Raw genomic sequence first — 55,872 nt, forward strand, 5'->3', positions numbered from 1 at the left:
AGCCGGCAGATCTTTCACAAGACAACCCCAACCAGGGCGTCAGTGGCTTTCCGAGCCAGACCCCGCCAGAACTCCATCCACACACATCATCATCACTGTGGCTTTCGCAACGCGCCAATGCGGGGGTGAGGTGCCCGCACGGCCGGCATTCAGAGGACTAAATGCGGGGTGGGGTGGGGTCAGCCGCGCAGGGTGCCCGGAAGGAGTTCGGCGTCCGGCGGGATCGTCGTCCCGTGGAACCACGCGTCGAAGAACGGCCGCAGGTCCTGCTCCGAAAGCTTGATCGTGAACGCCTCGAAATCCGCCCAGGTCGCGTTGGCGTTCCGGTGCGCCGCCGGCCATTCCTTCAGCAGCCGCGCGAAAGCGCCTTCGCCGATCTTCCGCCGCAGCGCGTGGACGGCCAGGATCCCTTTGTCGTAGACGCCGTGGAATTCCTGCCCCGCCCCCATGCCGACCAGCTTCGGCTTCCAGAAATCGGTACTGCCCCGCATGATCTCCAGTGCGGCGCGATAACGGTCGTCCAGGTTCTCGTTGTCCCGCGACTCCTGCCACAGCCATTGCGCGTACGACGCGAGACATTCGTTGAGGCAGATGTCCGACCACGAATTCAGCGTCACCGAATCGCCGAACCACTGGTGTGCGGTCTCATGCACCACGGTGATCAGGTCGGCCCATTTCGCGTAGGTCGGCCTGGTCTGGGTCTCCAGCGAGAAGTGGATGTCCTCGTCGAGATAGATACCGCCCGCGGCGTCCACCGGGTACGGCCCGAACTTCGAGCTCAGGAAGCCGATGATCTCCGGCAGCCGCCTGCCCGTGTCGCGCCGGTCCTCGGCGCCCGGCGCGTACGCGTTGACCACCGGCGTCCCGTCCGGGAGCGCCATCCGGTCGACGGTGAACTTGTCGATCGCCACCGTGGTCAGGTACGCCGCCACGGGGGTGCGTTCCTGCCAGGACGTCGTCGTCCAGCCGTTCGCCGCGGTCTTCTGGATCTCGCGCCCGTTCGAGATGACGGTCCAGCCGTCCGGCACGCGGGCGTTGAGGGTGAACATCGCCTTGTCGCGCGGGGTTTCGTTGACGGGATACCAGAACGACGCCGAATGCGGCTCGCCGACGATGAACGCGCCGCCGTCCTTCGACTTCTGCCAGCCGTTCTCGCTGCCACCCGCCTTGGGCGTCGCCGACGGGTCGCCGCCGTAGAGGACCTTCGTGCGGAAGGAGGTCCCGTTCCGGATCGGCTCGGCGGGTGTCACCACCAGTTCGAATTCGCCCTCGCGCGCGAACTTCGCCGGTTTCCCGTCCACTTCAACGGATTGGACCGTCAGGCCGCGTAAGTCCAAGTTGTACCGATTGAGGTCTTGGGTCGCTTTCGCGATCACCGTGGTGTCGCCGTCGAGCCGCCCTTTCGCGGGGTCGTAAGTGATCCCGACCTGGTATTCGGTCGCGTCGTAGCCGCCGTTTCCGTCCATCGGGTAGTACGGGTCGCCCGCGCCCGAAACACCCGGCGCCGGGTTCATCGGCGGAGGGGGCGTGGCCGGAGGAGGATCGGCGGTGCAGCCGATAATCAGGGCGCAGACGACCCCCAGGACCAGACCGGCGGCGGGGACACGGCTGCGCATGGAGGGGAGCTTAGTGGTGATTCAGCGCGACGGGTTGGTCACCTTCGGCGGTGACGGGCCGCCGATCGTCCTGCTGCACGGGCTGATGGGCAGGGCGACGACGTGGTGGCGGGTCGCGCGAAGGCTCGAACCGTACGGGCGTGTCCACGGCCTCGACGCGCGCGGGCACGGACGCGGGCCGCGCGGCGGGCCCTGGCGCACCGAACGGTTCACCGACGACGTCGCCGAGGTGCTGCGGACCTTCGACGAACCGGCGATCCTGATCGGACACTCGATGGGCGGCCTGCACGCGTGGGTCACCGCGGCCAGGCATCCCGAACTCGTCCGCGCCGTGGTCTGCGAGGACTTCGCGCCGGATCAGCGCGGCCGGACGGTGGACACCTGGCGCGGGTATTTCGAGTCGTGGCCGGTCCCGTTCCGGTCGCTGGCCCACGTGCGCGAGTTCTTCGGCGACACCGGCGACTACTTCATCGAATGCGTCGAGGAACGCGAAGACGGCTATCACCTGATCGCGTCGCTCACGGACCTGTACGAGATCGCGGCCGAGTGGGGACGGCGTGATTTCTGGGAGTTCGTCGAACGCGTCAAGTGTCCGCTGCTCGCGATCGAGGGCGAACGCACCGCGATGCCGCACGGCCAGCAGGCCGAACTGGCCGCCCGCGTGCCCGGCGGCCTCGGACGGCACATCGTCGTCCAAGGCGCCGGGCACGTGGTGCACGACGAAGCGCCGGAGACCTACCTCGGTGCCGTCGAAGCGTTTCTCTCCGACGTCATCGGTCAGCCCTTCGCGAGCTGAGCGTCGATCCAGGCGCGCAATCGCGCTTCGCCCGGGTAACCGATGTTCCGCGACGACGGCAGTTCGGCGGCGTTGCGGACGCCGACCAGCGTCGGGAGATAGCGGATGTTGTACCGGGTGGACAGGTCACGGCTCCGGTCGACGTCGACCTCGCCCAGCAGGAACCGCCCGCCGTATTCACCGGCGAGCCGCTCGATCACCGGTTTCATCTGGCGGCACGGCGGGCACCAGGTCGCGCCGAAGTCCATGATGACCAGCTTCTGCTTCGAGATGTCCATGACCTCGGCGTAGTTGGCCGAAGTCACCGTCATCACGTTCTCGGCCTTCGGTGCGGCCGAAGCCACGCCGCCGCCGAATCCGGTGACGAGTGCCAGCGCACCGGCCAGCACGCAGACGAATCGTTTGACCTTGGACAAGACGATCTCCTTTCAGGACGAAGACCAGGTCGGAAGATCGTTCGCGACCCAGTCTTCGATGCCTTCGCGGTACTTGCGGACGTTCGTGTATCCGAGCTCCAGCAGCCGCCGTCCGACGAATTCACTGTTGCGGCACGGCGTGTTCGCGCAATAGACGACGATCGCGGCGGCCTTGTCCGGAAGCACCACGGGTGCCAGCCGGTCGGTGAATTCGGCGGCCCGTTCGTACGGGAAACCCGGAATGTTGCGCGCTTCCGGCAGATGTTCCTTGTCGAAATAGGCGACCGGCATCGTGTCGACCACGACCACCGAACCGGACTCCATCCGGGAAAGCAGTTCCGTACGGGTGATCAGCGGCAGCATGGTGCCCCTTCTTTCGGCGACCGTGATTGACGATGCACATCGTCGGACGCCTCGCGGGACACGCTCTAGTGCCGCCTCGGCATGCCGAGGGGTTATCCAGCGGCCACCCTTCCGTGGCGGTGCAACCAGGAGCGGTACGACGCCGTCCGTTCGGCGAGCCGCCAATAGCCCGCCCTCGCCTCGGTGGCGAGTTCCGGGACCCCGTGCGCGCACGGACCGTCTTCCCGCCACGCCAGCACATGCCGCACACACATCGGCGCGCCCGCCAGCGGCCGGATGGCCAGCCCGTCCGCCGGTGGCCGGGTCGGCTGGACCAGCCCGACGCCGTACCCGCCGCTGACCAGGTCTTCCCGTGCGGTGTCGATGTCGACGTCGTGGGTGATCCGCGGATCGAAACCGTGCGCGAGACACATTTCGCGGAACACCACCCGGCAGCCGTCGCCGCCGCTCGACACGATCCAGTCCTCCCCGGCGAGTTCGGCGAGCTCGATCTCTTCCTCGCCGGCGAGCGGATGTTCCGCGGGGATGGCGACGAAAGACGGCTCCTCGACCAGCGTCAGCGTCCGCACTTCCGGCGGCACGGGGAGACCGCGACGGCCGCAGATCATGATCAGCGCCAGGTCGATGCCCCGGTTCGCGACCTGCGCGAGCAGCCGCGTGCGCGAAGTGTCGGCGCGCGTGCGGAACGGCTCGCCCGGACGCAGATCGCGCAGGCCGCCGAGCAGTGAACCCGTGATGGCGCTGTCGTTCCAGCCGATCCGGATCGATTCGCCCGTCTCGGGCTCCTGACGGTGGAAGTCGTGCTCCAGTTCGTCGAAGGTGAGCACGATCGCCCGTGCCCGCCGCAGGATCAGGGCGCCGAGTTCGGTGGGCCGCACCCCGTGCTGGTCGCGGTGGAACAGCGGGCCGCCGACCATCCGCTCGATCCGGCGCAACTGGTGGCTGAGCGCGGGTTGCCCGAGTCCCAGCCCGGCCGCGGCACGATTGAGACTGCCGGCGGCGGCGATCTCACAGATCACGCGAAGATGCCGAACCTGAATCTCCATGACTTCGTATACCGCGACCGGTTCGCGCCCGGCACCCCCGAAAGTAGAGACAGCCGATTTCTCATAACCCGGTGACAACATTCGCCGGCAATACCCGCGCAGGAGTGCCGTGGCTACGTTCGGTCGACGCCCCGCAGATCACGCGAATCAGGAGCCGTCTTGCCGCGACCACTGCCACTCACGGAGCAATGCGCCGATCCGCTGGCGCGGGCCGAGCACGTTTGTCTCGGCGTCAGCCCGTTCAACAGCCATTTCACGGTGGACCGTATCGCCGATCTCGCCCGCTGGGCCATGTCGGCCTTTCGGGGATTCCATTTCTTCGTCCCGGACGGCCCGTCCGCGTTCACCCTCGAAGCGCTCGGTTACGACCCGGTCCGCGCCGCGCAAAAGGCGCAACGGCAGGGCAATTACACGCGCAACAAGATCGTCCGCGCGCTGCAGCAGGTCTGCCCTGCGGATCCGCACACCTTGATACTGGACGCCTCGGCGCTGGAGGCCGACAGCGCGTACCTCGGCCTGCTTTCCGAGGCACACCAACGGTTCGCCACCGATCCGGAGTTCGCCGAGCAATGCCTCGGCGCCACGGGCTGGGTGCTGGGCCGGCGCCTGCCCGAAGGCGAACACCCCACCCGTGACCAGTTGCGCAGCGCCGTCCGGTACTTCCTCGCCGAGTTGCCGATGTTCGTCGGCACCGTCGCCGTGGCCGGCGTCGAAAGCTCAGTGTTCGCCTATCACCAGCGGGTCGGCTTCCTCGAACGGCTCTACCGAGGCGAACTCTCGTGGCGGCCCTTGCCAGGCCAAGGTTTCGTCGTCCTCGAACAAGCCGTTCCGGAACGGGTGGTGTGAGCGTGGAACACGACGACTTCTCCCTGCGCCGGGTACCCGCCGACCGCCGCTACTCCTGGGTTTCCGTCGCGCTGCAACGGTTCGGGCAGGTTTCCTCGTTCCATCAGTTCCTGCTCGGCGCGGTGCTGGGGTTCGGGATGACGTTCTGGGACGCGGTCCTCGCCATCACGATCGGCTCCGTACTGCTGGAGATCATCACCATCCTGATGGGGGTCGCCGGCACCCGGGAAGGTCTTTCGACGTCGGTGCTCGCGCGCTGGGCCGGGTTCGGCACCGGCGGATCGTCGCTGGTCGGGCTCCTGATGACGGTGAGCCTGGCCGGCTGGTTCGGGGTGCAGAACGACGTCTTCGCCCACGGTCTGCACGCGTTGATGGGCGGCCCGCCGGTGTGGGTGTGGGCGCTCGCGGGCGGCGCGCTGGTCACCGCGATCGTCGTGTTCGGCTTCCACGCGATGGCCTGGACGGCGTATCTGACGGTGCCCGCTTTCCTGGCGCTGGCGGGGTTTTCGATCATCGCGGCGCTCGGCGACCATTCGCTGCCCGCGTTGATGGCCGAGCCGCCGCCGGGGCCGTCGATGTCGCTGGCGCAGGGCACCACGCTGGTGGCGGGCGCCTTCATCATGGGCGCGATCATGACGCCGGACATGACCCGGTTCAACCGGACCGCGTCCGACGTGGTGAAGCAGACCCTGGTCAGCGTCACCCTCGGCCAGTACCTGATCGGCCTGATCGGGGTGCTGCTCGCGCACGCGGCGAAAAGCGCCGACGTGGTCGGGATCATCACCTCGTCGTCCGGGGTGCTCGGCACGCTGATCCTGGTCACCGCGATCCTGAAGATCAACGACTGGAACCTTTACTCGTCCTCGCTCGGGCTGGTGAACGCCGCGCAGGTGCTGCTGTCCCGGCGGCTGGACCGCACCACTGCGACCCTGCTGCTCGGCGGCCTCGGCACGGTGCTCTCCGCGATCGGCATCCTCGATCACTTCACCACCTTCCTGACGTGGGTCGGCGTGCTCACGCCGCCGGTGGCGGGGGTGGTGATCGCCGAGTACTACGTGGTCCGGCGCTGGAAACCGGAGCTGGACGCCACCCGCGCGTCGGGGGAACTGCCGTCCACCTGCCCGTCCTGGGTTCCCGCCGCGCTGATCTGCTGGGCGGCCGGGGCGGCGGTGGGGGTCTGGCTGCCATGGGGAATCCCCACGGTGAACTCCGTTTTCGCGGCTTTTCTGCTGTATGTTCTTCTCGGCAGACGGACCACGGTCGCGGCGGTTCCCGCGGCCACGACTTCTTCCGGCGGGTCGAAAACCCGTTCGTGACAAAGGAGTTCGACGTCGTACAGCTGGATGTCCACCACCTGCGGGTGATCCGGGCGATCGCGGACACGGGCAGCCTTTCCCGTGCCGCGATCGCGCTGGGCGTCACCCAGCCCGCGGTTTCCGCGCAACTCAAACGGCTGGAGAACATGCTGGGCTACCAGCTGTTCGACCGGTGCGAAGGCGGCGTGACACCGACCCCGATGGGGGAGCTGCTGTTGCGCCGCACCGCCGCTTTGCTGCCACAGCTGGACAAACTGCTCGAAGACATCGAGCAGCGCGTCTGCCCCAGCGGTCCGCCCGCCGTGGTCCGGGTGGCCGCGGTGGCCAGTGCGCTGGTGTCATGTCTTCCGTCGCTGGTGACCCGGTTGTGGCCGGAGGTCTCCGAGGTGCAGGTCGTGCACGACGACCATCCCGAGCGGCTGTTGCCGCTGCTGGCCCAGCGGCGCGCGGAATTGGCGCTCGTCAAGGACTATCCGGGCTACGAACTCGAAATCCCCGCGAACGTGGACACCGCGGTGGTGGTGACCGAGCCGACCTTCGTCCTGCTGCCGGCGTTCCATCCGCTGGCGCGGGAGAAGGTCGTCGACCTGCGCGACCTGCGGGACGAATCGTGGGTGATGGTGTCCGATTCATCGGCGGCCACGTTCACAAAGTACTTCGCCGACACCTGCGCGCGGCACGGTTTCACGCCGTCGTTCACCCATCAGGTGACTTCGCAGCAGGTGGCGCTGCTGGTGGTCAAAGCGGGCGCGATCGGACTGTCCCAGCCGATCTGCGATCCGGGTGACCACGGCGTCGTGACGCGGCCACTGCGCGGGGATGTGTTGCCGCGCAGGCATGTTCTCGCCTGGAACAAGGAGACTTTCGTGGCCGGGCGGCGGGAAGAGCTGCTCTCCGCCGTGGTTGACGCGTACTGGGCCGAGGCGCGGACGGCGCCCGTCTACGCGGAGTACCTGGCCAGGCCTCGTGAGCGGTGAGGCAAAGGTGGCGTGTTGTGCGCGGCCCACCGTCCACAAGGGACATCAAGGGGGTCACCGCGCTCTTCCGCCTGTCGAACGCGTTGCGAAAGTGGGTTTCGCGACACGGGCGCTGGCGGCGGGGTGGTCGGCGCGGGTGGGTGACCCGGGGTGAAGGCTCCCTTCACCGGATTAGACGCGGCGAAGGGAGCCTTCGCCCCACCGCCGACCCCGCCCGCGAGCACGACCCCTCAAGAGAACCACCGGCGATGTGTCGCGAAAGCCACTTTCGGGACATCAGACGTCGCGAAAGTGGCTTTCGCGACATGATCGCCAGGACGGGGTACCGGGCCAGGTCACGGCCGATGTCGCGAAAGCCACTTTCGCAACGTTGAAGGTTGCGAAAGTGGCTTTCGCAACCCACCGTCTTACCACTCACGACGTCGTTCAGCTCCCGGGAAAGAGCAGCGAGTCCGGCGGCCGCACCGTGCCGTCCAGCCAAGCGTGATTGAACTCGCCGAGATCGCGTTGCGTCATCGCGGAGACGTAGAGCTCGAAGTCGTGCCAGTTCTGGTTTCCCTGCGGATTGATCACCGGGAAGCCCGCCAGGATCTGGAAGAACGCGTCGTCGCCGACGAGACGGCGCAGCGCGTGCACCATCAGCACCGCTTTGGCCGTCGGCGCGAATTCGGTGCCCTTGCCCGGATCGGTGAGCTTCGGCGCCCAGAAAGCCGCGTCGTCGCGCACCTTCGCCACCATCTCGCGGTAGCGACGATCCGGATCGACGCCGTTCTTCTCGTCCCACAGCCACACCGCGTACCGCGCGATGGACTCGGGCATCAGCGCGTCGCGCCACATCTTGCCGCTCACCCCGGCTCCCCACCATTGGTACGCGCTCGCGTACACCAGATCGGCGATCGTGGCGGCGCGGCCGTACACCGGCCTGGTCTGGGCGCCGTGCGTGTAGCCGAGGGAGCGGTCGAGGAACAGCCCGCCCGCCGCCGACTGCGGGTAGTCGCCGAACTTCCCGGTGAGGAATTCCAGGACCTCCGGCAGCCGCCCGCCGATCTTCCGCTTGTCCACGGCGCACGGGTGGTAGGCGTTGATCGCGGTCCGCCCACCGGGAAGGGTGATCCTCTCGACCTCCCAGCGGCCGATGCCGAGCATCGCCGTGCTCGGCGCGAGCGCGGTCTCCTCCGACCAGGTGACGGTGTGCCGCCCGACGCCGGCGGGCACGTCGGAGACCTGAAAACCGTTGCCCAGCACGGAGAATTCGTCCAGCACGGTGACGGAGACGCGCAGGGTCGCCTTGTCGACTTCGGTGCCGTTGACCGGGAACCAGGTCATCGCCGAACGCGGCTGCCCGGTGGCGACGGCGGAATCGCCGTACGTGGCCAGCCAGCCGACCCGTCCCCGCGCCGTGGCGATCGGTTCCGGACGCCCGTCGTACCCGACCACCACGGTGAACCGCGCACCGTTGGCCAACGGGGTCCGCGGCGTGATCACCAGCTCGTGTTCACCCTCCCGGCGGAACGTCGCGGCCACACCGTCGACGGTGACCGAACGGACGGTGAGACCCCGCAGGTCGAGGTCGAACCGGTCCAGCTCCTGGGTCGCGGTCGCGGTGATGGTCGCCTTGCCGCTCAAGAACATCGAGTACGGCGCGTAGTCCAACGCGAGTGAGTACTGGTCGACGTCGTAGCCGCCGTTGCCGTCCTTCGGGTAGTAAGGATCGGGTCCGAGGACGGTGCCGTCGGGTGAAACGTGCACGTACCCGTCGCTGCCGGGGGCCGGCTTGGCCACCGCCGAAGCCGGGCAGGCGCCGAGCATCGTGGTGGCGAGCAACGCGGTGCACAGTGGCTCCTGCCACCGGATCCGCACGGTCATGAACGAGCCTTCTCTCTGACGGGGAGGGTGCCCGGTCATCGTGCGTACGTCCGCGCGGCGCGCGGCACTGCCAGCCGGTCATGCCGCCGGGTTATCCCGGCCGATAACCGCGCGGCATACCCGCCAGGGACTATCCGCGTCACCCAGCGGAAGAGATCGTCGAGGCATGCTGCCCCTCCCGGCGCTGCTCGCGCTGACGACCACGGTGTTCCTCGGCTGCCTCACCGAAGTGCTCCCCGCCGGACTGCTGCTGGGCATGTCCGAGGACCTGGGCGTCTCGCCGTCGGCCACCGGGCAGCTGGTGACGGTCTACGCGATCACGACCGCGCTCACCGCCATCCCGCTCACGGGAGCGACCCTCCGGGTGCTGCGCAAACGCTTGCTCCTGGCGCTGATCTTCGGCTTCCTGGCGACGAATCTGGTGATCGCCGTGTCCTCGTCGTATCCGCTGATCCTGGCGACACGGGTGGTTTCCGGTGCGCTGACCGGGGTGATGTGGTCGCTCGTCGCGGGTTACGCGATGCGGCTCGCCCCGCCGGGACTCACCGGACGCGCGCTGGCCGTCGCGATGTCGGGCACGCCGATCGGCTTCGCGCTGGGCGTGCCCGCGGGTACCGCACTCGGCGAATTCGCCGACTGGCGCTGGGCCTTCGCCGCGATGGCGCTGATCTCCGTGCCGCTGCTGGCCTGGGTTTCCGCCGTGGTCCCCGCCGTGCCCCCGGAAGCGTCGCGGCCCACCCGGCCGCTGGCCGCGTCACGGCTGCCGGGGATGCGTCCCGTACTGGCGACGGTGGGGCTGTTCTCGTTAGGGCACAACGTGGCCTACACCTACATCGGTCCGGTGCTCGCCGGGCTCGACGTGGCACCGATGCTGGGCGCGGTGCTGCTGGTGTTCGGCTGCGCCACGGTGGGCGGGCTGGTCGTGGCCGGCTCCGCGCTCGACAGCCGTCCGCGCGCGGTGCTCGTGTCGTGCTCCGCCGTGACCGCCGCCGCCATCGTCCTGCTGGGGGTCAGCGACGGCGTCCACGGGCTCGTGCTGGCCGCCGCGGCCTTGTGGGGCCTGGGATTCGGCGGCGCGCCGACCGCGTTCCAGGCCGTCACCGCCTTGCTCGCGGGCCCCACGGCCGACGCCGCCCAGTCGCTCACGATCGCGGCCTGGAACGGCGCCGTCGCCGGGGGAGCCCTCGTCGGCGGGCTGCTGCTGCCGCTGGGAACGTCGTCGCTCCCGTGGTGCGCGGCCGTGGTGATCCTCGCGCCGCTGCTGTTCAGCCGGCGAGTCGTGCCTTCAGCGCCCGCGGATCGGTGCCGGAGCCGACGATGAGCGGCCAGACGTCGGAGCCGAGGAACCCGGTCTCGTCGGTCGCCGCCGTCGCACCGCAGGTATCGCGCTCCAGCCCGTTGCGGGCCGCCACCGCGGCGACCGCATCCTTTGTGGACTGTCCGAACAGGCCGTCGACCGGGACGGCGAAACCGCGTGCCCGCAGGAGTTCCTGTGCCGCCCGCACACGAGGTCCGGAGTCGCCGGGTTTGAGCAGCGGCCACTCCGGCGGGTCCACCTTGGGCGACGCGGTGCCCAGCAGCTTGCCGACCTCCGTGCGCAGCTCGGGAAGCCGGTTGTACAGCACGGTTCCCGGGCATTCGGTCGAGTTGAAGTCCCGGTGTCCCTTGATGAACTCCGGCGAGATCCCGTACTGCGACGCGATGTACGCGACCAGCTTCACCAGCGAGTCCCAGAGCGCGGGCGTGACGTCCTCCTTGCTGTAGAGGCCCTCGTTCTCGATGCCGATGCAGGTGCTGTTGTTGTTGCCCACGTTCGCGCCCAGCACGTGCCGGGTCCCGCCGCGCAGGATCTCCAGGCTGCGGTGCCGCCCTTCGGTGATGTGCCCGCCGCGGCTGTTCGTGAACTGCTGGCCGGTGTCGATCCAGCCACGGGTGTCCATGTGGAAATTCTGGATCGAACGCGACGCCCAGAAGGCGTGTTCGAGCGTGTAGTCGGTGACGTTCCCCGGATCGACCGTGTGGTGCACGACGATGTACGTCGGTTTGTGGTTCTGCACCTCGATCGCCCCGGCCGGCGGGCGGGCGTTCCAGGCCGTCGTGTCGTGAATCTTGGGTTCTGCCACCCCAGACGCCGCATCGGCGGCGGAAATCGTCGCTGTCCCCAGTAGCCCGACGGCGCTTACCGTCAGGCCGCCCTTGAGCGCGGTACGTCGGTCGAAGTCGGCCACGGGCGTAACTCCCATCATGCGCGTTGGCCGGAAAACTAACCCGCCATCGCGCCGATGACAACCATTGACCAACTTTTGTCGTAATGCGTTAGTGTTCGCCAGGGAGTGCGAACAGACCGTCCTGGGTCTGTTCGAGGAGGCCGTCGACGAGCAGGGAGTCGAGGCAACGGTCACGCTGCCCGGATTCGTCCCACACGAGATCGAGCCTCGCCTTCTCGACCGGGCCTTCGCTGCCGCGCAGGACGTCGAGCAGCAACCCGCGCACCTGGCGATCGGTACCGGCGAACTTCTGGACCTGTTTCGCGGGCCCGGCGTAGGCGGGTTTGCCCGCGTGCTGCCAAGCGCAGTCTTCGTAGATCGGGCAGTCCGCGCAGCGCGGCGAGCGCGCCGTGCAGACGAGCGCGCCGAGTTCCATCAGCGCCGCCGAGAGTTTCGCGGCGGGCGCGTCCTCCGGCGGGAGCAGCGCCTCGACGTCGGCCATGTCGCGGGTGTTCGACGGCGGCCCGGCGTCACCCGCGCCGTGCACCGCCCTGGCGACCACGCGCCGGACGTTCGTGTCCACCACCGGCGCGCGTTTGCCGTAGGCGAAGGCCGCGACCGCGCGGGCGGTGTACGCGCCGATACCCGGCAACGCGAGCAGAGTGTCCACATCGGACGGAACGACGTCGCCGTGTTCGGCGGCGATGACGGCCGCCGCGGCGTGCAGCCGCAGCGCGCGCCGCGGGTAGCCGAGTTTGCCCCAGGCACGCACGACCTCGCCCTGCGACGACGCCGCCAGCGCCGACGGCACCGGCCAGCGCGCCATCCATTCGAGCCAGATCGGCTGGACGCGCGCGACCGGGGTCTGCTGCAGCATGATCTCGCTGACGAGCACGCCCCAGGCGGAGCATTCCGGCTCACGCCAGGGCAGGTCGCGCCCCACTTCGTCGAACCAGTCGGTCAGCACATCCGCGTCGACGCCCACTGGGCCAGCTTAAAACCCTTACTCGACCTCGGTCAGGCGGCCTAGTTTTACGTCGTAGACGAAACCGCGCACGTTGTCGGTATGCGCCAGGAAGTCGCTGCGCCGCACGCGCTGCACCGACCGGCGCACGCTGTCCTCCACCACCCGGAACGCCTCGACCGACCACGTCGGGCGCAGCCCGCTGGCGGCTTCGAGTTCGTCCTTGAAGTCGTCCTCGGTGACCATGGACAGGCCGCAGTCGGTGTGCTGCACGATCAGCACCTCACGCGTGCCGAGCTTCCGCTGGCTGAGCGCGAGCGAGCGGATCATGTCGTCGGTGACGACGCCGCCCGCGTTGCGCAGGATGTGGGCTTCACCCTGGATCAGGCCGAAGATCTCGAACACCCGGATACGGGCGTCCATGCAGGTCAGGATCGTCACGTGGAGCGATGGCCTCGGAGACGAGCGGTCACCAGGAGTGACATCACCCAGCTCCTGGTTTCGCTTGAGCAGTACGTCGATTGAGGTCACGTGTTCATTGGAACCGACGCGCCGGGCGAGGGCAACGCGGGCGGACGCAGATCACGGCCCGAACCAGCGTTCTTCGGCCGTCCGCGGCGGCGCGGACGTACGCCCGACCCGGAGTTCCGTCTGGAGCGTGATCACCTTCGGCCCCACCCGGTCGGCGGAGCTGAGCAGGAGCTTGCCCGCCGCCTTGCCCTTTTCGAGCACCGGCTGGTGGACCGTGGTGAGCCCGGAACGCTCGGCCTCGGTGATGCCGTCGAACCCGGTGACCGTCAGATCCTGCGGCACGCGCAGCCCACGGCGCTCCGCCTCGGCCAGCGCGCCGAGAGCGAGAATGTCCGAAGTGCAGATCACGGCCGTGACCTGCGGATACGCGTCCAGCAGCTGGCGTGCGGCCGACGCGCCGTCGTCCACGGTGTGGTCGAAACGCTCGACCACCGGCACGGTCGCCCAGTCGACCCCGGCCGCCGAGAACGCGGCGGCCAGCGCCTCCAGCCGGATCCGCTGGACGTGGAAGTGGGCGGCGCTCTGCCGCTGGATGGAGACGAAATCGTCGTTGCGCTCGCGGGCCAGCCGCATGCACAGCACGCCGATCTGCCGGTGTCCCAGCGAGATGAGGTGTTCGGCCATGGCGGTGACCGCGGCCGCGTCGTCCGGGCCGACCCGGTCGACGCCGTCCACGCGTGGCTGGTCGACGATCACCGTCGGCACCGGGCGCTCCAGCACGGCGCCCAGATGCGGGTCGTCGTCGGGCACCGAGTAGACGACGAAGCCGTCGACGCCGGCGCGGTGCACGGCCGCGACATCTTCCCGGCCCGGGCTCGCCGGGACCAGGTGCAGGCCGACGCCCGCGTCTTCGCAGGCCAGCGCGAGCCCTTCGAGCACGCCGACGGCGGCGGGGTCGCGGAAGGCGTAGGAGAGGTTTTCGGTGAGCAAAAGACCGACAGCGCCGGCTTTGCGCGTCCGCAGTGAACGGGCCACCGGGTCCGGGCCCGGGTAGCCGAGGCGGCGCGCGGTCTCGAGGACACGGCGGCGCAGCTCAGGGGACAGCTGGTCGGGTCGGTTGTAGGCGTTGGAGACGGTGGTCCTCGACACACCGAGCTCTGCGGCCAACGACGCCAGTGTCGCCTGCCTCCTGGTGCGGATAGGACGGCCCATCCGCAAACCGTAACGGTTCAGAACGTTTTGCAGAAGCATCACCCGACGTGTGGCAGGTCTCGATTCAGAGTGACCCTGGGTACAGCTCATGCCTGGACGGGGAACATGGTCATCCGGATGGGGTACAGTTGAATCTGACAACGGTTTCCATTACCCGGCATTGGGGACACCTGGCCTGGGCATCCGCAGGAGTGCAGTAAATGAATTCCCGCCGTACTAAGAGTGTTTTCGCGGCCGTGTCGGCCCTGGCCGTCCTCGCGCTCGGCGCGACGGCTTGCGCGTCGAGCGACAAGGCGTCGACGGGCTCCGGTTCGCCGAACGCGTCCGCCGCGAACCCGGGTGGCGAGAAGATCAAGGTCGTCGCTTCGACCGACGTCTGGGGCAGCGTCGTGACCGCCGTCGGCGGCGACAAGGTCGAGGTCACCTCGATCATCCACGACCCCTCGGCCGACCCGCACTCCTACGAGACCACCGCGAGCGACGCCATCGCCGCGAAGAACGCGAAGCTGACGCTGTCCAACGGCGGCGGCTACGACGAGTTCTTCTCGAAGCTCGCCGACCAGGCCACCGGCGCGCAGAAGCTGGTCGCCGTCGACATCGCCGCGACCGGCAACGAGAACGAGCACGTCTGGTACAGCCTCCCCGGCGTCGAGAAGATCGCCGACCAGGTCGCCGCGAAGCTCGGCGAGATCCAGCCCGCCTCGAAGGACGCCTTCACCGCCAACGCGACCGCGTTCAAGGGCAAGACCCAGGAACTGCTGAAGAAGGTCTCGGGCCTGGGCGCCTCGAACGCCAAGGTCGTCGCGACCGAGCCCGTCGCGCACTACCTGCTCGACAGCGCGAAGGTCACCGACGCGACTCCGCCTGCCTTCGCCGAGGCCGTGGAAGCGGAGCAGGACGTGCCCGCCGCCGCGCTCAACGAGGTCAAGCAGCTGATCTCCGGCAAGCAGGTCAAGGCCCTGATCAACAACGCGCAGACCACCACCCCGGTCACCCAGCAGGTCGTCGGCGACGCCAAGAACGCCGGCATCGCGGTCGTCGACGTCACCGAAACGCTCCCGCAGGGTGTGACCGACTACATTGCATGGATGACCAAGGAAGTGGACGCGCTGGCCGGAGCACTGAAGTAGTGACCTCCGTACCCGCCGAAGCCCGCCCCGCGGTCCGTGTCCGTGGGGCGAGCCTCGCGTTCGGCACCAGGACCCTCTGGTCCGGGCTCGACCTCGACGTCGAACCCGGCGAGTTCCTCGCGATCCTCGGGCCCAACGGTTCCGGGAAGAGCAGCCTGCTCAAGGTGCTGCTCGGCCAGCAGGGGCTGCCCGAGGGCACGGTCGAGATCGCGGGGCGGCGCCCCGGCGGGACCAACCGGCGGATCGGCTACATCCCGCAGCAGCGCGCCCTCGACGAGGGCCTCACGATGCGCGGGGTGGACCTGGTCGGCCTCGGCCTGGACGGGCACCGGTGGGGCACCGGGCTCTTCGGGATCTCGAAGCGGCGTCAGCTGGTGGCGAAGGCGATCGAGTCCGTCGGCGCCCAGGCGTACGCGAAGCAGCCGGTCGGGCGGCTTTCCGGCGGCGAGCAGCAGCGGCTCCGCGTCGCGCAGTCGCTGGTCGGCGACCCCGAAGTCCTGCTTTGCGACGAGCCGCTGCTCTCCCTCGACCTCGCGCACCAGCGCGCGGTCAGCGAGCTGATCGACGAGCGTCGGCGTTCGGCGGACACCGCCGTCCTGTTCGTCACCCACGAGATCAACCCGATCCTGTCCTATGTGGACAGGGTGCTCTATCTGGTGAACGGCCAGTTCCGGGTCGGCAAGCCGGACGAGGTGATGAACTCGGAGACGCTGTCCGAGCTGTACGGGACGCGGATCGAGGTGCTCAAGGTCGGCGGGCAGATCCACGTCGCCGGGGCGCAGAGCGCGTTGTGCGAGGACGAACCCCACCACATCGACGAACAGGTTTCGTAGCGGAAGTGGTAGACGAAGTGAGGTCATTCGTGCGGCCTGGACCACACGCAGAACCCGCCCTGGCCGGAGGCCCCGCGATCGGGGCGGCAGGGCGTCTTGGTGAATCAACGCGCTCGATGACGCGAACTCGCGCCCTGGCGACGCGATCGCGGTCGCGGGTTCTCGGATAAACGCCGTGGACAAGATGTTCGACTTCGCCCTGACCGGCGAACTCCTCGGCCTCGACTTCGTGCGGACGGCGCTGCTCGCGGCCGCCGTCCTCGGCCTGGTGGCCGGCGTGCTCGGCCCGCTGGTGGTCATGCGGCGGATGTCGTTCGCCGTGCACGGCACCGCCGAACTCGCGTTCACCGGCGCCGCGGGCGCGCTGCTGCTGGGCGTCGGCGTCGAACTCGGCGGCCTCGCGGGCGCGGTCATCGCCGCCCTGCTGATCGGGATCCTCGGCGGCCGCGAGTCCGAACGCGACTCCGTTATCGGCGTGATCCTCGCCTTCGGCCTCGGCATGGGCGTCCTGCTGCTGTCGTTCTACGAAGGCCGCAGCGCCAACAAGTTCGGCATCCTCGTCGGGCAGATCATCACCATCGACTCGACCAATCTGAACCTGCTCGTCGGCGCGTCGGTCGTCGTACTGGTGGTGCTCGCGGTGATCTACCGGCCGCTGCTGTTCGCCACGGTCGACCCGGCGGTCGCGACGGCGCGCGGCGTGCCGGTGCGGCTGCTGTCGCTGATCTTCGCGGTGCTGGTCGGGATTTCGAGCGCGCTCGGCGTGCAGATCGTCGGCGCGCTGCTGGTGGTCTCGCTGATGGTGACCCCGGCCGCGGCGGCCGCGCGGGTCACGGCGAGCCCGTGGAAGGCGACCGTGCTGTCGATCGTGTTCGCGGAGATCGCCGCGCTCGGCGGGATCATCCTCTCGCTCGCGCCGGGGAAGCCGGTGAGCGCGTTCGTCACGACGATCTCGTTCGTGATCTACCTGGTCTGCCGTCTCGTCGCGTGGCTGCGCGGGCGTACGTCGCGGGTCCGCGTCGAGCCGACGGCGACCGCGCAGCCCGCCCTGCGCTAGCGGATCGGGTTCTCGGCGAGCGCCTTCTTCAGCGGTTCGAGGAAATTCGGGTCGATGAAGGCGAGCTGACCGCCGGCCACACTGCGCTCCACGGCCTCGACGACCACGACGTTCGCGTTCACGAACGCGTCGACGGCCTCGGCCTGCGACGTCTTCTGCGTGAAGTGCGCCAGCATCGTCAGGTTCGTGAACGCGCCCGAGAGATACCGCGAAGACGCCTTCGTGAACGAGTCGCCGTAGATCAGGACCTTGTCGTCCACGGTCCCGATCAAAGGGCTCGCCGTGCGGTAGATGGGCCGGTCGATGTCGCCGTTCGGCTCGCCCGCGCGTTCGGCGACGCCGTCCGGGCGGAGGCTGTACAGCGTGTTCGTCTTCGTGCCCTGCTTGTTGATCAGCGGCGGCAGATCGGCGACAGTGTCGTACTGGCCGACGGGAACGCTCACCCAGGTCTGCGTGACCCCCGGCTTGATCGCGTTCGCGATGGCGCGCGTCATGACCAGTGCGCCCTCATCGGCCCAGTGGGTGTCGTTCGGCGGGTAGATCGGATGCTGCACGCGGCCCTCGGACGCGCGGAGTTCGGGCCGCAGGTCGATCGCGCGCGCGTCCTTGAGCATCCGGTGCCAGGTGGACGCCTCGGCCGATCGCGAACAGTCCTTGCCGGGGTAGGTGTCCGGCAGGAACTGCGGCACCATCGTCGACTTGTCCGGCGCGATGACGAGCTCGAACCTGCGCCCGGACTGCTCGACCGCGCGCCGCAGCTCGTTGATCTTGGCGATGGTCTCGGGCAGCGGACGGGACGGATCGCATTTCGCGTCGGCGTCGTAGCCGTAGTACAGCCAGCCGTCGTGGCCCTGCACGACACGGCGGTAACCGGACGCGGCGTTCGGCGTCGGCCCCTGGGTGGGCGCGGTCTTGGACGGCGCCGGTGCCGGCGGCGCGGGGATCGGGCCCGCCTGCTGCCGCGGTGGCTGCTGGTCGAGCGGGGCGCTCTCGCCGAAGACGCCGCGGCTGATCGCGTCGGCGGCGGCGATCGCGCCCGGCCGGAACGACAGCTGGTCGATCGCCCAGGTCGGCATGTCGGTGAAGAAACCCCAGCCCCGGTCCAGCCCGGGGAAGCTCGCGAGCTTGTGGTTCTCGATCTCGCCCGGCCGGACGCCGAACACCCACAGCAGCGCGGGGGTGGTGAAGAACAGAAGCGCGCTGATCAGCGCGGTCAGCTGCCTGCCGCCGTGGCGGGGACGGTGCAACGCGTGCTCGCGCGGAAGCCACGCCTCGTGGACGGCTGGCAGCTGCTGGGGTTCGGACGCCACCCCTCCACCGTAATCACCCCGTGTCTCCCGCATGTGAGAACGCCTCACTTCCGCGCCCCGGATCGCGTTTAGCCCGCTAAACGCAGGTGCGCGGCCCCGGGCACCCAAAACGCGTTTAGCCCGCTAAACGCGATTCGCCCCGCTCCCCGGCGGCCCCACGCCCCCTCCCGCGCCTCCCGCCCCGGATCGCATTTCGCGGGCTAAACGCGATCCGGCTGGCTGGAGAACCCGGATCGCGTTTAGCCCGCTAAACGCAGGTCAGTGCAGCATCAGCAGGACCTGCAGCTCACCGACCAGGAAGCCGATGAGCCCACCCACCGCGATCAGCTTCCACTCGTCCTGCCGGAACGCGGGCCTCAGCAACCCTTCGAACTCCAGCGGCGTCAGCCCCAGCATCCGCCGTTCGACGATCTTCGCGACGTCCATCGCCTCGGTCAGGTAGCCCTCGGCGTACCGGATCGTCGGCGGCAGCCGCTCCAGCGCCTTCCGCGCGGCCGCCTGCTTGATCTCCTGCAGCCGTTGCCCGCCGACGGCCATCACGACCATCGGTTTCGCGACACTCGCCTGCTCGTCCACGGCGTGCGCCACCAGCCGTTCGACCAGCGCGTACAGCCGATCCGACCGCGGCCCGCGCAGGACGGCGTCGAGCAGGTTCGGCACGGTGAGGATCTCGTTCGCGATCATCTCGCCGTACTGACGCGCGACCTCGGCCCGCCGCCGCTGGAACTTGCCCTGCAGGATCACCCGCCCGACCCGCACCGGCTCGCGCGGCACGAAGATCAGCTTGATCGCCAGCCAGTCGGTGAACAACCCGATGCAGCCACCGAAGATCGGCAGCACCCACGGCTCCTTCGTCAGCGCCCAGACGAACGCCTGCACGATGCCCAGCCCGAAGCCGAAGTAGATCCCGGTGCGCGCGATGAACGCCATCTCCGGCCGCGACGTCTCGCGGATCAGCCGGACGAGCAGCTTCTTGTCCCTGGTGAGCCGCTGCACGGTCATGTGCTGGAAGTCGAGCACCTCGTCGAGGTTCTCGGTCATCTCCTCCATGAACTCGCGCACCAGCCGTGGCGTCGACGCCTGGACCTGCTTGATCAGCAGTTCCTGCGCCATCGTCGGCATGACCTCCCAGAGCCTGGGATGGTGCTTTTCGAGCACTTCGCGCGCGACCTCGTCCACGGCCCGCAGCAACGGCTGCTCGATCTCGCGCGTGATGATCGCCGGATCGATCCGGCGGAAGACCTCCTTGACGTCCAGCAGATTCGACGTCAGCAACTCGGTCGCGACGGCGGCCATCCGCCCGCCGTGTTTGGGCACCACGCCCTGCCAGCCGAGGAAGGGTTTGATCCCGACGAACTCGAGCGGTTTGAACATCATCTCGATGGCGACGCGTTTGGTGACGTAGCCGATCAGCGCGGCGACGAACGGGATCGCGGCGTACAGCCACCAGTGCCGGGCGAGGTCGTCCAGGACGGCGTCCACACGACCTCCTCGCTTCGCTCAGGGAAGGGGAAACCGTATCGGTTGGCCTTCAGTGAAGCAGTAGAAGCACCTGAAGTTCACCGACAAGGCCGCCGATCACCGCGCCGACGGCGATCAGTTTCCACTCGTCCTGCCGGAACGCCGGGCGCAGCAGCTGCTCGAATTCGAGCGGGTTCAGCCGCCGCATTCTGTCCACAATGGTGTTCCGGACGTCGAGCGCGTTGACCGCGTAGCTCTCGGCGTGGCGGATCGTCTCCGGGATCCGCGCCGCCGCCTTCGCGGCCGCCGTCTGCTTCATCTCCTGGAACCGCCTGCTCCCGACGGCCATCGCGACGAACGGCTTCACGACACTCGCCTGCGCGTCGATCGTCCGCTGCACCTCACGGGTGATCATCGCGAACAGCTTGTCCGATTTCGGGCCGCTCAGCACGGCTTCGAGCAGGTTCGGGATGGTGATGATCTCGCGCGCGATCATGTCGCCGTAGTCGGCGGAGACCTGGTCCTTGCGCTTCTGGAACACGCCTTGCCAGGTGTAGAAGCCGAAGAACCGTTTCGGCTCGCGCGGCAGGAAGATCATCTTCAGCGCGATCCAGTCGGTGAACCAGCCGATGCCGATACCGAACAGCGGCAGCACGATCGGCGACTTCGTCAGTGCCCACACCAGCAGCTGCACACAGCCGAGGGAGAACCCGAACACGATCCCCGACCGCGCGATGAACCGCATCTCCGGCCGCGAGATGTCGCGGATCAACCGGTTCAGCAAGGCCTTGTCACGCACCAGGTTCGTCACGACCATGTGCTTGAGGTCGAGGACGTCCTCGATGTTCTCCGAGATCTCGCCCATGATCTTCGTGATCGCGCGCGGCGCCTCGGCCTGCACGCGTTTGAGCAGTAGTTGCTGGGCGGTGTTCGGCAGTACTTCCCACAGTCTGGGCTGGTACTGCTCCATCACCTCGCGGGTGACGTCCTCGACGATCCGCAGCAGCGGTTGCTCGATCTCCTTCGCCACCTGGGCCGGGTCGAGCCTGGCGAAGATCTCCTTCGGGTCGACGAGGTTGTTCGTCAGCATCTCGGTGGCGGTGGCCGCCATCCGCTCCGCGTTCGCCGGCAGCACTCCCTGCCAGCCGAGGAACGGTTTGACACCGACGAATTCCACCGGTTTGAACATCATCTCGATGGCGACGCGTTTGGTGACGTAGCCGATCAGCGCGGCGACGAACGGCATGGTGACGTACACCGGCCAGTGCTCGCCGAGATCGGCGATGACGGCGTCCACTTCCGAGCCCCTCCCGCGTCTTGCTTGAAGGGCAACCTAGCCGCCGGTCCTCAATGGAGGAGTAACAGGACCTGAAGTTCACCCACGAGCCCGCCGATCACCGCGCCGACCGCGATCAGCTTCCATTCGTCCTGCTGGAAGGCGGGACGGAGGATCCCCTCGAACTCGAGCGGGGTCAGCTGCTGCATCTTCGTGACGATGGTGTTGCGGACGTCGAGCGCGTCAGTGGCGTAGCTCTCCACGTGTTTCACCGTTTCGGGGAGATACGCGATCGCCTTTTCCGCCGCGGCCTTCTTCATCTCCTGGTACTGGACCCCGCCGACGGTCAGCGCCACCAACGGTTTCGCGATGCTCGCCTGCGCGTCGATGGTCCGCTGCACCTCGCGGGTGATCATCGCGAACAGCTTGTCCGATTTGGGCCCGGTGAGCACGGCCTCCATCACGTTCCGCACGGTGAGGACCTCGTCGGCGATCAGCGCGCCGTAGTCCTTGGCCACCGCCTGGCGGCGTTTCTGGAACATGCCCTGCCAGCTGAAGAACAGGAACCGGCGCGGCTCACGCGGGTAGAAGATCATCTTCAGTGCCAGCCAGTCGGTGACGAACCCGGTGACGAAACCGAAGATCGGCATGATCAGCGGCTGTTTCGTCAACGCCCACGCGACGAACTGGATCAGGCCGATGACGAAGCCGAACCAGATGCCGGACCGGGCGATGAAGCGGAGCTCCGGGGTCGCGACCTCCTTGATCAGGCGGCAGGTCAGCGATTTGTCGCGGACCATCGAGTTGATCAGCATCTCGTTGACGTCGAGGACCTCGTCGATGTTCGTCGACACCTCGCGCATCAGCCGCGCTACGACCTTCGGCGCCTGCGAGCGGACCTGATCGACCAGCATGCGCTGCGCCCGTGTCGGCAGCAGCTCCCACAGTCTGGGCTGGTACTGCTCCATCACCTCGCGGGTGACGTCCTCGACGGCCTTGAGGAGCGGCTCTTCGAGTTCCTTGACCATTTCCTCGGGATCGAGCCGGGAGAAGATCTCCTGCGGATCGACGAGGTTCTTGGTCAGCAGGTCGACGGCGGTGGTCGCCATCCGGCGGGAGTTGGCCGGGATGACCCCCTGCCAGCCGAGGAACGGTTTGATCCCGACGAACTCCAGCGGCCGGAACATCATCTCGATGGCGACGCGTTTCGTGATGTACCCGATGAGCGCGGCGATGAAGGGCATCGTGGCGTAGACGTGCCAATGCTCGCGGATGTCTTCGAGGATCGCCGAGATGTCCAACCGGGCCTCCGCTGCTTACGACCTGTCAACAATGCAGGATGCCATGTGATCGGTCCACCGCACGCCGAGTGCAGCCGTTTGGCGGTACTGCCCGACGGGTGCCAGCTCATTAAGGTGGCCGCCATGGTCGCTCCTGAGAAGACGGCGCCTCAGGCGCCCTCAGCGAAATCGTCCCCGTTCGCGGGCTCTGTCCGCGGTTACGACAAGCGTCAGGTCGACGAGCACCTCGCCGAACTGGCGACCGAACTCAAGCAGACCTCACGCAGCCGCGACGAGGCCGTGGCGACCGCGGGTGAACTCACCAAGGCGCTCGGCCACGCCCAGAAGGAACTGGACGAGACCAAGGCCGCCCTCGTGCGGATGAGTTCGAGCCCGTCCGGCGCCGGCGCGATGGCCGAACGCGTCCGCATGATGATGCAGCTCGCCGAGGAGGAGATCGCCGACCTCAAGGCCGCCGCGGAAGCCGACGCCAAATCGACCCGGGCCGAAGCGGACAAGTACGCCCACGAGACGCAGCGCGCGAGCGAGAAGGCGGCCAAGGACGCGCAGGCCGAGCGGGAAAAGCTGCTCGCCGACGCCAAGGCGGAGATCGAGCGGCTGAACTCCGAGGCGGCGCAGAAGCGCAAGGAACTGGACATGGAGAGCGTCCGGGCCCGCGCCGCCGCGGACAAGAAGGCCGAGGAGGCTTCGGCGGCTCGCCGCGCGGAGGCCGAGAAGGCGTCCGCGGACAAGATCGCGGAAGCCGATCAGGTGTCGGCGGCCAAGCGTGCCGAGGCCGAGCGGATCTCCGCGGAGAAGATCGCCAAGGCGGAGAAGTCTTCGGCGGAGGACATCGCCGCGAAGCAGGAGCAGGTCGCGGAGGCCCTCACCGACGCGAAGACCCAGCAGGCCGAAGCCCAGCAGGCCCGGAAGCTCGCGCTGGAACTCCGGTCGAAGGTCTCCGATCGGCTCTCCGCCACGGACGCCGCCGTCCAGGAGGCCATCCGGCTGCTGGCTCCCGCCCCTGATGCCGCCGAGGCACCCAAGCCGGAGGCCGCGCCGAAGCCCGCTCCCACCAAATCCAACGGCCCACGCCCTTCCTGATCGCTTAACGCCGGACGACGGCGAACAGCTCGTCGTCGATCCAGCCCCTGGTGTGCAGCTCGGCGCAGAATCGCTGGTACGACTCGGCGAGCACGGCACTTTCGCGCTCGTCGGGCTCGACCAGCGTTCCCCCGCCGAGCCCTTCGGACGCCTCGGTGAGCCCGCCCGGCAGGACTCCCGCCGCGGCGAGCAGCGCGGCGCCGTAACCCGTTTCCGCCTGTGGCGACACCCGCAGGCCGAGGCCGGTGACGGTCGCCCTGATCCGTGTCCACAAAGGACTTCTGCTGCCGCCGCCCGCCGCCAGCAGCGGATCGGTGACCGTGACGCCGAGGCGGCGCAGGTGGTCCAACGCCAGCCGCTCGAGGAAGGCGACCCCCTCCAGCCTGGCCCGGTGCAGTTCCACCTCGTCCGCTTCACCCGACACGAAGCCCTCCGCGTCCGGGCTGGCGAACGGGAAGCGTTCGCCCTTGCGCCGCAACGGATACGCGACCACCTTCGCCGGACCCAGCTCGGCCGCCGCCGCGTCGAGTTCGGGAAGGCGATCCTGCCCGGCGACGGCCTCGCCGCCGGTGTTCGACGCGCCACCGGGCAGCCACCAGCCGTCCGGATGACGGTGGCTGTACATCGCCCCCGTCGGATCCGGCACCAGCCCCTCGGTGACTCCCTTGAGCACGTACGTCGTGCCGAGGATCCCGACGAAGCTCCCGGGAGCGACCGCGCCGGCCGCGAGCTGGCCGGCGCAACCGTCGGTCATCCCGGCCACGACCGGGCAGCCCGCCGGGAGTCCGGCGACCGGACGGGCCACCTCGCCCAGCACGGTGGCCGGCGCGACCACCGAGGGGAGCAGGCTCGCCGGCACGCCCAACGCCTCGAAGACCTCGGCGGGCCACTCGAGGGCGAGCGGGTCGTAACCGCTCTTCAAGGCATGCGACCAATCGGCCGCCACCGGCCCGCCGGTGAGCTCCGCGGCGATCAGATCGGGGGTGTGGCGGATCCCGGCGACGTCGGGGACGTGCCCGGCCAGCCAGGCGATCCGGCCGAGCGCGGCCGTGGCGGACACGCCGGAACCGAGCCGCCGCCAGCGATCCGCGCCGAGGGCGGTGGCCTCGCGGTTGAGTTCCGCACCCCGCCTGTCGTCGTACATCAGCGCGGGGGTGACCGGCTCACCGGACGCGTCGACCCCGACGATCGTCCCCGACGTCGCGGCGATGGCCACCGCGGCGACCTCGCCGCCCCTGCCCGGCAGCTCGCCGGTGACCTTCGCCAGCACTGTCTTCACCGCCGGCCACCAGGACCGGGCGTCCTGCTCGCTGTGTCCGCGGCCGTCGCGGACCGGCGCGGGCAGCGGCCCGGCGGCCGAAGCGAGGACGGTGCCGCCGCGCACCGCGAGGGCTCGGACCCCCGCGGTGGCGACGTCGATGCCGATCGTGACGGGTTGGCTCACGTGGTGACGACCTTCTCTCCGACTTCTTGCAGACTTTTGTCCTCTTCGATCGCCTTCGCCGTCTCATCGGGCAGCTTCAGGTAGCGCACCATGACCGCCGCGACCAGATACAGCGCGGCGAAGACGATCACCACGCCGGCCGCGCCCAGCGGGCCGAGGAACACGCTGACGATCGCCGGCCCGACGAACGCCGCCGCGCCCGCGCCCAGGTTCAGCAGGGCCATCGCGCCACCCTTGTTCTCCGGGGCGAGCGAGGGGAGCAGCGCCGAGATCGGCACGAACCCGGCGAGCGTGGCGCCGTACAGCGCGCCGACGAGCAGGGCGAGCCAGTAGTACTCGGCGCCCATGGCGATCGGGACGAAGTAGAGCAACAGGATCGAAATCGCGCAGCCGATCGCGCCGAACCAGAAGATCGTGGTGCGCCAGCCGATCCGGTCGCTCAGCACGCCGAAGATCAGGTTGAAGAAGATGTTCGTGCCGTAGATGACCGAGACCAGGAGGAGCCAGCGGCTCTCCCCGAACCCGATCTCCTCGATGAAGATCGTCGGGAAGAACACCAGCATCCCGAATTCGGGCGCGGTGTTGATGACGCGGACGAGCATCCCGACGCCGACGCGGGGCTTCTTCCACGCGATCGACACGCTGGAAACCAGGCTCTGCACCGGTTTCACGTCCGGCGGCGCGAGCCGGGTGTACCCGGTCCGTTGCCGGACACCGAAGATCGCGAGCAGCCCGCCGAGCGCGAGCAGCGCCACCGACACCCAAAGCGTCCCGTACTGGCCCAGCACCGGGTTCGTGAAGCTCGCGACCAACGCGCCCAGCGTCGGAAGCCCGCCGGTGAAGGCGAAGTAGAACCAGCCCACCGCCGCGCCGAGCCTGGCGACCGGCGCCACCGCGGTGATCCAGACCAGGAAACCGAACGCGAACATCGGATAGCCGAACCCGCGCAGACCGTAGAACACCAGCATCAACGGGTAGTTCTCACCCGATACCGCGACCGCGAGGAACAGCACGTCGAACACCAGCCAGATGGCCAGGCCGATCATCATCACGCGACGCGGGCCCCACAGATCCGACAGCGCGCCCGACAACCACGACGCCAGCATCACGGCGACGCCGTACACGGTGATCACGTACGAAGCCTTGATCTCGGTGCCCGCGCCGTTGTCCGCCATGAACGGCGCGATGAAGCCCGACTCGACCCCGTCGCCGATCATGAACAGCAGCAGCCCGGCGTAGCCGAGGAACAGCGGGGCGGGCAGGCCCCAACGGTTCAGTACGCGGGCGAACCCGCTCCCGGATCGCGATAACGGCGGTGTTACCTGGTTCATGCACGCCTCCATGACGTCGTGTTCAGCGTATCATGGATCGTGTTAACTTAACTTTCAAGATGTTACATCGGTGGATTTTCGTGTTAGCCTCGCGCGCCCGGGTCGGTCCTGCGGCGTGAGTGACCGGGTGAAGACGCGTTGCGAAAGCCACTTTCGCAACGTTGAAGGTTGCGAAAGTGGCTTTCGCAACGCGCCTTCGGTCCATGAGTGCCTGGGCCATCCGCCAGACCCTGAAGTACGTGAAGGCCCCCTTCACTGCGCTAGACGCAATGAAGGGGGCCTTCACGTACTTCAGGTCGCGGCAGGCGGCTCCTCAGAGTTCCGCGAGGTCCACTTCCACCTGGCTCCGCATCTCCTCGGCCAGGTGCTCTTCCACTCCGTCGTCGACGATCAGCACGTCGAAGTCGCTCAACGGCGCCAGCCGGTGCAGCGCCGCGCGTTCGGTCTTGCTGTGGTCCATCAGCAGCACCTTCGTCCGGGCGCTGGCCAGCATCGCGCGCTTCAGCATCACGATCTCCGGTTCCTGATGGAACGTCATCCGCGTGTTCATCGCCGAGGTCGAAACGAAGGTCGCGTCGACGTTGATCCGCTCGATCGCCTCCAGGCTCTGCATGCCGAGGAACGAGTCGTGGGTCGCGGAGTAGTCGCCGCCGATGCAGATGAGCCGCAGGTCGGGAACGCCTTTGAGCAGTTCGATGGCGCCGAGGTAGTTCGTCGCGACGGTCAGCGGGGTGACGCGGTGCAGCATCTTCGCCAGCGCGAGCGCGCTCGTGGAGTCGTCGAGCAGGATCGACATCCCCGGCTCGACGCGCGCGAGCGCGTGCGCGGCGATGGCCATCTTCTCTTCCGAATGCACGTTCATCCGGTAGTCGGCGTTGCTTTCGAACACCGTCGACGGCATGGCCGACACGCCGCCTCGGTACTTCCGGAGCAGGCCGCGCCGCGCCAGTTCGTCGACGTCGCGGTGCACCGTCATGGTGCTGACGCCGGTGAGTTCCACCAGTTCGGAGATGCTCGCGGAGCCGGTTGTGAAGACGTGTTCGGTGATCAGCTGCTGACGCGTGTTACGAGAGTGCGCGCTCGCACCGGCCGTCTTCTCATCGCTCATGTCGTCCAGTATCGCGTGCGGGCGGGCTGATTGAGGCGCAGCAGGCCGGTGCGCGTGCCGTCGATCTCTATCTCCGTGACGGCCGCGTTGTCCAGCCGCGGGAACACGGTGCGGTAGTTCTCGAGCGGAATGCCGAGCAGTGCGCACAACGTCAGCCTGATCAAGGTGTTGTGCGCGACGACCAGCACCGTCTCGCCCGGTGTCTCGGCGGCGATCCCGCGCAAGGCGCCGGCTCCGCGGGTGGCCGCGTCGGCGGGCGGCTCCGAACCGGGGAACGCGCCGCTCACGGGATCGGCGAGAAACCTTGCCACCGCAGCGGGATCCGTCTCCGCCAGCTCGGCCCTGGTGCGCCCTTCCATCAGTCCGAAGTGGACTTCACGCAGCTCGTCGACCACCCGTAAAGGCAGGTCCAAGGCCTTGGCGGACGGCTCCGCGGTGCGCCGTGCCCGGCTCTGCGGCGAGCAGAACACGGCGGACGGCTCGGCCGCCGCGGCGAATCCGGCGAGCTCGTCCGCCTGCCGCAGACCTTCCTCGGTCAGCGCGACGTCACTGCTGCCCGCGTACCGGTTCTCGGCATGCCATTCCGTTTGGCCGTGCCGTGCCAATAACAACCGTGCGACCACGCGATCCCTCCTCGGGGCTTGTCCAGATCACATCATCGATGTTAACTTAACAGCATCGATGTGAAAGGAGATGCCGGATGGCACTCGCCGCGGTGGTGTTCGACCTGGACGGTGTCCTCGTCGACAGTGAACACCTTTGGGAGGAGAACTGGGTGGCGTACGCCGCCCGGCACCGCACCGAATGGACCGCCGAGGACACCGCGTCCGTGCAGGGGATGAGCGCGCCCGAATGGGCCGCGTATCTCGCGAAGCGGTCCGGCACCCCGGAAAGCGCGGCCGAGGTCGAGCGTGCCGTGGTCGACGGCATGATCGCCGCGATCGAGGCGGGCGAGGCGCCCCTCCTGGCCGGCGCCGGGGAGATGGTCCGCGAGGTGAGCGCGAAGGTGCCGGTCGCGCTGGCGTCGTCGGCCGCCCGCCGGGTGATCGACGCGGTGCTCTCCAAGCACGGGCTCACCGGCGAGTTCGCCGCGACCGTCTCCAGCGCCGAGGTCGCCAGGGGCAAACCGAGCCCGGACGTCTATCTCGAAGCCGCGGCCAGGCTCGGCCGGTCCGGTGAGGAATGCCTCGGCGTCGAAGACTCCAGCAACGGCATCCGCGCCGCCGCCGCGGCCGGGCTCACCGTGATCGCGTTGCCGAATCCGGTGTACCCGCCGAAGCCGGACGCGCTGGAGCTGGCCGCCGAGGTCGCGGAGAACAACGACGACGTGCGCCGCAAGCTGCTCGCGTACCTGTCCGGTGAATTCGCGGAAGCGAGCGGGCGATGACGGTCCTGGGAGCCGCGGAGACGTTCAAACGCGACTGGCTGGACGGGTTCGTCACGGCCTACGGGCGTTCGGTGCGCAAGGTTCCCGGCGCCTATGGCGTGCTGCGCCGGGAAGAATCCGAACCCAAGGTCGCGGTGGTGATCGGCGGCGGCTGCGGGCACTATCCCGCGTTCGCCGGGCTGGTCGGTCCCGGTCTGGCCGACGGAGCCGTGGTGGGCGACGTGTTCACCAGCCCGAGCGCCGAGCAGGTCTATCGCACCGCGCGGGCCGCGGAGAGCGGAGCGGGCGTGCTCTTCGGCTACGGCAACTACCAGGGCGACGTGCTGCATTTCGGGCTCGCCGCGCGCAGGCTGGCCGCGGAGGGCATCGAGAGCAGGACGATCCTGGTCACCGACGACATCGCCAGCGGTCCCGCCGACGCGCCGGAAAGGCGTCGCGGTGTCGCGGGCGACTTCCTGGTCTTCAAGATCGCGGGCGCCGCAGCCGAACGCGGTGACGATCTGGCCGCCGTGCACGCGGTGGCGGAGAAGGCGAACGCGAACACCCGGACGTTCGGCGTGGCGTTCGGCGGGTGCACGCTGCCCGGCGCGTCCGCTCCGCTGTTCACCGTCGGCGAGAGCGAGATGGAGCTGGGGCTCGGCATCCACGGCGAGCCCGGCGTCCGCACGGTCGGCAGGCTGAGCGCACGGGAGCTGGCCGACGAGCTGGTCGACGGTCTCCTCCCGGAGCTGCCCGCCGGCGACGGACGCGTGGTGGTCCTGCTGAACGGGCTGGGCCGCACCAAATACGAGGAGATGTTCGCGACCTACACCCGGGTGCACGAGCGGCTCGCCGCGGCGGGGCTCAGCCCGTCGCACACCGAGGTCGGCGAGTTCGTCACTTCGCTCGACATGGCGGGTGTCTCGCTGTCGATCCTGGTGCTCGACGACGAACTCGCCGAGCTCTACGCGGCCCCCTGCGACACCCCCGGCTATCGGAGCACCGGTGCCGCGCTGGCACAGGTACCGCTGGAGTCCACAGTGGACGCTCTACTGGCGGAGGCCGAGCCGGGGCAGGGCATCGTGGATCGAGCGCTGACCGCGGCTCTGCGCGATATCGAGGCCAACGAAGCCGAACTCGGCCGGTTGGACGCGGTCGCGGCCGACGGCGATCACGGACTGGGGATGACCAGGGGCATGCGGGCCGCGGTCTCCGCCGCTCGGCGCGACGGAGACTCGCTGTCCACCGCGCTCCTGGCCGCCGGGACGGCGTTCGCCGACGCGGCGGGAGGTGCGTCCGGCGCGCTGTACGGCGTCCTGCTCGCCGAGACCGGTGCGGGACTGGGTGGCCTGGCGGCCGAAGAGGTCACCGCGGGAACACTCGCCGGCGCGGTGGACGGCGCGGTGAAGGCGTTCGTCGAACTGGGCAAGGCCGAGCCCGGCGAGAAGACCATGCTCGACGCCATCGAGCCGTTCCGGCTGGCGTTGCGCGAACAGGCCGAGGCGGGCGCCGACGTCCCGCAGGCCTGGCAGAAGGCGGCCCAGGTCGCGGTGAGCGCGGCCGAGGCCACGGCGGACCTGCTGCCCGTCAAAGGCCGGGCGGCGCGATTGGCGAGGCGCAGCGAAGGGCACCCCGATCCCGGGGCCACCTCGTTCGCGCTGCTCGTCACCGCGGTCGGCCAGGCTCTCGGAAAGGAAGACTGAATGCGGATCGTGGTGGCGGCGGACAACGCCGGGGTGGCACTCAAGGACCAGCTGCGTGACCTGCTCCTCGCCGACGACCGGGTGGACGAGGTCACCGACCTCGGCGTGGCCGACGGGTCCGACGACAAGGCGTACCCACTGCTCGGCTTGGCGGCGGCGGAGACCATCGCGCGGGGTGAGGCGGATCGCGGAGTCCTGGTCTGCGGGACCGGGATCGGCATGGCGATCTCGGCGAACAAGGTCCCCGGTGTCCGGGCCACGGTCGCGCACGACTCGTACTCCGCCGAGCGTTCGGTCAAATCGAACGACTGCCAGGTGATCACCTTCGGCGCCCGGGCGATCGGTCCGGAGCTGGCGAAGAAGATCGTCGCCGAATGGGTCGGCCATCGCTTCGACCCGGCATCGGCCAGCGCGAGCAAGGTCGCGCACATCACCGAATACGAGCAAGCTCACTGAACGCGGCCCGACACGGGCACGGAGAGAGGACGCAGAGTTGCGGATACTCGCTGCGGGAGACCATTTCGTCGGCACCGGCCTGCTGGCCGACGCCGTCCGTGCCGAGGTCGGCGCCGGGCACGAATTCTCGGAACTGACCCTGCCGTGGCCGGTGGAGCCGTTCGGCCCGGTCGCGAACGTCCACGAGGCCAGCGGCACCGAGGAGCAGGTGATCGAGGCCTTGGCCGGAGCCGAGGTCGCGGTGACCCAGATGGCGCCCTTCACCAAGCAGGTGTTCGCGGCCGCACCCGGGCTCAAGCTCGTGTCGGTGTGCCGGGGCGGCCCGGTCAACGTCGATCTCGCGGCGGCCACCGAAGCGGGTGTCGCGGTGACGTACGCGCCTGGCCGTAACGCCGGTGCCGCCGCCGAATTCGCGGTGGGGATGATCCTGGCCGCGATGCGCCGGATCTCGACGTCCTCGGCCGAACTGCTGGGCGGCACCTGGCGCGGCGACTACTACGCCTACGACCAGACCGGTCTCGAACTCGACGGGACCACCGTCGGCCTGGTGGGGTACGGCGCGATCGGTGCGCGGGTGGCCAAGGTGCTCGTCGCGTTCGGTGCGAAGGTGCTGGTCTCGGACCCGTTCGCCGACCCGGCCCGGATCAGCGCGGACGGGGCGGAGCTCGTCGAACTGGACGACCTGCTGCGCCGCAGTTTCGTGGTGAGCCTGCACGCCCGGCTCACCGAGGAGACCCGGCACCTGATCGACGCCGCCAAACTCGCGTTGCTGCCGGAAGGCGCCGTGCTGGTCAACACCGCGCGCGGCGGCCTGCTGGACTACTCTCCGCTGCCGGAAGCACTGCGCTCGGGACGGCTCGGCGCGCTCGCGCTCGACGTGTACGACGTCGAGCCCCCGCCCGCGGACTGGGCGTTGCGGGACGCGCCGAACGTGATCGCGACACCGCATCTCGCCGGGGCCAGCAGGCAGACGGCGGAGCGGGCGGCGAGCATCGTCGCCGCCGAAGTCGGCCGGTACGCGCGCGGGGAGGCACTCGCCAATCTGGCGAACCCCGAGGTCCTGCGGCCATGATCATCGGCGTCGACATCGGCACGTCACTGACCAAGGCGGTCGTCTTCGACAAGGCCGGGATGTCCGTGGCGAGCGCGTGCACCACGTCCGAGGTGCACCACCTGCCGGGAGGGTTGGTCGAACAGGATCTCGATCAGGTGCTGGGCACCGTGGCGACGGTGGTGCGCGAGGTCGCCGCCGGGCTCGACGGTCCGGTCACCGCATTGGCCCTCACCGGTCAGGGCGACGGGCTGTGGTTGCGCGACGAATCCGGCGAGGCCGTGCGCCCGGCGATCTCCTGGCTCGACGGCAGGGCGAACTCGTTGCTCGCCCAGTGGCAGGCAGGCGGAGTGGCCAGGGAGGTTTTCCGCCGTACCGCGTCGGGAATGTTCCCCGGTTGCGCCGCGGCCATCATGTCCTTTTTGGACACTCATGAACCGGAGTCGCTGGACAGGGCGGCGGTGGCGGGTTACTGCGTCGACGCGGTACTCCAGCGGCTGACCGGCGAGATCACGGTCGACGCGTCGGACGCTTCGTTGCCGTTCCTCGACCCGGCCACCCGGCGGTACGACGAAGACGCCATCGCGGCCGTCGGTCTCTCCCACCGCCGGAACCTGTTCGCGGAGCCGGCGGCGCCGAAGACCGTGTTCCGCTTGGACGAACGCGGCGCCGGACTGCTCGGGCTTCCGGTCGGGCTGCCCGTCACCGCGGGGCCGTTCGACCTGCCCGCGAGTGCCATCGGTGCCGGTGTACGACGGCCGGGCGACGGCATCCTCACCGCCGGCACCACCCTCGCCTGCCAGGTCCTGACGGACTCGGCGGAGTTCGATCCGGAAGGCGAGCCCGCCGGGATGTTCCTCTGCACGCCGGAAGAAGGCGAGTTCCTGCGGGCGATGCCGGCGATGGTCGGTACCGCCGGGATCGACTGGATGTGCCGCCTGTTCGGAATCGAGGTCGAGGAGATCGGCTCGCTGCTCGACACGAGCGGACCCGGCGCGGGCGGGGTCCGCGCGCTTCCGTTCCTCTCCGCGTCCGGTGAGCGGGCGCCGTTCGTCGACGCTTCGGCGAGGGCCCAGTTCTCCGGGCTGAGCCTGGAGAGCGAACGTGGGGACATCGTCCGGGCGCTGTGCGAGTCGATCGCTTACGCGGCGAGGCATTGCTTCGAGGCGGCCGGGCTCACCGGCACGTTGTACGCGTGCGGCGGCGGGGTCCGGTCGCTCGAATGGACCCGGATCTTCGCCGACGTTCTCGGACGGCCCATCGTGATCCCCGGCGATCCCGGGGTGGGCGCGCGAGGCGCGGTGATCGTCGCGGCGGACGCCCTCGGCGAGCCGGTCGACCGCGAACTCTGGGCGGAGAGTGCGCGCGTCGTCGAGGTCCGGCCCGAGAACGTAGGGTTCTACGAGCAGGGCTATGCCGACTATCAGGCCTCACTGGCCGCGGCCCGCGGACTTTGGAGGTTGTGACGGTGATCCTGGCCAAAGAACGCCTGGCGGTCTGCGAGTTCGCCCGCCGGATGACCGCGGACGGGCTCGTGGTCGGCACCTCCGGCAACGTCTCCGCGAGGCAGGGCGAGCTGGTCGCGGTGACCCCGACCGGGGTCGACTACGCCGGGCTGCGGTCGGAAGACATCCCGGTGGTCGGCCTGGACGGCGAAATCGTCGAAGGCACGCTCAAACCGACCAGCGAACTCCCGATGCACCTCACGGTGTACCGGCAGGCGGCGGATCCGGACGGCAAGCCGATCTCCGCGGTGGTGCACACGCATTCCGTGCACGCGACGGCGGTCTCCACCCTCGTCACCGAGGTGCCGCCGATCCACTACATGCTCGCCGCGATCGGTCCGACAGCCCGCGTGGCGCCCTACGCGACGTACGGCACCGAAGAACTCGCCAAAGCCATGCTGGAGGCGCTGGACGGCCGCCGGGGCTGTCTGCTGGCGAACCACGGCACCACCACCTTCGGCGACAGCCTCGGCTCGGCGTACAGCCGCGCGCAACAGCTCGAGTGGGTCTGCCAGGTGTGGCTGACGGCCCGCGCGGCCGGAACGCCGAACCTGCTCCCGCCCGACGAGATCGAGCACGTCGTGGAGAAGCTCCGCGGCTACGGCCAGCGCTAGGCCACGCCTTCCCCCAAGCGACGGACCGGGTTCAAACCGGCGAGGGACGCCAACGGGCAGCGGCGGCTGTGATCGTGGGAACCGATCAAGTGATCGGCATCCGATGGTCCGAGGAGCACGCATGACTGTCCACCACCCCACCGCGCCCGGGCGACTGCGCGCCGCCTGGCACAACGCGCACGCCCCGGTGCCGGGAGTCCCCCGGTGGGCCCGGATCGCCGCCTACGCCATTCCCTTCGTCGTGCTGCCCTCCGGTCTGTGGCGGATCATGACCGTCGTCTTCCACATCGGTGACGACGCCACGCACGGCGCGGGCCAGCTTCCGTCGTGGTTGCCGGGGCCGGTGTACATCGTCGGCCTGTCCGTCGTCTCGGAACTGCTGGCGTTCACCGCCATCGGACTGATCGCCGCCTGGGGCGAGGTCCTCCCACGCTGGATTCCGCTGCTGGGCGGCCGCCGAGTGCGGCCCTTCGCCGCCATCGTGCCCGCCGCCCTCGGCGCCGCGATCCTGACCGTTCTGTGGACCACCGCCTATGTCACCGAGATGTCCGGCCTCACCATCCAAGGCGACCCACTTCCGGCCGACTACCCCACCAAGGCGCTGCACGGCTGGCAACTCGCCTTCTTCGAAGTCACCTACGCCCCGCTCCTGCTGTGGGGACCGCTGCTGGCGGCAGTCTGCTTCGCGTACTGGCGGAGGCGCCGGCACGTTCGCTGACGGCCTAGGACGCCGCGGGCTCGGCCTCGAAGTCCGTGGCGTCCACGGCGTGCACCGCGTCGAGAAGCTCGACGACCGTCGGATCGTCGACGGCTTCCTTGATGCATTGCCACAACTGGAGATTCGCCAACGCCCAGCGGGAGTAGTTCTCCGCTGCTTTGGGGTTGTAGAAGTAATAGCCACTGTCGTGGACGTCGCGTTGTTCGCCGACGATCTTGTGCGCCAGTTCGCGGAGGCTCAACCCGTTCTCCCGCAGATAGCGGTGGGCGAGGACGACGGGCGTCACCGGCAGCGCCTTGAACAGCGTGTCGGCGTCGCTCAACGCCTGGGCTTCCAGCGAGATGTGGCGGCCTCTGGTGGCCATTTCGGCTTCGTCGATGATCTCGTCGATCCATCGGCCCACGTTCTCCTCGACCCCGCATTCCCGCAGGATGTCCATCCGGAGGTCTCGTCCGGCCGCCGCGGGGGAGTTCCGGAGCACGATGTAGTTCACATCGTGCACCAGCGCCGCCACTTCGACGACGGTGCGATCCGCGCCGTTGTGGTCGGCGAACCCCGCGGCCTTGGCCCGGACGAAACTCACGTGGTGCCAGCCGTGGAACTGCAGTTTGTCCGCATAACGCCAGCACAGTCTCCGGACGTGCTGTTCGACGGCGTCAATGGTGTGGGAAGGAATCGTGCTCTTTCGCGCGCGCATACACCTCTCCGATCCCGTTCAGGAGACGGGTGGAGTAATGGTATGCGCCTTCGACGGCGGTGTGTAGTTAGATGCGGCCGGCGAGATCCCCCAATCGGACCTCAACCGGAACGTGACGATGCCCTGTCCCGGTCTTCGGGTCAAAGGAAAGACTGAACTCGCTCACGGGGCGTGATTTCACCAAAAACGTCATAGTCCCTTCGGTGGCCTCGGGAATCCGATGGAACTCGTCCGCGTACATGACGCCTACCGACCCGGTCTGACACAGCGTGCTACGTCGTAACCGAACCGATGTGATCAATCCGGAAAGCTGGTCGCGCAGGGTCGAATAACGTTCGTGGACGTAGTTGCCACGGAGGATCGTGGTGCAGAAGTGGTATCTGTGATTGTGCACGGAATCGGCGTACCCCTCACGCCAGTCCTCCGGCGCCTTGTACTCGTGCAGCCAGACCGAAAAAGGATCTGTCGGACAATCGAGCAGGCACCAGGCGAAATGGGTGGTGGTCTCCCGGGACCGCTCGAGTACCGCGCTCGCCTCGTCCGGGCTCAGCGAATCCAAATGCCGTCGGAGATCGTCGCGCAACTCTGGTCTCGACGTCCAGTCGCGGAAGATCCCGTCGACGATCCGCCAGTGCTGCGCCAGCGGCAGGTCCGTGGTCCGGAGCAGCGCGGAGAGCTGGGTGAGGGGGGACAAGCGAGTGAGCAACTTCAGCTCCTCAAATCTAGTGCTCTGCGACGCCGAGAGGTCAGGGGTTCAACTCGGCGAGTGTGGTGAACTCCTTCCGGAAGGAATGGAATTTCCCTTCCAGTTCGAGGAAGTTCTCTTCGGTCAGGGGAGAGCCGGTGATCTTTTCGTACAGGGCGAGGAAATCCGCCCGCGTCGTCGTGGTGGAGATGCGGAAGTGCCGCCCCGACCGCGACTGGGACACGCGCAGGAACTCGGAGCGTTCCTTGTTGTACAGGAAGGATCCTTCGCTGAACCGCAGCGTTCGCGGATACAACGTGGTCGCGCCGCGGATGTCGCTGTACAAGGTCACCCAAACGCTCTCGTCGAACACTTCGAGCCGGTCCAAGGGTGGGTCGGCGACGACGGTGATGTCCACCAGCGAGCACCGGCTGCGGGCCAGGAACAGCCCGACCAGGCCGATGCTGATCTCGTCGTTGAGCCGCGACCGGATCGTCTCGTAGTCCATGCCCGCTTCTTCGCTGCGCAGGAGATAACGCGCCCTGCCACCGATCGCGCCCTCGTCGCGAGGATCGGCGATGACCACGCGGAGTTCCCTTTCGGTGCGGGACAACAGCAATCGGGCCGCGGCGTGCCTGCCGGAGAACCCGCGGAAGAAGTAGTGCCTGGCCACGTCGAGGTCTTCGGTCATGACCCGGTTGAACAACGGATCCGGATCGGTGGTCGCTTCGAAGACGTGGGTGGGGAAGAATTCCTTGTTGAGCGAACGGTATTCGGCGCTGAGCGCTTCCAGCGCTCGTCGGCTTTCCTCGATCACCGGGGTCACCATCGCGCGTTGTGACGCGGTGGCGGTGATCAGGGTCTGGCCGAAGCCGACCACCGCGGAGATCAGGGTGCCGGTGCCCAGTGAGGTGAGCAGTGTCTTGCCGGCGCCGGGATCCATCATGCTGGAGATCCACAGGCTGAGGCCCGCGACGACGACCAGTACGGTGAGCAGAAGACTCGTCCTGGTCCAGAAGATCTCTTGCAACGGGGTACGGCGGAGCCGGTCGGCTTCCGCGGGCACGAGGGTCACCTCCTTGATCAGCACCCGAACGGACGAACGCAGTGCGTATCTGTTCGAGTGCGGGGAGTTACTCTACGCGCATCGTGACAATGTCGAAATAAGAAAATCGGGGGAAAGGGACCAACAACGAATGTGACGCTCGGCGATGCCGGTTTCGCATCGGAGGTTTCGCCGGATCGCGGAAAAACCACTCACGGAGCGTGCGGAAGGATTCCTTCGTACCACGCCGGGCCGGGCTTCGCGGACGACAAGGTTTCGACGACGGCCGAAGACGGTGCGGTGTACACGGTGGGGAAGTCGATCTCGCCCTTCGACGGGTCCAGCGTCCAGGCGAGCCGTTCGTCTTCCGGCTGACTCGCTCGTATGAAAGGAAAGTGCGCGTCCGCGCCGTTTTTGTTGCCCCTCGGGTCCAGTCGGATCCACCGGTCCGGACCACTGAGGTACACGGCGTTGAGCCCGTGCAGGACGCCGATCCGCTGATAACAGAACCCGGCCGGGATGCCTTGGCTGCGAAGCAAAGCGGCCAGCAGATGGGCCTTCGCGTAGCAGAGCCCGACCCGCTCGCGCAGAACCTCGGAGGCCATAAGAGTGACGCGGGAATCGGCGGCGTCCACCGTATGGTCGATCTCGTCGCGCACGAAGTGAAACATCGAACGAATCACGTCGACTTCGGTGCCGCCGGTCGGTGACAGGCTGTCAGCCGTTTCGCGGATCAGTGGATGATCGTGATCGATGATCGCGTCGGCGGCGAGATAATCTTCGAGCCGTTCGGATTCGATCTTCAGCGTGATTTTCACGCGGCACCGCCCAGTACTGTATCGACGACTTCTTCGAGGAATTTCGGACCGGTTTCGCCGCCGCGCAGCAGTAACCGGAACCAGATCGCCCCCGCCAGCAGATCCATGATCAGCACCGGATCGACGCCGGCGCGCAGTTCGCCTCTCGCGGTGGCGCGTTCGAAGATCGGCTCCTCGCGCGCCATGCGGTCGGCGAAGAAACTCCTTGCCACGTCACCGAGTTCCGGGCGTCGGGGGCCCGCTGTCAAGGCCGCCGTGACGACCGGCGCGGTGCGCTCCGAAGTCAGCAAACGATGGATTTGCGTTGCCACGGCGACAAGATCGCCGCGCAGGCTGCCGGTGTCCGGGACGTCGACGGCGAACAGGCCCGAATCGCGCAACGCGGCGGCCAAGAGCGCGTCCTTCGACGGCCACCAGCGGTACAGCGTCGTCTTGTTGACACCGGACCGGGCGGCGACGGCCTCGATGGCGAGCTTGTCGTAGCCGTGCTCCGCCAGGAGTTCGAGGGTCGCGGCGAAGATCGCCTCCGCCTTGCGAGGGCCGTTCCGAGTGCTCACCGCCCGAGAATACAACGCACCGTTGCGTTGCGCGACGATCGGGCGTACTTTGCAACGCAACGGTGCGTTGCACTAAGGAGGCAGTCCATGGTTCCCGTCGTCTTCGTCCACGGCATCCGGCTCAGCGGTGCCGCCTGGACCGAGCAACTCCACCTGCTCGGACATCCCGCGAAAGCGGTCGATCTCCCGGGCCACGGCACCCGGGGAGGTGAGCGGTTCACCTTGGCCGCGGCGGCGGACGCGGTCGCCGAAGCGATCGACGAGCCCGCGCTGGTCGTCGGACACTCGCTCGGTGGCTACGTCGCGATCGCAGCGGCGGCGAAGTATCCGGAGCGCGTGGCGGGGCTCGTCGTCGCGGGCTCGACGTTCCTGCCCGGCAAGGCACTGGAGACTCCGTTCCGCTTGGCGCATCGCTTGCTGATGCGGCTGCCGGACCAGGGCGAACGGCTGAGCCGATGGCAGTTCCGAAGCGCCCTGCCGCCGAAACTCGCCGAAGCGGTGATCGGCGGCGGCATCGCGACCGAAGTCATCCCGGACGTCGCAGAGGCCTTCGCGGGCTTCGACGTGCTCGCGGACCTAGCGGCCTATCCGGGGCCCACCTGGCTCGTCAACGGCTCACGCGACCACTTCAGGCGCCATGAACGCCGCTTTCTCGACGCCTGCGCCGACGGCAGGCTGATCAACGTCCCGAAGGCGGGGCACTACCTGCCGATGGTGCGGGGCAAGGAGTTCGCCCGGCTGGTGCTCGACGCGGCCCGATCTCCGGCACCCGGTAAATCGGAGGCGGCCGGTGTCGCCTCCGGCTAAGGTGATCACCATGTGTTCCGTCATCCACAATTGGCAGGCCCTTCGCATCCGGTCGACGCGCTGACCTGGTGCCGCCCTTCGGCGGTGTCGAGGTCCACGTCCACCGTTCGCCAAGGATGACAAGGATCTTTCACCATGCGCGCACTTTCGCGCCCCGTTTTCGTCTTCGTTCACGGCGGTTCCAGTAACGCCAGGGCCTGGGGTCCGTTGCAGAACGAGCTGGCACTGCTCGGATACCGTTCGCACGCCGTCGACCTGCCCGGCCACGGCGACCTGGCGGACAGCCCCGCCGCCTACTACCGCCAACCCCAGGACCTCGCCGCGTTGGCGGCCGCTCCCTCCCCGATGCGCGGGGTCACGTTGCAGGACAACGTGCGGCACGTGGTGGACACGCTGCGGCGCCTCGACGGCCGGGGGCCGGTCGTCCTGGTCGGCAACAGCCTCGGCGGTCTGACGATCAGCGCCGTCGCCAACGCCGTGCCGGAGCTGCTCGACCGTGTCGTCTACCTGTCCGCGCTCTGTCTCAGCGATCCGGCCATGCTCACCGAACCGTGGGACGTGGTCGACGACAACCTGCTGGACGCGGTGTCGGCGCGGATCACCGTCCCGGGGATGAGCGAACCCGGTGTGGCCCGGCTGAACTGGCGCTCCGCCCACGGTGACCCGGCGCTGTTCGCGGAGTTGAAAGCCGCCATCATGGCCGACTCCACCGACCACCAGTTCCGGCTTTTGCTGGACTCCCTGGATCCGGACGAGAACTACACGGTGCTCGAGCCGGGCGCGGTGGTCCAGGCGGACGGGTGGGGACGTGTCCCGCACACCTACGTCCGCCTCGCCGAGGACCACGGCATCACGCCGGCCGTTCAGGACTACATGATCCGTAAAGCCGACGAGCTCACTCCGCACAACCCGTTCGAGGTGCACACCCTGGCCTCGTCGCACGTCGGCTACTTCAGCCGGCCGCGGGTCTTCGCCGAAATGCTGATCGACCTCCTGTGAAACGACGCCGAGAGTGCCCCGCGGGGCACTCTCGGCGTGCTCAGGCCCGCAGCCTGTCGATCTCCGCGGTCAGTTCGGAGCGCAGCGAGTCGTGCTGGGGCCCGAGCGACGCGGCCCAGTTCTCCACCGGGTGAAGCCAGACCGGCCGTCCGACCACGTCGGCCGGTTCCCAGTCGTACCGCGGCCAGACATGCGCGTGCAGGAACGGATCCGTGTTGCCGAGGATCTCCAGATTCACCCGGCGGAAGCCCGGATCCCTTCGCGCGCAGACGTTTTCGACCGCCTCGCCGAGCAAGTCCATGTCCGCCAGGAACTCCAGCCGTCGCGGCCGCGGTAGACCGGTCAGCCTGCCGACGGCAGGGGAATCGGTCAGCAGGACGCAGTAGCCCGGAAGGAACTGCGTATCGCCGATCACCGCGAAGCCCGCGTCCAGACGCCGCAGCACGGTCGGGTTCTCCCCGCGCAGCGCCGAACCGATGCGATCCCGCTTCCAGCCGTCGGTCATGGGGCCAAGCTAGCCGACCGGGAACATCGAACCACCCTTGCCGGTGAACTGGGTGGTCAGCCGGACCGGCTCCTGATGCGGAGCCAGGACGATCGACGCGAACGGGGTCGCGGCGGCCTCTGATCCGTAATTGGTATGCAGATGCGCGCTGACATGGACATTCCGGTCGGCGGGGATCTCGAACATGACCGCGCCCCAGGAGACCACGTACTGCCTGCCGTCGATGCTCACGAGGGGCGCGTACGGCACCATGGTCGACGGGAACGGGCGTACTTCGACGGTGAGCAGACGGCGAGGACCGTCGTGGTTGTCCACGTACGGGATCACGCCGGGCTGGGCTGCCAAGTTGGTCATTTCGGCTCCCTCAGAACTGGTAGTAGAGGAACGGGCTGAACGTCCCGGTCGCGATCAGGATGGCCGCGTACACCAGGCCGACGGTCATCACGCCGATCCGCAGCGCCGTGGCCGGGCGGCTCCGCGACGATTCCAGCAGCGGCCCGGTCACCGGATGCGCGGGCAGGAACACGATCGCCAGCGCGCACAGCAGGATGAGCAGCCGCTGGTTGGTCACGGCGCTCTCGACGACGTCGGTGAGCCCGGTGAAGTCCGGCAGCACCATGTGCCCGATCATGCCGAGCGCGTGCGGCAGGTCCTTCGCGCGGAAGAACACCCAGCCGAAGACGACGAGCACGAGCGTCAGCGCTCGGCGGCCGATGCGGGCGGCCTGGGTCTTCGGGGTGACGTCGTAGCCGAAAGCGCGTTCCACGATCAGCAGCGCGCCGTGGTAGATGCCCCAGATCAGGAACGTCCACTGCGCGCCGTGCCAGAACCCGGTCAGCACGAACACGATGCACAGGTTCCGGTAGGTGTGCCCGGCGCCGGTGCGGTTGCCGCCCAGCGGGATGTAGACGTAGTCGCGGAACCAGCGGGACAGCGACATGTGCCAGCGTCGCCAGAATTCGGTGATGGTCACCGACGAGTACGGTCTCGCGAAGTTCTCCGGCAGCCGGAAGCCGAGCATGCGGCCGAGCCCGATCGCCATGTCGGAGTACCCGGAGAAGTCGAAGAACAGCTGCAGCGTGTACCCGATCGCGCCGAGCCAGGCGATCGCGAAGGTCATCTGGTCCGGTGGCGTGTTGAAGCAGGCGTCCACCATCGGGCTGAGCGAGTCCGCGATGATCGTCTTCTTGCACAGCCCCAGCGCGAACCGCGGGAAACCGGCGGCGATGTCGTCGAGGCGGTGCGACCGCTGCTGCGGCAGCTGGTCGGCGATCTCGCGGTACCGCACGATCGGCCCGGCCACCAGCTGCGGGAACATCGCGATGTACGCGGCGAACGACACCGGGTCGCGCAGCGCGCGGCGTTCACCGCGGTAGATGTCCACCACGTACGAGATGTGGTGGAACGTGTAGAACGAGATGCCGATCGGGATGACCAGGTCGGCCACCGGGAAGCCGCCGCCGAACCAATGCGTCACGGCCGCGATCTGCTGGGTCGCGAACCCCGCGTACTTCCAGATCAGCAGCATGCCGACGTTGAGGCCGATGACGCCGAGCAGCAGCCGTTTACGCCGTTTGTTCTGCAGGTCCCACGCGTTCGGCTCCAGCGCGGGCCCGGCGAAGAAGTTGACCACCATGCAGCCGAGCAGCACGAGCGTGTACGGCCCGGCGCCGGTGGCGTAGAAGATCAGGCTGCCGACCGCGACGATGCCGTTCCGCCAGCCGCGCGGGCACACCAGCACGGCGAGCAGGACCGCCGGCATGAAGTACCACAGGAACAGCGGTGAAATGAACGACATCGGTGCGGGGTCCCCCAGGGCGGTTACGCGTTATCCGCTGGTGACCTTAGCCTGCGCGCCCCGCACCGTGTGCCGAAGTGCGGGGTCAGACACGTCCCGCGAGCCGTCGGCGGCGCGCCACCTCGGCCAGCAGCACCCCGGCCGCGACCGACGCGTTGAGCGACTCGACACCGGCCGCCATCGGGATCGAGACGGTCGCGTCACAGGTCTCGCGCACGAGCCGGGACAGGCCGCGGCCCTCGGAGCCGAGCACGATGACCAGCGGATCCGCCGCGAGGTCCAGTTCGTCGATGTCGACCGAGCCGTCCGCGTCGAGGCCGACGACCATCAGGCCTTCGTCCTTCCACGCCTTCAGCTGACGGGTCAGGTTGGTCGCGACGGCGATCGGCAGCTTGGCCGCGGTACCGGCCGAGGTCCGCCATGCGACCGCGGTCATCCCCGCGCTGCGCCGCTCCGGCAGGAGGACACCCTGCGCGCCGAACGCGGCGGCCGAGCGGATCACCGCGCCGAGGTTGCGCGGGTCGGTGACGCCGTCGAGCGCGACGAACAGCGGGGTCTGCCCGGAGTCCTTCGCGACGGCCATCAGGTCGCGCGGGTCGGCGTAGACGAACGGCGGGACCTGCAGGCCGAGGCCCTGGTGCATGGCCCGGTTGGTCTTGCGGTCCAGTTCCTCGCGCGGGATCTCCAGGATCGAGATGCCCTTGTCGCCGGCGAGCCGGACGGCCTCGTTGACGCGGTCGTCGATCTCGATGTTGATCGCCACGTACAGCGCGGTCGCGGGCACGTCGGCACGCAGCGCCTCGACCACCGGGTTGCGGCCGGCGATCAGTTCCGGCTTGTCGGCCTTCTTCTGCCGCGCCTGGTCCTTGCGGTCACGCGCGTTGGCCATCCGGTACGCCTTGTGGCCGGGCCGGTCCTCGGCCTTGGGGGTCGGGCCCTTGCCTTCGAGGCCCTTCCGGCGCTGGCCGCCGGAGCCGACGACCTGACCCTTCTTAGTGCCGGGCTTGCGAATAGCGCCCTGGCGCCGGGAGTTGCCTGCCATCAGTGAGAATCCTTGAGCTAGAAAACGCGAGTAAGGGTCAGACGTCCTTGACGGTCCACTGTGGACCGTTCGGCGTGTCCTCCACCACGATGCCCGCCTGCTGGAGACGGTCACGCGCGGCGTCCGCACGGGCGAAGTCCTTGTCGGCGCGGGCCTGCTGCCGTTCGGTCAGCAGCCCTTCCACGAGATCGGACAGTGCCTGCCGGGTGGGCGTCTCATTGCCGCCCGCCTCGGACCAGCGCGCGGAGAGCGGGTCGAGGCCGAGCACGTCGGTCATCGCGCGCACGGAGGCGGCGATTTCGAGTGCCTTGGAATTGTCGGCCGCGTCGAGGGCCGCGTTACCGTCCCGGACCGTGTTGTGCAGCACGGCGAACGCCTGCGGGGTAGCCAGGTCGTCGTCGAGGGCGGCGGCGAACCCGGCCTGGATCTCGCCGAGAGGCACGGCGCCGGCACTGCTCGCGGTCCGGCGGAGGAACTGCTCGATCCGGCGGTAGCCCTGCGCCGCCTCGGTGAGCGCTCCGTCCGAGTATTCGATCGTCGACCGGTAGTGCGGCTGGACCAGGTAATACCGCAGCTCGGGCGCCCGGTAGTTCTTGAGCATCTCCGGGATCGAGACCGTGTTGCCCAGCGACTTCGACATCTTCTCGCCGGACATGGTCACCCAGGCGTTGTGCAGCCAGAACCGCGCGAACGGATCACCCGCCGCGTTCGACTGGGCGCGCTCGTTCTCGTGGTGCGGGAACACCAGGTCGACGCCGCCGCCGTGGATGTCGAACTCGGCGCCGAGATACGCGGTCGCCATCGCCGAGCATTCGAGGTGCCAGCCGGGACGGCCGGAACCCCACGGCGTCGGCCACGACGGCTCGCCCGGCTTCGCGCTCTTCCACAGCGTGAAGTCGCGCGGGTCGCGCTTGCCCTCGCCGAGGCTCTCGCCCTGCTGGACCTCGTCGAGCTTCTGGCCGGAGAGCTCGCCGTAGCCGTCGAACGCCTTGACCGAGAAGTACACGTCGCCGCCCGAAGCGTAGGCGTGCCCGCCGTCGATCAGCCGCTGCATCAGCTCGACCATCTGCGTGACGTGCCCGGTCGCCCGAGGGGCGATCGAAGGGGGCAAGCAGCCCAGCGCCTCGTACGCCGACTCGAAGGCGCGCTCGTGCGTGGCCGCCCATTCCCACCAGGGACGATCCGCCGCGGCGGCCTTGGTGAGGATCTTGTCGTCGATGTCGGTGACGTTGCGGACCATCAGCACGTCGAGTCCACTGTGGACGAGCCAGCGACGCAGGACGTCGTAGTTCAGCGCGCCGCGGACGTGGCCGATATGCGGGATGCCCTGCACGGTGGCACCACACACGTACATGGACGCCGTTCCGCTACGGGCGGGATGGAACTCCCGCACGCTCCGGGTCGCCGTGTCATAGAGGTGTAGTGCCACCCTAAAAGGGTACGGGGTCGGCGTGAGCGGTGTCGCAGTGACCGTATTACAGCACGTTATGGGTGCGCAGGGCGCTGAGCAGGGCGTCCGGCCGCTCGGTCGTCGGCAGCGGCTCTACCAGCGCGAACGCGCAGCCGATGTCGCGCGCGGCGCCGTCCGCTTCCTCGCTGTCGCCGACCATGAGCGTTTCCGCCGGGTCGACGCCGAGCCGCTCGACGGCCGCGCGGAAGATCTCCGGCTCCGGTTTCACCGCTCCGACCTCGAACGACAGGATGAACTCGTCGACGTAGGCGTCCCAGCCCCGGCGGCCGAACGCGGGCCGGATGTCGAAGGCGATGTTGCTCAGCACCCCGAGCTTCACACCCTTGCCCGAGACGCCCTTGAGGACGGCCTCGGTGTCCGGGTACGGCGTCCACTGGGTGGGATCGATCAGCCGGGTGTAGAGCGCGAGGGCCTGGTCGGCGTGCGGCACCCCGGACTGCTTGAGGACCTCGAGGTACACCTTCCGGTGCAGCACCGGGTCGCGGTCGCGGTGGTTCCAGGCGTACAGGTGCTCTTCGTCGAGATCGACGACCTGGCCGACCGGCGCGGTCATCCGGCGCATCAATTCGGTCTGGGCTTCGAGGTCCAGGCCCTCGCCATCGTGGCCGGTGAGGTCGGCGAGCCAGGTCTCGTCCTGTTCGAGCCGGAAGACCGTGCCGGAGAAGTCGAACAACACAGCGCGAAAGGTCACGAGGTCCACATTAGCCACGATCGTGGGGTTCCTGCCGCCCCTCGCGTGTGAGATGAAAGGTCCTTTCCTTGCAAAATTTGCAAGGAAAGGACCTTTCATGGCGCGTGTCAGGCGGCGTTGCCGGTGATCTTGGTCGGCGTGATCCGGACCAGCACGCGGACGACCTCCGCCGGCTCGTCCGGGTAGTCCTTGCCGAGGTACTTGTGCGACAGCTCGTTGATCAGCTCGCGCCCGCCCTCGTCGGTCATCTCCACGGTCCCGCGGATCTCGACGTAGTCGTACGGGTTCTCCTGATCGAAGACCGAGACGGACACCCGCGGGTCCCTGGCCATGTTCCGCTCCTTGAGACGGCCGCGGACGGTCGCGAAGATCACCGTGTCGCCGTCCCGCTTCGCCCACAGCACCGACGTCTGCGCGGAGCCGTCGGCGTTGATGGTCGCCAGCACCGGGAAGTTGTTGCCGTCGAGGAGTTTCTTGGTCGCGTCGTTGAAGGTCACACCCATGCCCGAGAGCCTAATCACCGGACGTTCCCGGCGATCCGTTCGACGCGCAGGCGGACGATCACCCGCTCGACCTCGTCGCCCTCCGGCGGCGGGTCCTGGCCGAGGTATTTGTGGCTGAGTGCCTTCGGCAACGTCTTCCCGGGGTCCGGGGTGATCGTGACCGTGCCGCGCAGCTGCGTGTGCCGGTACGGGTTCTCCGCGTCGGTGATCGACACGCTCGCGCGCGGATCGCGGCGCAGGTTTCGCACCTTCAGCCGGTCTTCGGTGGCGCTGAAGACCAGATCGCCGTCGTCGAGGCCCACCCAGACGACCGAGGTCTGCGGGCCGCCGTCGGCGTCCAGCGTGGCCACGGTCGCGAAGTTCTTGCCGTCCACCAGTTCGCGGACCGGTTCGGGAAGTGTGACTGCCATGACAGCCCGAACCGGCTTCCGGCCGCGGCTATTCCTGCGAGGGCAGCAGCAATGCCGTCGCGAACGCCGCGATGCCCTCGCCGCGTCCGGTCAGGCCGAGCCCGTCGGTCGTCGTCCCGGAGACGCTCACCGGCCCGCCGACGGCCTCGCTCAACACCTTCTGGGCTTCTTCGCGGCGCTTCCCGACGCGCGGCGCGTTGCCCACGATCTGGACGGTCGCGTTCCCGACGGTCCAGCCGCCCGCCTCGACCAGACGCCGCGCCTCCGCGAGGAATTCGACGCCGTGCTTGCCCGCCCAGCGCGGATCGCCGGTGCCGAACACCGCGCCGAGATCACCGAGCCCGGCCGCGGACAGCAGCGCGTCGCACAACGCGTGTGCGGCGACGTCGCCGTCGGAATGGCCCGCGCAACCGTCGACGCCGGGCCAGAGGAGCCCGGCGATCCAACATTCGCGGCCCGCCTCGACGGGGTGGACGTCGACGCCGTTCCCGATCCTCACAGCACTTCCTCTTTCCTCGCCGTTCGCGCGCCGCCAGATCGGATCTGGCGATCTTGGGTTGTCTTTGAGGGGTGCGCTCTTCGGCCCGCTCAGGTGCCGCGGCGCGCGCAGATCACAGCACTTCCTCTGCTTCCCCGGCCCGAGCGATCGCTTCGGCCAGCTTCAGTTCGAACGAATTGGTGACGCGCATCGCATCCGGGTGTCCGGCGATGGTGTGCGCGCCGTCGAGAGACGGCTCGCCGGCATACGAGAGAAAAGTCTCACGAGTGAAGCCGAGCGGGGTTTGCGCCGTGCGCAGATACGCCCGGTCTTCGGTCCCTGTAATCACTTTCGCCGCATCAGTCACCTTCACGGTGTCCGCCATCGGCAATACGGGAATCACGAAAGGAGATCCCGCACGGACCGCGTCCGCTACGGCACGGACCGTGTCCGGGGGAGTGAAGGCGCGCAGGGCGTCGTGCACGAGGAAAACCGGATTCCCGGTGATCTCTTTTTCGACGGTGTCGAAAGCATGCTTGAGCGACGAGCCGGGTACTATCCGGCAACGCTCCTCGAAGCCGCTCAAAGCGGCCGAAAACAAATCAGCACACCGCTCGGGGGCCGCTACGACCACCAGATCGAGATCCGGCAGAGCGAGCAGCCCCCGCACAGTGTGCGTGAGTAGCGCTTCACCATTGACCGGCGCGAGAGCGAGCTCCGCGTCGGAGGCATGGTGTCGAACGACAGTGACGAACACGATTGTGCTCATATGGACGGTGCTCATATGTGCGCGATCGTAGAGGTATCCCTCGCAGCCTCACCTGGCGTGGGACACCCGCCGGTTCAGACTGCCGCGGTTTCCAGAACTTCGTCGAGGAGGACTTCAGCCTTGTCCTCGTCGGTGCCCTCCGCGAGCGCCAGCTCGCTGACCAGAATTTGCCGCGCCTTCGCCAGCATGCGCTTCTCGCCGGCTGAAAGTCCGCGGTCCTTCTCTCGCCGCCAGAGGTCGCGCACCACTTCGGCCACCTTGTTCACATCGCCGGAGGCGAGCTTCTCGAGGTTGGCCTTGTACCGACGAGACCAGTTGGTGGGCTCCTCGGTGTGCGGAGCACGCAGAACGTCGAAAACCTTGTCCAGTCCTTCTTGCCCGACGACATCACGAACGCCGACGATCTCGGCGTTGTCTGCGGGCACGCGAACCGTAAGATCCCCTTGCGCGACTTTGAGGACGAGGTACTTCTTCTCCTCGCCCTTGATCACGCGGGTCTCGATGGCTTCGATGAGTGCGGCACCGTGGTGCGGGTAGACGACGGTCTCTCCGACCTTGAAAACCATGTGTCCTCTGCCCCTTTCGCTGAATTCATCTTAGCACGTGCCGACGAGGCCCACCTAGTGGCCCGCGATCGTCGTCGCAGGTCAGCGGCCTGACGGTGGTCCGCCCGGGGGTTGACAAACCCAATTCGCCCATGCTCACGCTGGTGAGAAGCGAACGATTTCCAAATCCTTTGTGGACGGTTGATCTTGGGCGCGTCACCGCATTGGTGGGGTGCCAACACGCACCGGGTTCTTGGCCCGCGAAGGCGCCCGGCTAGTCTTCGCGGTGAAGAGGCCGTGAGATGGAAGGACTCCGACGTGAGGCTGCAGAATCGTCGCGTGTTCGGCGCAGGTGTGCTGGCGCTCGGCGCCGCGCTCGTGCTCGCCGGCTGCGGTGCTGGTCAGATCACCCAGACCGACTCGCAGCAGCCCGCGGTCAACGGGACGTACGCGCAGGCGAAGGAGCTGGTGCTGCGGAACGCCGCGCTCCAGTTCCCGACCGAGGGGCAGGCGTACCCGGCCGGTGCCGCCGCGCCGCTGACGCTGACCATCGTGAACCAGGGCAAGCTGGACGACGAGCTCGTCTCGGTCTCCTCCGAAGCCGCCACCGGTGACGCCAAGATCACCGGCGCCAAGATCATCGTGGCTGGCCACGCGCTCGTGATCGGCCCGTCCGACGCGGTCGAGTCGACCAAGGAGGTGGCGCCGACGAGCGCCCCGGCGTCCTCCGCGCCGGCTTCGTCCTCGGGTGCGCCGTCGTCCTCGTCGGGAGCGCCCTCGTCTTCCGGCGCCCCGTCGTCGAGTGTCGCCGGGACGGTCACGCCGTCCGCGGGCCCGGAGACGACCAACGCGCCGGACCAGGTGGGCAAGGCCACGATCGTCCTGCAGGGGCTGAAGCAGCCGGTGTGGGCGGGCCAGACCATCAAGGTCACCTTCGTCTTCAAGAACTCCGGTTCGATCACCGTCGACCTGCCGGTCGCGGCGCCGTCGCACCCGGGCAGCCGGGCGCCCGCGCCGGAGAAGCCCAAGGCCGAAGGCGGCGGGCACTAGCTCCCTCGTAAGTACATGAAGGCCCCCTTCCTTGCGCCTAGGTACAGGAAGGGGGCCTTCATGTACTTGTCGCTCCCCGGGATTGTCGGTGGCGGCCGCTAGCCTCGCGGGGTGGTCAAGAAAGGCAGCACCTACCGCTGCGGTGAGTGCGGGTACGAGGCGCCGAAATGGGTCGGGCGCTGCCCCGAATGTCAGGCGTGGGGAACGCTCGAGGAGCGCGGCGACGCCCGCCCCGCGATAGCCAGGGTCGCGGCGGGCGCGCCCAGTGCCCCGGCACGTCCGATCGGCGAGGTCGACGTCGAGACGGCGCGCGCGAAGCCCACCGGCGTCTCCGAGCTGGACCGGGTGCTCGGCGGCGGGTTCGTGCCGGGCGCGGTCATCCTGCTCGCCGGGGAGCCCGGTGTCGGCAAGTCGACCCTCCTGCTGGAGGTCGCCTACCAGTGGGCGGCCACCGCGGGCCGCGCGCTGTACGTCACGGGCGAGGAATCGGCGGGGCAGGTGCGCCTGCGTGCCGAGCGCACCGGCAACGTCCACGACGAGATGTTCCTCGCGGCCGAGAGCGACCTCTCCGCGATCCTCGGCCACGTCGACGCGGTCAAACCGGGCGTGCTGATCGTCGACTCGGTCCAGACCATGGCCTCCCCGCAGGTGGAGGGCGCGCAGGGCGGGGTCACCCAGGTCCGCGCGGTCACCTCCGGGCTGGTCGCGCTGGCCAAGGAACGCGGGCTGCCGATCGTGCTGGTCGGCCACGTGACGAAGGACGGCTCGGTCGCCGGGCCGCGGGTGCTGGAGCATCTGGTGGACGTCGTCCTGCAGTTCGAGGGCGACAAGCATTCGACGCTGCGGATGCTGCGCGGCATCAAGAACCGCTTCGGCGCCGCCGACGAGATCGGCTGCTTCGAACTGGTCGAGGAGGGCATCGTCGGCGTGCCGGACCCGTCAGGGCTGTTCCTCAGCCACACCGCGGAGCCGGTCGCGGGCACCGCGGTCACGGTGACCATGGAGGGCAAGCGGCCGCTGCTGGGCGAGGTGCAGGCGCTGGTGTCGGCGACCCAGTCACCGCAGCCCCGGCGCGCGGTGAGCGGTCTCGATTCGGCCCGTGTCGCGATGGTGCTGGCCGTGGTGGAGAAGCGGGCGGGCATCAAGGTCGGCGACAAGGACGTCTACGTCGCGACGGTCGGCGGTATGAAGATCACCGAGCCCGGTATCGATCTCGCGGTCGTGCTGGCGCTGATGTCGTCGGCGCGGGACACGCCGCTCTCGCCCAAACTCGTCGCGATGGGCGAGGTCGGGCTCTCGGGTGAGGTCCGGCGGGTGCCGAGCGTCGGGCGGCGGCTCGCAGAGGCCGCCCGGCTCGGCTTCACGTACGCGCTGGTGCCGCCGGATTCCGGCAAGATCCCGCCGGGTATCCGGGTGCTGGAGGTGGCCGACGTCGGAAGCGCGCTCAACGCCGCGAAGCACGCCCGTTAGGGGCCGTCGTCGTCGGTGATCACCACCGAGATCGTCGTGTCGAACAGGGTCAGCCCCGGCCAGCCCTCTTCCCTGTCGTTCGCCCGGACGGCGCGGCTCCCGACGACGGCCGCCGTCGCGCGGTCGACGATGAACGTGCGTGTCCGGTCGGGCATCGTGACCGAGAACGACAACGCGGAGCGACCGTCAGGAGTGGTCACGGTCTCTAGGACGATGCCGGGCATTCTCGCGAGTGCTTTGCACAGAGCCACCCGTTGCGCGCCGAAGCCCTGGGATGAGCGAAGCACGTTGAAGGCCATCTCGAACATCTCGGGCGGCGAGTTCGGCTGTTCCGCGGGGCGGCCGTCCGGCCAGATGCCGTCGTGGCGGAGCCGCTCGGCCATCTTCCCGGGGTCGATGGGTAGTTCCGCGAGGAAGTCCGGGGCGGGTTGCGTCCAGCCGCTCTCCGACGGGAGCCGGTCCTGGGGCGGGAGGATCGGGGGTGCCGGCGACGTCGTGGTGGGGGTCGGCGGCGGCACGTCGTTCACGCTGACCGAGGACGACGGGCCCGGCAGCGCCTCACCGTTCCTCATCGCCGTCTGGTAGTCGCCCTTGACCCAGCGGATCTCGCCGGTGCCGGTGAACCGGGTCTTGAACGACTTCCAGCCAGGGACAGGGAGCCAGCGTTCGAGGATCTCGTGGGTCTGGTAGACCAGCCCGGATTTGGTGACGCGCGTGGTCCAGGTGGACTCCGTGACGAGCCGGTACTGATCGTCGCGAAGCGGGAAGTCGTCGCCGTGGAGGGATTCGAGCGCGTCTTCGTTCGGGCCGACGACCGAGTGGTCCGCGGGGGCCGGGCCGTCGCCGCCGGTGAAGGCGTTCGTCGCCACGATCCCCCCGCCGGACACCAGGGCCGCGGCCGCCGCGGCGGCGATCCATCGCCACGCGCCGGGCCGTTTCCTCGGCGGGGGCGCGAGCCTCGGGAGCAGTTCGTCCTCGACCTCGCCGGCGGCGCGCAGGAGTGCAGCCTTGGCGCGGGACAGTTCGTCCCGCCGGGTTTCCGGTTCGGCGTGGAGGCAGGCCAGCGCCTCGTCGAGTTCGGCCTCCGACCACACCTTCCTGACGCTATCGCCGTGCACTTTCGCCCTCCTCGTTCCTGCTCGATCCGTCCTTTGTGGACTCCGGTGCGTTGGCGCGCAGCCATCTCCTGATCCGGTGCAGCCGTGATCTCACCGTCCCGGCGGGAATCCCCAGCGCCTCGGCGACCTCGCCGGGATCCAGGCCCGCCCACGACACCAGCAGCAGGGTGTCGCGGTCCGCGACGCTCAGTTCGGCCAGCGCGCCCGCAAGCTGGGCCGCGCGGGACTGGGCGTCGACCCGCTCGGCGACACGGCCGTCGTGCCCGGCCGAGACCGCCTGGCCGGCGGCCGCGAGCCGGGCCGTCGCGTTGAGTGCCCTCGTCTCGGTGCGGACATGATGCCGCAGCAGGTTCGTCGCGATGCCGTAGAGCCACGCCCGCGCAGTCCCCGCCTCCGGGCGGTACGTCTCGCGTCGCCGGAGTGCCACGAGGAACGTCTCGGCGACGAGGTCGTGCGCGGTCTCCGTGCCGACGCGGCGCGCGAGATAACGCTGCAGCGGTGCCGCGTGGGCGTCGAAGAGCATGCCGAAGACGGGTGCGGGATCGGGGCCACCGAGATCGGGTCTGTCCGGTCCGCGCGAGCCGGCCTGCTCGTGATCGTCTTTCATCACCTGCACGATCGCTATTGCCCGATGGCCATCGAAGCGTTCATCCGATCCTACTTTCGTCGTGGGCCGACCGGGGAAAGCGCAGGTGAAGCCGCAGACAAAAGCCCCGGGACCGGCGATCATGTTCACTATTCACCATTCAAAAGTGAAACTGGGGAAGGATTACCATGCGTCGACTCAGGACCGTGGTCGTCGCCGCGCTCGCGGCGTCCGCCTTGATCACCGCTCCGGCGGTGGCGCTCGCCCAAGGTGAAAACGCCGTCGATGTGACGTCGATGGCCCCGCCCGCCAAGGTCGAAGGGGTCAAGGCGGCCGCGGAGCTCAACATCCAGTACCAGATCCAGGAGACCGGGTACTGGTGCGGCCCGGCCGCCACCCGGATCGCCATTTCGGCCAAGAACGGCAACCCGCCGAGCCAGCAGCAGCTCGCGAACGAACTGCCGACCAGCACCAACGGCACCGACTGGATCGGGCAGGTCACCCGCGTCCTCAACAACCACGTCGCCGGTGGCTGGTACGAGACCAAGGAGATGCCGAACGACCCGCCGACCCAGGCGCAGCGTGACCTGCTGTGGCGCGACATCGTGCTGGACGTCGACAAGGGCTACGCGATCGTCGCGAACATCGTCGCCCCGGCGAACAACCACCCGCCGGGCTACCCGAACTACACGATCTACCACTACTTCACGATCATCGGCTACAACAGCGACAACATGACGGTGAAGATCGCCGACCCGGCCAACTTCGGCGGCAACCAGATCTACTGGCTCACCTTCAACCAGCTCGCCACCTTGATCCCGCCGAAGGGCTACTCAGCCTGACCCACGCCGCGTTTCGTCCTCTGAATGCGTTACTTGCGCGCGCAAGGATCGCATTCAGAGGACGAAACGCGTGGGTTGTACGAATCTTGTACGGAATGGCCCGAAGCTGGGGACCATGCGCATCAAGACGCTCGGTCTGCTGGCCGCCTCGTTGCTGGCCCTGGTCGCCTCGCCGGCCATGGCCGCCGACGGCAACCCGCTCGAGAAGACCAACGGCTTCTACGTCGACCCGAACTCCAACCCCGCGGTCTGGGTCAAGGACCACCCGGGCAGCACCGCCGACAAGATCAAGGCCGCCATCTCCACCAAGGCGGGCGCGCGCTGGTTCGGCAACTGGAGCGGCAACATCAAGACCGCGGTCGACGGCTACACCTACGCCGCGGACGTCGCGGACAAGCTGCCGATCCTGGTCGCGTACAACATCCCCGGCCGTGACTGCGGCGGTCACTCCGGCGGCGGCGCGGGCAGCCCGGACGCCTACCGGACCTGGATCTCGAACTTCGCCGACGGCATCGGCGGCAAGCCCGCGGTCGTCGTCATCGAGCCGGACGCGCTCGCGCAGCTCGACTGCCTGCCCACCGGTGAGCGCCAGACCCGCCTCGACCTCCTCAAGTACGCCGCGGAGCAGTTCGCCGCGAAGGCCCCGAACACCTGGGCGTACATGGACGGCGGCAACTCGACCTGGATCCCCGCCGCGACCATGGCCGACCGGCTCAACGCCGTCGGGGTGAAGTCGATCCGCGGTCTCGCGATCAACGTGTCGAACTACAAGACCACCACCGACTCGGCGAACTACGGCAAGGCCGTCAGCGCCGCGCTGTCGAGCAAGTACGGCTACACCAAGCCGTTCGTGATCGACACGAGCCGCAACGGCAACGGCCCGCTGGGCTCCGAGTGGTGCAACCCGGCCGGGCGCAAGCTCGGGGCGACCTCGCAGACCGGCGGCGGCGCCGAGATGCTGCTCTGGGTCAAGGTGCCCGGCGACTCCGACGGCAAATGCGGGATCGCGCCGAACGTCGAAGCCGGTCAGTTCAGCCCCGATCTCGCCCTGCGCCTGATCAGCGGCACCTGACCGCCCCGAAAGCCCGTCGCGCCGGCTGCTCGTCTGTGACCCTCGTTCTCCCGAGAAGGCGAAGGCCACGACCCCTTGGACAGCAGCCGGCGCGACGCCTCCATTTCCCCGCTCCCGGTAGTACGGTGACCTGGGTCACATCACCGGAGCGAGGAGGACTGCGTCGTGGAGTTCCAGCTGGGGATCGGTACCAGGAAGGGCTTGTTCCTCGCCCGCAGCGAGGATCGCGAGAACTGGGAGCTCTCCGAGCCGAAGTTCCCGATGGAGGCGGTGCGCGCGGTCGCGCTGACTCCCGGCAAGGTCTACGCGGCCGCGGTCAACGAACATTTCGGACCGACGATCGCGACGTCCGAGGACTTCGGTGAAACCTGGTCCGAACCCGATCACGCCCCGGTCGCCTTCCCCGCCGACACGGAGACCGCGCTCGAAGGCATCTGGCAGATCGTGCTCGCCGGGGACGTCGTCTACGCCGGTGTCGAGCCGTCCGCGCTGTTCCGGTCCGAGGACGGCGGCGGGACCTTCGAACTCGTGCGCGGGCTGTGGGATCACGAGCACCGTCCACACTGGACGCCCGGTGGCGGCGGCCAGATGATCCACACGATTCTGCCGCATCCCACGGATTCCCGGCGGATCACCGTCGCCATGTCGACGGGCGGCGTCTACCGGACCGAGGACGGCGGCAAGAGCTGGACGGCGTCGAACCGCGGGATCAGCGCGGGATTCCTGCCCGACGAGGAACCCGAATTCGGGCAGTGCGTGCACAAGGTCGCGATGCATCCGGCACGGCCCGAACGGTTCTTCCTGCAGAACCACGGCGGTGTCTACCGCAGCGACGACGACGCGAAGACGTGGAAGTCCATCGCCGGCGGCCTGCCGAACGACTTCGGATTCGCCATGGTCGTCCATCCGACCGAGCCGGACACCGTCTACAACTTCCCCTTGGTGGCCGACGTGCTCCGGTTCCCGCCGGAGGGCCGCTGCCGCGTCTACCGCAGCGAGGACGCGGGCGAGACCTGGACAGGACTCGGGAACGGCTTGCCGGACAAGGGTTTCTACGCGGGTGTGCTCCGG

58 protein-coding genes (1 of these 58 only partly in view) are annotated in these 55,872 nt (G+C 68.5%); 23 read left to right on the forward strand and 35 right to left on the reverse strand.

Annotated features, from left to right (window positions below; translation table 11 throughout):
* Window positions 1-179: 179 nt before the first annotated feature.
* The gene (locus ACSMFO_RS07560) at window positions 180-1,616 is read right to left on the reverse strand and encodes a M1 family metallopeptidase (RefSeq protein ID WP_436457662.1); all 1,437 of its coding nucleotides are present in this window, start codon (window positions 1,614-1,616) and stop codon (window positions 180-182) included.
* Between ACSMFO_RS07560 and ACSMFO_RS07565 the strand changes: the two genes are divergently transcribed.
* The gene (locus ACSMFO_RS07565; RefSeq protein WP_350582879.1) at window positions 1,615-2,412 is read left to right on the forward strand and encodes an alpha/beta fold hydrolase; all 798 of its coding nucleotides are present in this window, start codon (window positions 1,615-1,617) and stop codon (window positions 2,410-2,412) included. The genes ACSMFO_RS07560 and ACSMFO_RS07565 overlap by 2 nt on opposite strands.
* Here the strand turns inward: ACSMFO_RS07565 and ACSMFO_RS07570 are convergent.
* The 3 genes from ACSMFO_RS07570 to ACSMFO_RS07580 all read right to left on the reverse strand — a co-directional run bounded on the left by ACSMFO_RS07570 (window position 2,394) and on the right by ACSMFO_RS07580 (window position 4,237).
* Window positions 2,394-2,828, reverse strand: a complete 435-nt coding sequence (locus ACSMFO_RS07570; protein ID WP_038520812.1) for a thioredoxin family protein — start codon at window positions 2,826-2,828, stop codon at window positions 2,394-2,396. The two genes, ACSMFO_RS07565 and ACSMFO_RS07570, sit on opposite strands and share 19 nt — an antisense overlap.
* 12 nt (window positions 2,829-2,840) lie before the next feature.
* Window positions 2,841-3,191, reverse strand: a complete 351-nt coding sequence (locus ACSMFO_RS07575) for a rhodanese-like domain-containing protein (protein WP_037335273.1) — start codon at window positions 3,189-3,191, stop codon at window positions 2,841-2,843.
* Window positions 3,192-3,283: 92 nt separating this feature from the next.
* Window positions 3,284-4,237: a LysR family transcriptional regulator gene (locus tag ACSMFO_RS07580; RefSeq protein WP_038520809.1), complete on the reverse strand. Its 954-nt coding sequence runs from the start codon at window positions 4,235-4,237 to the stop codon at window positions 3,284-3,286.
* A gap of 159 nt (window positions 4,238-4,396) precedes the next feature.
* Here ACSMFO_RS07580 and ACSMFO_RS07585 point away from each other — a divergent pair, with 159 nt between their 5' ends.
* The 3 genes from ACSMFO_RS07585 to ACSMFO_RS07595 are packed head-to-tail and all read left to right on the forward strand — an operon-like array spanning window position 4,397 to window position 7,376.
* Window positions 4,397-5,083 (forward strand): tRNA-dependent cyclodipeptide synthase, encoded by a 687-nt coding sequence (locus ACSMFO_RS07585; RefSeq protein ID WP_436457664.1) that lies wholly within the window; start codon window positions 4,397-4,399, stop codon window positions 5,081-5,083.
* A gap of 2 nt (window positions 5,084-5,085) precedes the next feature.
* Window positions 5,086-6,399, forward strand: coding sequence for a purine-cytosine permease family protein (locus ACSMFO_RS07590; RefSeq protein WP_436457665.1), 1,314 nt, complete (start codon window positions 5,086-5,088; stop codon window positions 6,397-6,399).
* Complete coding sequence (locus ACSMFO_RS07595) at window positions 6,396-7,376, forward strand: LysR substrate-binding domain-containing protein (RefSeq protein ID WP_436457667.1); 981 nt, start codon at window positions 6,396-6,398, stop codon at window positions 7,374-7,376. Before ACSMFO_RS07590 ends, ACSMFO_RS07595 begins: the two co-directional genes overlap by 4 nt.
* Window positions 7,377-7,802: 426 nt before the next feature.
* Here the strand turns inward: ACSMFO_RS07595 and ACSMFO_RS07600 are convergent, their stop codons facing one another.
* The gene (locus ACSMFO_RS07600) at window positions 7,803-9,242 is read right to left on the reverse strand and encodes a M1 family metallopeptidase (protein ID WP_436457669.1); all 1,440 of its coding nucleotides are present in this window, start codon (window positions 9,240-9,242) and stop codon (window positions 7,803-7,805) included.
* A gap of 166 nt (window positions 9,243-9,408) precedes the next feature.
* Here ACSMFO_RS07600 and ACSMFO_RS07605 point away from each other — a divergent pair, with 166 nt between their 5' ends.
* On the forward strand, window positions 9,409-10,563 hold the full coding sequence (locus ACSMFO_RS07605) for an MFS transporter (RefSeq protein WP_436457671.1): 1,155 nt from the start codon (window positions 9,409-9,411) through the stop codon (window positions 10,561-10,563).
* Here the strand turns inward: ACSMFO_RS07605 and ACSMFO_RS07610 are convergent.
* From ACSMFO_RS07610 to ACSMFO_RS07625, 4 genes are all read right to left on the reverse strand, one after another.
* The gene (locus tag ACSMFO_RS07610; RefSeq protein WP_436457672.1) at window positions 10,508-11,470 is read right to left on the reverse strand and encodes a peptidoglycan recognition protein family protein; all 963 of its coding nucleotides are present in this window, start codon (window positions 11,468-11,470) and stop codon (window positions 10,508-10,510) included. The genes ACSMFO_RS07605 and ACSMFO_RS07610 overlap by 56 nt on opposite strands.
* Before the next feature lie 88 nt (window positions 11,471-11,558).
* Window positions 11,559-12,434, reverse strand: coding sequence for an A/G-specific adenine glycosylase (locus ACSMFO_RS07615; protein WP_436457674.1), 876 nt, complete (start codon window positions 12,432-12,434; stop codon window positions 11,559-11,561).
* Between the two features lie 18 nt (window positions 12,435-12,452).
* On the reverse strand, window positions 12,453-12,944 hold the full coding sequence (locus ACSMFO_RS07620; RefSeq protein WP_037335294.1) for a beta-class carbonic anhydrase: 492 nt from the start codon (window positions 12,942-12,944) through the stop codon (window positions 12,453-12,455).
* 51 nt (window positions 12,945-12,995) lie between these two features.
* Complete coding sequence (locus tag ACSMFO_RS07625) at window positions 12,996-14,096, reverse strand: LacI family DNA-binding transcriptional regulator (RefSeq protein WP_005165317.1); 1,101 nt, start codon at window positions 14,094-14,096, stop codon at window positions 12,996-12,998.
* Between the two features lie 200 nt (window positions 14,097-14,296).
* Here ACSMFO_RS07625 and ACSMFO_RS07630 point away from each other — a divergent pair, with 200 nt between their 5' ends.
* The 3 genes from ACSMFO_RS07630 to ACSMFO_RS07640 all read left to right on the forward strand — a co-directional run bounded on the left by ACSMFO_RS07630 (window position 14,297) and on the right by ACSMFO_RS07640 (window position 17,116).
* A complete protein-coding gene (locus ACSMFO_RS07630) occupies window positions 14,297-15,226 on the forward strand; it encodes a metal ABC transporter solute-binding protein, Zn/Mn family (RefSeq protein ID WP_073845555.1) in 930 nt (309 codons plus the stop codon).
* Window positions 15,226-16,059 (forward strand): metal ABC transporter ATP-binding protein, encoded by an 834-nt coding sequence (locus ACSMFO_RS07635; RefSeq protein ID WP_037335299.1) that lies wholly within the window; start codon window positions 15,226-15,228, stop codon window positions 16,057-16,059. Before ACSMFO_RS07630 ends, ACSMFO_RS07635 begins: the two co-directional genes overlap by 1 nt.
* A 175-nt stretch (window positions 16,060-16,234) precedes the next feature.
* Complete coding sequence (locus ACSMFO_RS07640) at window positions 16,235-17,116, forward strand: metal ABC transporter permease (protein ID WP_073845553.1); 882 nt, start codon at window positions 16,235-16,237, stop codon at window positions 17,114-17,116.
* Here ACSMFO_RS07640 and ACSMFO_RS07645 read toward each other — a convergent pair.
* The 4 genes from ACSMFO_RS07645 to ACSMFO_RS07660 form a co-directional block, all read right to left on the reverse strand.
* Window positions 17,113-18,426 (reverse strand): alginate O-acetyltransferase AlgX-related protein, encoded by a 1,314-nt coding sequence (locus tag ACSMFO_RS07645; RefSeq protein WP_436457677.1) that lies wholly within the window; start codon window positions 18,424-18,426, stop codon window positions 17,113-17,115. The genes ACSMFO_RS07640 and ACSMFO_RS07645 overlap by 4 nt on opposite strands.
* 258 nt (window positions 18,427-18,684) lie before the next feature.
* Window positions 18,685-19,908, reverse strand: coding sequence for a DUF445 domain-containing protein (locus ACSMFO_RS07650; protein WP_436457678.1), 1,224 nt, complete (start codon window positions 19,906-19,908; stop codon window positions 18,685-18,687).
* Window positions 19,909-19,957: 49 nt separating this feature from the next.
* Entirely contained in the window at window positions 19,958-21,184 is a 1,227-nt protein-coding gene (locus tag ACSMFO_RS07655; RefSeq protein ID WP_038520776.1) for a DUF445 domain-containing protein, read from the reverse strand.
* 50 nt (window positions 21,185-21,234) lie between these two features.
* Window positions 21,235-22,464 (reverse strand): DUF445 domain-containing protein, encoded by a 1,230-nt coding sequence (locus tag ACSMFO_RS07660; protein ID WP_436457680.1) that lies wholly within the window; start codon window positions 22,462-22,464, stop codon window positions 21,235-21,237.
* A gap of 123 nt (window positions 22,465-22,587) precedes the next feature.
* Here ACSMFO_RS07660 and ACSMFO_RS07665 point away from each other — a divergent pair, with 123 nt between their 5' ends.
* Window positions 22,588-23,547: a hypothetical protein gene (locus ACSMFO_RS07665; RefSeq protein WP_436457682.1), complete on the forward strand. Its 960-nt coding sequence runs from the start codon at window positions 22,588-22,590 to the stop codon at window positions 23,545-23,547.
* A gap of 4 nt (window positions 23,548-23,551) precedes the next feature.
* On the opposite strand, the gene ACSMFO_RS07670 is transcribed toward ACSMFO_RS07665, so the two are convergent.
* The 4 genes from ACSMFO_RS07670 to ACSMFO_RS07685 all read right to left on the reverse strand — a co-directional run bounded on the left by ACSMFO_RS07670 (window position 23,552) and on the right by ACSMFO_RS07685 (window position 28,053).
* Window positions 23,552-24,991, reverse strand: a complete 1,440-nt coding sequence (locus tag ACSMFO_RS07670; RefSeq protein WP_436457684.1) for an FGGY-family carbohydrate kinase — start codon at window positions 24,989-24,991, stop codon at window positions 23,552-23,554.
* Window positions 24,988-26,322 carry an MFS transporter gene (locus tag ACSMFO_RS07675; RefSeq protein ID WP_436457685.1) on the reverse strand — a complete coding sequence of 445 codons (1,335 nt, stop codon included), beginning with the start codon at window positions 26,320-26,322 and terminating at the stop codon, window positions 24,988-24,990. Before ACSMFO_RS07675 ends, ACSMFO_RS07670 begins: the two co-directional genes overlap by 4 nt.
* 313 nt (window positions 26,323-26,635) lie before the next feature.
* Complete coding sequence (locus ACSMFO_RS07680; RefSeq protein WP_436457686.1) at window positions 26,636-27,430, reverse strand: DeoR/GlpR family DNA-binding transcription regulator; 795 nt, start codon at window positions 27,428-27,430, stop codon at window positions 26,636-26,638.
* On the reverse strand, window positions 27,427-28,053 hold the full coding sequence (locus ACSMFO_RS07685) for a histidine phosphatase family protein (protein WP_436457687.1): 627 nt from the start codon (window positions 28,051-28,053) through the stop codon (window positions 27,427-27,429). Before ACSMFO_RS07685 ends, ACSMFO_RS07680 begins: the two co-directional genes overlap by 4 nt.
* 77 nt (window positions 28,054-28,130) lie before the next feature.
* Between ACSMFO_RS07685 and ACSMFO_RS07690 the strand changes: the two genes are divergently transcribed.
* The 7 genes from ACSMFO_RS07690 to ACSMFO_RS07720 all read left to right on the forward strand — a co-directional run bounded on the left by ACSMFO_RS07690 (window position 28,131) and on the right by ACSMFO_RS07720 (window position 34,843).
* Window positions 28,131-28,817 carry an HAD family hydrolase gene (locus ACSMFO_RS07690; RefSeq protein WP_436457688.1) on the forward strand — a complete coding sequence of 229 codons (687 nt, stop codon included), beginning with the start codon at window positions 28,131-28,133 and terminating at the stop codon, window positions 28,815-28,817.
* Window positions 28,814-30,499, forward strand: a complete 1,686-nt coding sequence (locus ACSMFO_RS07695; RefSeq protein WP_436457689.1) for a dihydroxyacetone kinase family protein — start codon at window positions 28,814-28,816, stop codon at window positions 30,497-30,499. Before ACSMFO_RS07690 ends, ACSMFO_RS07695 begins: the two co-directional genes overlap by 4 nt.
* Entirely contained in the window at window positions 30,500-30,955 is a 456-nt protein-coding gene (locus ACSMFO_RS07700) for a ribose-5-phosphate isomerase (RefSeq protein ID WP_037335333.1), read from the forward strand.
* Between the two features lie 37 nt (window positions 30,956-30,992).
* Window positions 30,993-32,027, forward strand: coding sequence for a 2-hydroxyacid dehydrogenase (locus ACSMFO_RS07705; RefSeq protein ID WP_436457690.1), 1,035 nt, complete (start codon window positions 30,993-30,995; stop codon window positions 32,025-32,027).
* Window positions 32,024-33,472, forward strand: a complete 1,449-nt coding sequence (locus ACSMFO_RS07710) for an FGGY family carbohydrate kinase (RefSeq protein ID WP_436457691.1) — start codon at window positions 32,024-32,026, stop codon at window positions 33,470-33,472. Before ACSMFO_RS07705 ends, ACSMFO_RS07710 begins: the two co-directional genes overlap by 4 nt.
* Before the next feature lie 2 nt (window positions 33,473-33,474).
* Window positions 33,475-34,125, forward strand: a complete 651-nt coding sequence (locus ACSMFO_RS07715) for a class II aldolase/adducin family protein (protein ID WP_436457692.1) — start codon at window positions 33,475-33,477, stop codon at window positions 34,123-34,125.
* A gap of 121 nt (window positions 34,126-34,246) precedes the next feature.
* Window positions 34,247-34,843, forward strand: a complete 597-nt coding sequence (locus ACSMFO_RS07720; protein WP_436457693.1) for a hypothetical protein — start codon at window positions 34,247-34,249, stop codon at window positions 34,841-34,843.
* Window positions 34,844-34,847: 4 nt separating this feature from the next.
* Here the strand turns inward: ACSMFO_RS07720 and ACSMFO_RS07725 are convergent, their stop codons facing one another.
* From ACSMFO_RS07725 to ACSMFO_RS07745, 5 genes are all read right to left on the reverse strand, one after another.
* The gene (locus ACSMFO_RS07725) at window positions 34,848-35,540 is read right to left on the reverse strand and encodes an HD domain-containing protein (protein WP_436457694.1); all 693 of its coding nucleotides are present in this window, start codon (window positions 35,538-35,540) and stop codon (window positions 34,848-34,850) included.
* A 67-nt stretch (window positions 35,541-35,607) separates the two neighbouring features.
* Window positions 35,608-36,246: a hypothetical protein gene (locus tag ACSMFO_RS07730; RefSeq protein ID WP_016337711.1), complete on the reverse strand. Its 639-nt coding sequence runs from the start codon at window positions 36,244-36,246 to the stop codon at window positions 35,608-35,610.
* A 40-nt stretch (window positions 36,247-36,286) separates the two neighbouring features.
* The gene (locus tag ACSMFO_RS07735) at window positions 36,287-37,333 is read right to left on the reverse strand and encodes a hypothetical protein (RefSeq protein WP_241832803.1); all 1,047 of its coding nucleotides are present in this window, start codon (window positions 37,331-37,333) and stop codon (window positions 36,287-36,289) included.
* Window positions 37,334-37,482: 149 nt separating this feature from the next.
* Window positions 37,483-38,088, reverse strand: coding sequence for a transglutaminase-like domain-containing protein (locus ACSMFO_RS07740; RefSeq protein WP_436457696.1), 606 nt, complete (start codon window positions 38,086-38,088; stop codon window positions 37,483-37,485).
* Window positions 38,085-38,645 carry a TetR/AcrR family transcriptional regulator gene (locus tag ACSMFO_RS07745; RefSeq protein ID WP_436457698.1) on the reverse strand — a complete coding sequence of 187 codons (561 nt, stop codon included), beginning with the start codon at window positions 38,643-38,645 and terminating at the stop codon, window positions 38,085-38,087. The genes ACSMFO_RS07740 and ACSMFO_RS07745 overlap by 4 nt, the downstream gene beginning before the upstream one ends.
* Before the next feature lie 87 nt (window positions 38,646-38,732).
* On the opposite strand from ACSMFO_RS07745, the gene ACSMFO_RS07750 reads away from it, so the two are divergent.
* On the forward strand, window positions 38,733-39,452 hold the full coding sequence (locus ACSMFO_RS07750) for an alpha/beta fold hydrolase (RefSeq protein ID WP_038520739.1): 720 nt from the start codon (window positions 38,733-38,735) through the stop codon (window positions 39,450-39,452).
* A gap of 135 nt (window positions 39,453-39,587) precedes the next feature.
* Complete coding sequence (locus ACSMFO_RS07755) at window positions 39,588-40,451, forward strand: alpha/beta hydrolase (RefSeq protein WP_436457700.1); 864 nt, start codon at window positions 39,588-39,590, stop codon at window positions 40,449-40,451.
* 40 nt (window positions 40,452-40,491) lie between these two features.
* On the opposite strand, the gene ACSMFO_RS07760 is transcribed toward ACSMFO_RS07755, so the two are convergent.
* From ACSMFO_RS07760 to ACSMFO_RS07810, 11 genes are all read right to left on the reverse strand, one after another.
* Window positions 40,492-40,956 carry a hypothetical protein gene (locus ACSMFO_RS07760; RefSeq protein WP_436457702.1) on the reverse strand — a complete coding sequence of 155 codons (465 nt, stop codon included), beginning with the start codon at window positions 40,954-40,956 and terminating at the stop codon, window positions 40,492-40,494.
* 9 nt (window positions 40,957-40,965) lie between these two features.
* On the reverse strand, window positions 40,966-41,310 hold the full coding sequence (locus tag ACSMFO_RS07765; RefSeq protein ID WP_436457704.1) for a hypothetical protein: 345 nt from the start codon (window positions 41,308-41,310) through the stop codon (window positions 40,966-40,968).
* A 10-nt stretch (window positions 41,311-41,320) separates the two neighbouring features.
* Window positions 41,321-42,754: an MBOAT family O-acyltransferase gene (locus ACSMFO_RS07770; protein WP_360083897.1), complete on the reverse strand. Its 1,434-nt coding sequence runs from the start codon at window positions 42,752-42,754 to the stop codon at window positions 41,321-41,323.
* A gap of 85 nt (window positions 42,755-42,839) precedes the next feature.
* Window positions 42,840-43,796, reverse strand: coding sequence for a 23S rRNA (guanosine(2251)-2'-O)-methyltransferase RlmB (gene rlmB / locus ACSMFO_RS07775; RefSeq protein ID WP_037335364.1), 957 nt, complete (start codon window positions 43,794-43,796; stop codon window positions 42,840-42,842).
* A 37-nt stretch (window positions 43,797-43,833) separates the two neighbouring features.
* Window positions 43,834-45,225: a cysteine--tRNA ligase gene (gene cysS, locus ACSMFO_RS07780; protein WP_072029698.1), complete on the reverse strand. Its 1,392-nt coding sequence runs from the start codon at window positions 45,223-45,225 to the stop codon at window positions 43,834-43,836.
* Window positions 45,226-45,271: 46 nt separating this feature from the next.
* Complete coding sequence (locus tag ACSMFO_RS07785; RefSeq protein ID WP_436457707.1) at window positions 45,272-45,958, reverse strand: HAD family hydrolase; 687 nt, start codon at window positions 45,956-45,958, stop codon at window positions 45,272-45,274.
* Window positions 45,959-46,065: 107 nt separating this feature from the next.
* Window positions 46,066-46,461, reverse strand: coding sequence for a PPOX class F420-dependent oxidoreductase (locus tag ACSMFO_RS07790; protein ID WP_037335370.1), 396 nt, complete (start codon window positions 46,459-46,461; stop codon window positions 46,066-46,068).
* Window positions 46,462-46,475: 14 nt separating this feature from the next.
* Entirely contained in the window at window positions 46,476-46,871 is a 396-nt protein-coding gene (locus ACSMFO_RS07795) for a PPOX class F420-dependent oxidoreductase (protein WP_038520725.1), read from the reverse strand.
* A gap of 28 nt (window positions 46,872-46,899) precedes the next feature.
* Window positions 46,900-47,370, reverse strand: coding sequence for a 2-C-methyl-D-erythritol 2,4-cyclodiphosphate synthase (ispF, locus tag ACSMFO_RS07800; protein WP_034310203.1), 471 nt, complete (start codon window positions 47,368-47,370; stop codon window positions 46,900-46,902).
* A gap of 112 nt (window positions 47,371-47,482) precedes the next feature.
* A complete protein-coding gene (locus ACSMFO_RS07805; protein WP_435832174.1) occupies window positions 47,483-48,133 on the reverse strand; it encodes an IspD/TarI family cytidylyltransferase in 651 nt (216 codons plus the stop codon).
* Window positions 48,134-48,192: 59 nt separating this feature from the next.
* On the reverse strand, window positions 48,193-48,684 hold the full coding sequence (locus ACSMFO_RS07810) for a CarD family transcriptional regulator (protein ID WP_005165253.1): 492 nt from the start codon (window positions 48,682-48,684) through the stop codon (window positions 48,193-48,195).
* Between the two features lie 297 nt (window positions 48,685-48,981).
* Here ACSMFO_RS07810 and ACSMFO_RS07815 point away from each other — a divergent pair, with 297 nt between their 5' ends.
* Both ACSMFO_RS07815 and radA read left to right on the forward strand, forming a co-directional pair.
* Window positions 48,982-49,713: a hypothetical protein gene (locus ACSMFO_RS07815; protein ID WP_436457711.1), complete on the forward strand. Its 732-nt coding sequence runs from the start codon at window positions 48,982-48,984 to the stop codon at window positions 49,711-49,713.
* Window positions 49,714-49,824: 111 nt separating this feature from the next.
* Window positions 49,825-51,183, forward strand: coding sequence for a DNA repair protein RadA (gene radA, locus ACSMFO_RS07820; protein ID WP_436457713.1), 1,359 nt, complete (start codon window positions 49,825-49,827; stop codon window positions 51,181-51,183).
* Here the strand turns inward: radA and ACSMFO_RS07825 are convergent.
* Entirely contained in the window at window positions 51,180-52,301 is a 1,122-nt protein-coding gene (locus ACSMFO_RS07825) for a CU044_5270 family protein (RefSeq protein WP_436457715.1), read from the reverse strand. The two genes, radA and ACSMFO_RS07825, sit on opposite strands and share 4 nt — an antisense overlap.
* Window positions 52,288-52,917, reverse strand: a complete 630-nt coding sequence (locus tag ACSMFO_RS07830; RefSeq protein WP_037335389.1) for an RNA polymerase sigma factor — start codon at window positions 52,915-52,917, stop codon at window positions 52,288-52,290. Before ACSMFO_RS07830 ends, ACSMFO_RS07825 begins: the two co-directional genes overlap by 14 nt.
* 158 nt (window positions 52,918-53,075) lie before the next feature.
* Between ACSMFO_RS07830 and ACSMFO_RS07835 the strand changes: the two genes are divergently transcribed.
* The 3 genes from ACSMFO_RS07835 to ACSMFO_RS07845 form a co-directional block, all read left to right on the forward strand.
* On the forward strand, window positions 53,076-53,729 hold the full coding sequence (locus tag ACSMFO_RS07835) for a C39 family peptidase (protein ID WP_360125130.1): 654 nt from the start codon (window positions 53,076-53,078) through the stop codon (window positions 53,727-53,729).
* A gap of 115 nt (window positions 53,730-53,844) precedes the next feature.
* The gene (locus tag ACSMFO_RS07840; protein WP_038520715.1) at window positions 53,845-54,801 is read left to right on the forward strand and encodes a glycoside hydrolase family 6 protein; all 957 of its coding nucleotides are present in this window, start codon (window positions 53,845-53,847) and stop codon (window positions 54,799-54,801) included.
* A 165-nt stretch (window positions 54,802-54,966) separates the two neighbouring features.
* Window positions 54,967-55,872, forward strand: partial view of a sialidase family protein gene (locus ACSMFO_RS07845; RefSeq protein ID WP_038520713.1) — the 5' portion only. The gene runs 147 nt beyond the window's last position; the window shows 906 of its 1,053 coding nt (coding positions 1-906); the start codon lies at window positions 54,967-54,969; its stop codon lies off the right edge, out of view.

Origin of the sequence: Amycolatopsis sp. w19, from assembly GCF_051373225.1 — a bacterium.
Lineage (GTDB): Bacteria > Actinomycetota > Actinomycetes > Mycobacteriales > Pseudonocardiaceae > Amycolatopsis > Amycolatopsis japonica.

Coding starts and splice junctions, on each gene's coding strand:
- ACSMFO_RS07755 (WP_436457700.1), top strand. CDS start 39,588: ATGCGCGCACTTTCGCGCCCCGTTTTCGTCTTCGTTCACGGCGGTTCC.
- ACSMFO_RS07695 (WP_436457689.1), top strand. CDS start 28,814: ATGACGGTCCTGGGAGCCGCGGAGACGTTCAAACGCGACTGGCTGGAC.
- ACSMFO_RS07835 (WP_360125130.1), top strand. CDS start 53,076: ATGCGTCGACTCAGGACCGTGGTCGTCGCCGCGCTCGCGGCGTCCGCC.
- rlmB (WP_037335364.1), bottom strand. CDS start 43,796: ATGGCAGGCAACTCCCGGCGCCAGGGCGCTATTCGCAAGCCCGGCACT.
- ACSMFO_RS07630 (WP_073845555.1), top strand. CDS start 14,297: ATGAATTCCCGCCGTACTAAGAGTGTTTTCGCGGCCGTGTCGGCCCTG.
- ACSMFO_RS07720 (WP_436457693.1), top strand. CDS start 34,247: ATGACTGTCCACCACCCCACCGCGCCCGGGCGACTGCGCGCCGCCTGG.
- ACSMFO_RS07680 (WP_436457686.1), bottom strand. CDS start 27,430: ATGAGCGATGAGAAGACGGCCGGTGCGAGCGCGCACTCTCGTAACACG.
- ACSMFO_RS07700 (WP_037335333.1), top strand. CDS start 30,500: ATGCGGATCGTGGTGGCGGCGGACAACGCCGGGGTGGCACTCAAGGAC.
- ACSMFO_RS07840 (WP_038520715.1), top strand. CDS start 53,845: ATGCGCATCAAGACGCTCGGTCTGCTGGCCGCCTCGTTGCTGGCCCTG.
- ACSMFO_RS07770 (WP_360083897.1), bottom strand. CDS start 42,754: ATGTCGTTCATTTCACCGCTGTTCCTGTGGTACTTCATGCCGGCGGTC.
- ACSMFO_RS07795 (WP_038520725.1), bottom strand. CDS start 46,871: ATGGCAGTCACACTTCCCGAACCGGTCCGCGAACTGGTGGACGGCAAG.
- ACSMFO_RS07805 (WP_435832174.1), bottom strand. CDS start 48,133: ATGAGCACCGTCCATATGAGCACAATCGTGTTCGTCACTGTCGTTCGA.
- ACSMFO_RS07810 (WP_005165253.1), bottom strand. CDS start 48,684: ATGGTTTTCAAGGTCGGAGAGACCGTCGTCTACCCGCACCACGGTGCC.
- ACSMFO_RS07765 (WP_436457704.1), bottom strand. CDS start 41,310: ATGACCAACTTGGCAGCCCAGCCCGGCGTGATCCCGTACGTGGACAAC.
- ACSMFO_RS07690 (WP_436457688.1), top strand. CDS start 28,131: ATGGCACTCGCCGCGGTGGTGTTCGACCTGGACGGTGTCCTCGTCGAC.
- ACSMFO_RS07560 (WP_436457662.1), bottom strand. CDS start 1,616: ATGCGCAGCCGTGTCCCCGCCGCCGGTCTGGTCCTGGGGGTCGTCTGC.
- ACSMFO_RS07580 (WP_038520809.1), bottom strand. CDS start 4,237: ATGGAGATTCAGGTTCGGCATCTTCGCGTGATCTGTGAGATCGCCGCC.
- ACSMFO_RS07600 (WP_436457669.1), bottom strand. CDS start 9,242: ATGACCGTGCGGATCCGGTGGCAGGAGCCACTGTGCACCGCGTTGCTC.
- ACSMFO_RS07710 (WP_436457691.1), top strand. CDS start 32,024: ATGATCATCGGCGTCGACATCGGCACGTCACTGACCAAGGCGGTCGTC.
- ACSMFO_RS07760 (WP_436457702.1), bottom strand. CDS start 40,956: ATGACCGACGGCTGGAAGCGGGATCGCATCGGTTCGGCGCTGCGCGGG.
- ACSMFO_RS07750 (WP_038520739.1), top strand. CDS start 38,733: ATGGTTCCCGTCGTCTTCGTCCACGGCATCCGGCTCAGCGGTGCCGCC.
- ACSMFO_RS07665 (WP_436457682.1), top strand. CDS start 22,588: ATGGTCGCTCCTGAGAAGACGGCGCCTCAGGCGCCCTCAGCGAAATCG.
- ACSMFO_RS07725 (WP_436457694.1), bottom strand. CDS start 35,540: ATGCGCGCGCGAAAGAGCACGATTCCTTCCCACACCATTGACGCCGTC.
- ACSMFO_RS07790 (WP_037335370.1), bottom strand. CDS start 46,461: ATGGGTGTGACCTTCAACGACGCGACCAAGAAACTCCTCGACGGCAAC.
- ACSMFO_RS07575 (WP_037335273.1), bottom strand. CDS start 3,191: ATGCTGCCGCTGATCACCCGTACGGAACTGCTTTCCCGGATGGAGTCC.
- ACSMFO_RS07565 (WP_350582879.1), top strand. CDS start 1,615: ATGGAGGGGAGCTTAGTGGTGATTCAGCGCGACGGGTTGGTCACCTTC.
- ACSMFO_RS07625 (WP_005165317.1), bottom strand. CDS start 14,096: ATGGGCCGTCCTATCCGCACCAGGAGGCAGGCGACACTGGCGTCGTTG.
- ACSMFO_RS07675 (WP_436457685.1), bottom strand. CDS start 26,322: ATGAACCAGGTAACACCGCCGTTATCGCGATCCGGGAGCGGGTTCGCC.
- ACSMFO_RS07605 (WP_436457671.1), top strand. CDS start 9,409: ATGCTGCCCCTCCCGGCGCTGCTCGCGCTGACGACCACGGTGTTCCTC.